General features: G+C 62.6%; 44 protein-coding genes, 1 tRNA gene and 2 riboswitches (2 of these 47 only partly in view). Of the genes, 14 read left to right on the top strand and 31 right to left on the bottom strand.

The window, feature by feature from the left end; genetic code table 11:
* The 3 genes in view from HV711_RS18295 to HV711_RS33960 are tightly spaced (at most 13 nt apart) and all read left to right on the top strand, a layout consistent with a single transcriptional unit that may run on beyond the window.
* Positions 1-843 carry the 3' end of a TnsB C-terminal domain-containing protein gene (locus tag HV711_RS18295; protein ID WP_035480416.1) on the top strand. 2,040 nt of this gene lie to the left of the window's left edge, so 843 of the gene's 2,883 nt are visible here — the last part of the coding sequence; the start codon falls outside the window, past its left edge; its stop codon occupies positions 841-843.
* Between the two features lie 13 nt (positions 844-856).
* Complete coding sequence (locus HV711_RS18290; RefSeq protein ID WP_082201451.1) at positions 857-1,909, top strand: ATP-binding protein; 1,053 nt, start codon at positions 857-859, stop codon at positions 1,907-1,909.
* Positions 1,906-3,294 (top strand): TniQ family protein, encoded by a 1,389-nt coding sequence (locus HV711_RS33960; protein WP_051224104.1) that lies wholly within the window; start codon positions 1,906-1,908, stop codon positions 3,292-3,294. Before HV711_RS18290 ends, HV711_RS33960 begins: the two co-directional genes overlap by 4 nt.
* Positions 3,295-3,414: 120 nt before the next feature.
* Here the strand turns inward: HV711_RS33960 and HV711_RS18280 are convergent.
* Positions 3,415-3,490, bottom strand: a tRNA-Arg gene (locus HV711_RS18280).
* Between the two features lie 330 nt (positions 3,491-3,820).
* On the opposite strand from HV711_RS18280, the gene HV711_RS18275 reads away from it, so the two are divergent.
* Entirely contained in the window at positions 3,821-4,738 is a 918-nt protein-coding gene (locus tag HV711_RS18275; RefSeq protein ID WP_035480413.1) for a c-type cytochrome, read from the top strand.
* Between the two features lie 123 nt (positions 4,739-4,861).
* Here the strand turns inward: HV711_RS18275 and HV711_RS18270 are convergent, their stop codons facing one another.
* On the bottom strand, positions 4,862-6,961 hold the full coding sequence (locus tag HV711_RS18270) for a UvrD-helicase domain-containing protein (protein WP_035480426.1): 2,100 nt from the start codon (positions 6,959-6,961) through the stop codon (positions 4,862-4,864).
* A gap of 282 nt (positions 6,962-7,243) precedes the next feature.
* Here HV711_RS18270 and HV711_RS18265 point away from each other — a divergent pair, with 282 nt between their 5' ends.
* The 8 genes from HV711_RS18265 to HV711_RS18230 all read left to right on the top strand — a co-directional run bounded on the left by HV711_RS18265 (position 7,244) and on the right by HV711_RS18230 (position 18,557).
* Positions 7,244-8,293, top strand: coding sequence for an oxidoreductase (locus HV711_RS18265; protein ID WP_035480411.1), 1,050 nt, complete (start codon positions 7,244-7,246; stop codon positions 8,291-8,293).
* 183 nt (positions 8,294-8,476) lie between these two features.
* Positions 8,477-8,827, top strand: coding sequence for a hypothetical protein (locus tag HV711_RS18260; protein WP_013590030.1), 351 nt, complete (start codon positions 8,477-8,479; stop codon positions 8,825-8,827).
* 107 nt (positions 8,828-8,934) lie between these two features.
* A riboswitch (glycine riboswitch) is annotated at positions 8,935-9,033 on the top strand.
* Positions 9,034-9,076: 43 nt separating this feature from the next.
* Positions 9,077-9,230: riboswitch (glycine riboswitch) on the top strand.
* Between the two features lie 79 nt (positions 9,231-9,309).
* Positions 9,310-10,428, top strand: a complete 1,119-nt coding sequence (gcvT, locus tag HV711_RS18255) for a glycine cleavage system aminomethyltransferase GcvT (RefSeq protein ID WP_035480409.1) — start codon at positions 9,310-9,312, stop codon at positions 10,426-10,428.
* Positions 10,429-10,500: 72 nt separating this feature from the next.
* A complete protein-coding gene (gene gcvH / locus HV711_RS18250) occupies positions 10,501-10,881 on the top strand; it encodes a glycine cleavage system protein GcvH (RefSeq protein WP_013590032.1) in 381 nt (126 codons plus the stop codon).
* Positions 10,882-10,951: 70 nt separating this feature from the next.
* On the top strand, positions 10,952-13,888 hold the full coding sequence (gcvP, locus tag HV711_RS18245; RefSeq protein ID WP_035480407.1) for an aminomethyl-transferring glycine dehydrogenase: 2,937 nt from the start codon (positions 10,952-10,954) through the stop codon (positions 13,886-13,888).
* Positions 13,889-14,004: 116 nt separating this feature from the next.
* Complete coding sequence (locus HV711_RS18240; protein WP_035480406.1) at positions 14,005-15,135, top strand: alginate lyase family protein; 1,131 nt, start codon at positions 14,005-14,007, stop codon at positions 15,133-15,135.
* A gap of 28 nt (positions 15,136-15,163) precedes the next feature.
* Positions 15,164-16,552, top strand: coding sequence for an L-serine ammonia-lyase (locus tag HV711_RS18235; protein WP_013590035.1), 1,389 nt, complete (start codon positions 15,164-15,166; stop codon positions 16,550-16,552).
* 286 nt (positions 16,553-16,838) lie between these two features.
* Positions 16,839-18,557 (top strand): thiamine pyrophosphate-binding protein, encoded by a 1,719-nt coding sequence (locus tag HV711_RS18230; protein ID WP_035480404.1) that lies wholly within the window; start codon positions 16,839-16,841, stop codon positions 18,555-18,557.
* 92 nt (positions 18,558-18,649) lie between these two features.
* Here the strand turns inward: HV711_RS18230 and HV711_RS18225 are convergent, their stop codons facing one another.
* Both HV711_RS18225 and putA read right to left on the bottom strand, forming a co-directional pair.
* Complete coding sequence (locus tag HV711_RS18225) at positions 18,650-19,798, bottom strand: branched-chain amino acid ABC transporter substrate-binding protein (RefSeq protein WP_013590047.1); 1,149 nt, start codon at positions 19,796-19,798, stop codon at positions 18,650-18,652.
* A gap of 93 nt (positions 19,799-19,891) precedes the next feature.
* Positions 19,892-23,821 (bottom strand): trifunctional transcriptional regulator/proline dehydrogenase/L-glutamate gamma-semialdehyde dehydrogenase, encoded by a 3,930-nt coding sequence (putA, locus tag HV711_RS18220; protein WP_035480403.1) that lies wholly within the window; start codon positions 23,819-23,821, stop codon positions 19,892-19,894.
* Between the two features lie 306 nt (positions 23,822-24,127).
* Here putA and HV711_RS18215 point away from each other — a divergent pair, with 306 nt between their 5' ends.
* Positions 24,128-24,280, top strand: a complete 153-nt coding sequence (locus tag HV711_RS18215; protein WP_175145177.1) for a hypothetical protein — start codon at positions 24,128-24,130, stop codon at positions 24,278-24,280.
* Between the two features lie 365 nt (positions 24,281-24,645).
* Here the strand turns inward: HV711_RS18215 and HV711_RS18210 are convergent, their stop codons facing one another.
* On the bottom strand, positions 24,646-26,892 hold the full coding sequence (locus HV711_RS18210; RefSeq protein ID WP_035480400.1) for a primosomal protein N': 2,247 nt from the start codon (positions 26,890-26,892) through the stop codon (positions 24,646-24,648).
* 475 nt (positions 26,893-27,367) lie between these two features.
* Positions 27,368-28,468 (bottom strand): uroporphyrinogen decarboxylase, encoded by a 1,101-nt coding sequence (hemE, locus tag HV711_RS18205; protein ID WP_035480425.1) that lies wholly within the window; start codon positions 28,466-28,468, stop codon positions 27,368-27,370.
* 209 nt (positions 28,469-28,677) lie between these two features.
* Between hemE and HV711_RS18200 the strand changes: the two genes are divergently transcribed.
* Positions 28,678-29,475, top strand: coding sequence for a transporter substrate-binding domain-containing protein (locus HV711_RS18200; RefSeq protein ID WP_035480399.1), 798 nt, complete (start codon positions 28,678-28,680; stop codon positions 29,473-29,475).
* Between the two features lie 898 nt (positions 29,476-30,373).
* Here the strand turns inward: HV711_RS18200 and HV711_RS18195 are convergent.
* The 25 genes from HV711_RS18195 to HV711_RS18075 form a co-directional block, all read right to left on the bottom strand.
* Complete coding sequence (locus HV711_RS18195; RefSeq protein ID WP_035480398.1) at positions 30,374-32,104, bottom strand: AMP-binding protein; 1,731 nt, start codon at positions 32,102-32,104, stop codon at positions 30,374-30,376.
* Positions 32,105-32,381: 277 nt separating this feature from the next.
* A complete protein-coding gene (locus HV711_RS18190) occupies positions 32,382-32,807 on the bottom strand; it encodes a F0F1 ATP synthase subunit epsilon (protein ID WP_013340935.1) in 426 nt (141 codons plus the stop codon).
* A gap of 154 nt (positions 32,808-32,961) precedes the next feature.
* Positions 32,962-34,356, bottom strand: coding sequence for a F0F1 ATP synthase subunit beta (gene atpD, locus HV711_RS18185; protein ID WP_013340936.1), 1,395 nt, complete (start codon positions 34,354-34,356; stop codon positions 32,962-32,964).
* A 125-nt stretch (positions 34,357-34,481) separates the two neighbouring features.
* Positions 34,482-35,366 carry a F0F1 ATP synthase subunit gamma gene (gene atpG / locus HV711_RS18180; protein WP_013340937.1) on the bottom strand — a complete coding sequence of 295 codons (885 nt, stop codon included), beginning with the start codon at positions 35,364-35,366 and terminating at the stop codon, positions 34,482-34,484.
* A 137-nt stretch (positions 35,367-35,503) separates the two neighbouring features.
* Entirely contained in the window at positions 35,504-37,045 is a 1,542-nt protein-coding gene (gene atpA / locus HV711_RS18175) for a F0F1 ATP synthase subunit alpha (protein ID WP_015004083.1), read from the bottom strand.
* Positions 37,046-37,100: 55 nt separating this feature from the next.
* Entirely contained in the window at positions 37,101-37,640 is a 540-nt protein-coding gene (locus HV711_RS18170) for a F0F1 ATP synthase subunit delta (RefSeq protein WP_013590055.1), read from the bottom strand.
* 2 nt (positions 37,641-37,642) lie between these two features.
* Positions 37,643-38,113 carry a F0F1 ATP synthase subunit B gene (locus HV711_RS18165; protein ID WP_006050845.1) on the bottom strand — a complete coding sequence of 157 codons (471 nt, stop codon included), beginning with the start codon at positions 38,111-38,113 and terminating at the stop codon, positions 37,643-37,645.
* A gap of 135 nt (positions 38,114-38,248) precedes the next feature.
* Complete coding sequence (gene atpE / locus HV711_RS18160) at positions 38,249-38,518, bottom strand: F0F1 ATP synthase subunit C (protein WP_007180033.1); 270 nt, start codon at positions 38,516-38,518, stop codon at positions 38,249-38,251.
* A gap of 82 nt (positions 38,519-38,600) precedes the next feature.
* Positions 38,601-39,452 (bottom strand): F0F1 ATP synthase subunit A, encoded by an 852-nt coding sequence (atpB, locus tag HV711_RS18155; protein WP_015004084.1) that lies wholly within the window; start codon positions 39,450-39,452, stop codon positions 38,601-38,603.
* Positions 39,453-39,608: 156 nt separating this feature from the next.
* Positions 39,609-40,151: an ATP synthase subunit I gene (locus HV711_RS18150; protein ID WP_028361425.1), complete on the bottom strand. Its 543-nt coding sequence runs from the start codon at positions 40,149-40,151 to the stop codon at positions 39,609-39,611.
* Between the two features lie 494 nt (positions 40,152-40,645).
* Positions 40,646-41,533 (bottom strand): ParB/RepB/Spo0J family partition protein, encoded by an 888-nt coding sequence (locus tag HV711_RS18145; RefSeq protein WP_013590057.1) that lies wholly within the window; start codon positions 41,531-41,533, stop codon positions 40,646-40,648.
* Between the two features lie 18 nt (positions 41,534-41,551).
* On the bottom strand, positions 41,552-42,343 hold the full coding sequence (locus HV711_RS18140) for a ParA family protein (protein WP_013590058.1): 792 nt from the start codon (positions 42,341-42,343) through the stop codon (positions 41,552-41,554).
* Between the two features lie 43 nt (positions 42,344-42,386).
* The gene (gene rsmG / locus HV711_RS18135) at positions 42,387-43,103 is read right to left on the bottom strand and encodes a 16S rRNA (guanine(527)-N(7))-methyltransferase RsmG (RefSeq protein WP_035480397.1); all 717 of its coding nucleotides are present in this window, start codon (positions 43,101-43,103) and stop codon (positions 42,387-42,389) included.
* On the bottom strand, positions 43,100-45,058 hold the full coding sequence (gene mnmG, locus HV711_RS18130) for a tRNA uridine-5-carboxymethylaminomethyl(34) synthesis enzyme MnmG (protein WP_035480396.1): 1,959 nt from the start codon (positions 45,056-45,058) through the stop codon (positions 43,100-43,102). Before mnmG ends, rsmG begins: the two co-directional genes overlap by 4 nt.
* Before the next feature lie 163 nt (positions 45,059-45,221).
* Positions 45,222-45,974: an ABC transporter ATP-binding protein gene (locus HV711_RS18125; RefSeq protein WP_013590061.1), complete on the bottom strand. Its 753-nt coding sequence runs from the start codon at positions 45,972-45,974 to the stop codon at positions 45,222-45,224.
* Between the two features lie 11 nt (positions 45,975-45,985).
* Positions 45,986-47,770 carry a branched-chain amino acid ABC transporter ATP-binding protein/permease gene (locus tag HV711_RS18120; RefSeq protein ID WP_035480394.1) on the bottom strand — a complete coding sequence of 595 codons (1,785 nt, stop codon included), beginning with the start codon at positions 47,768-47,770 and terminating at the stop codon, positions 45,986-45,988.
* Positions 47,771-47,774: 4 nt separating this feature from the next.
* Positions 47,775-48,830, bottom strand: a complete 1,056-nt coding sequence (locus tag HV711_RS18115; protein WP_035480393.1) for a branched-chain amino acid ABC transporter permease — start codon at positions 48,828-48,830, stop codon at positions 47,775-47,777.
* Between the two features lie 199 nt (positions 48,831-49,029).
* Positions 49,030-50,190 carry an ABC transporter substrate-binding protein gene (locus HV711_RS18110; RefSeq protein ID WP_035480391.1) on the bottom strand — a complete coding sequence of 387 codons (1,161 nt, stop codon included), beginning with the start codon at positions 50,188-50,190 and terminating at the stop codon, positions 49,030-49,032.
* Between the two features lie 364 nt (positions 50,191-50,554).
* The gene (locus HV711_RS18105) at positions 50,555-51,721 is read right to left on the bottom strand and encodes an ABC transporter substrate-binding protein (RefSeq protein WP_035480390.1); all 1,167 of its coding nucleotides are present in this window, start codon (positions 51,719-51,721) and stop codon (positions 50,555-50,557) included.
* Positions 51,722-52,232: 511 nt separating this feature from the next.
* The gene (locus tag HV711_RS18100) at positions 52,233-53,204 is read right to left on the bottom strand and encodes a branched-chain amino acid ABC transporter permease (protein ID WP_013590066.1); all 972 of its coding nucleotides are present in this window, start codon (positions 53,202-53,204) and stop codon (positions 52,233-52,235) included.
* Positions 53,204-54,088 (bottom strand): branched-chain amino acid ABC transporter permease, encoded by an 885-nt coding sequence (locus HV711_RS18095; protein WP_015004094.1) that lies wholly within the window; start codon positions 54,086-54,088, stop codon positions 53,204-53,206. The genes HV711_RS18100 and HV711_RS18095 overlap by 1 nt, the downstream gene beginning before the upstream one ends.
* Before the next feature lie 170 nt (positions 54,089-54,258).
* Positions 54,259-55,473 (bottom strand): ABC transporter substrate-binding protein, encoded by a 1,215-nt coding sequence (locus tag HV711_RS18090; protein WP_035480389.1) that lies wholly within the window; start codon positions 55,471-55,473, stop codon positions 54,259-54,261.
* Between the two features lie 53 nt (positions 55,474-55,526).
* A complete protein-coding gene (locus HV711_RS18085) occupies positions 55,527-56,285 on the bottom strand; it encodes an ABC transporter ATP-binding protein (protein WP_013590069.1) in 759 nt (252 codons plus the stop codon).
* A complete protein-coding gene (locus HV711_RS18080; RefSeq protein ID WP_013590070.1) occupies positions 56,282-57,061 on the bottom strand; it encodes an ABC transporter ATP-binding protein in 780 nt (259 codons plus the stop codon). Before HV711_RS18080 ends, HV711_RS18085 begins: the two co-directional genes overlap by 4 nt.
* Before the next feature lie 306 nt (positions 57,062-57,367).
* Positions 57,368-57,671, bottom strand: the end of a protein-coding gene (locus HV711_RS18075) for a GMC family oxidoreductase (protein ID WP_035480387.1). The gene runs 1,409 nt beyond the window's last position; 304 of the gene's 1,713 nt are visible here — the last part of the coding sequence; its start codon lies off the right edge, out of view; it ends in the stop codon at positions 57,368-57,370.

The raw sequence follows: 57,671 nt of genomic DNA, 5'->3' as shown, positions 1-57,671 counted from the left end.
ACAACCAACACCAAGCTTATCCACTACTTGGTAGGCAACGCGAAAGCGTTACGCAACGTCCGAACGGTCACGCGGTCCGTCGACCCGATAAGGGCTGACCTCATGAGTTTCGCGGAATTGCATGGGCTTCTCGATGAATACTTCTTCCGGGAATACAACCTCCAGGTGCACCCAGCCCACGACCATTCTCCCATTGAATACATGCATCTCCGGTTTGCCCTTACAGGGCGCCGCCTGAAAAGGCTGACTCCCTACGACTCCTACTTCTACATCCTGACATGTGTGCCCCCGTCAAAAGGCGCAACCCGAAGGCTCGACAAGCAGATGGGTGTCAAAGTCGGCCATGTTTGGTATTGGGCAGATGAGTTCGCCGACAAGATGGTGCGTCCACAGAATCTGCCGGTGCTCGTGGACATGTGGGACGTAAGCATCGTCTATGCATTGCTCAATGGCAAATGGGTTCGTTGCCAATCGCGGCTGTTGATGAAGTACCGGAAGCTGACATACGTGGAGTGGGGCTACGTCATGTACGAGGTCCGAATGCGCATGCACGGCGAGCCCGATGAAGCTCTGGAAAACACACTGTACGCCGTACTCAACGGTCATGTCCTCCCAGATGTGGCTTCCATGACCGAAGCTACGCGCCAAGTTTATGGCGATGCTCGCCTCATTGAAGACCATACGGCAACTCAGAAGGAAGCAATCATCGAGTTGCCGGTCACCACACCTGCAGAGCTTGGTCCACCTGAGGACGACAGCATTATGCGCATCCCTCTGCCCAAGGCGCAGAAGGGCCGATTCAAGCTGAACTACAACTCCCTGCCCACGTCCCGCCCGGTCTAGTCGAGGAAACGTCATGAGTTCAATCACTTTTCAACAAGCGTTACACGGAAGTCCCAACGAAAAGGGTGAGTACATCGCCTCACTTCGATTCATGCACCCAAATCTTGAGAAAGTCCTGAGTGAAGTCGAACGGCATATGATTCCGAGCGCCGGTCTCTCCCTTACCGTTGTCGTTGGTCCCGCAGGCGTTGGCAAGTCAACGTTTGCTGGGCTCGAGACTGAAATGCTGCTCAAGCTCTATGACGCGGAGATACGCGAAAACCCCGGCGTGATTCCAGTCGTACTGAGTAGTATTGACGCCGCGGATGGGAAGGAAATCAACTGGCAATTGTTTTACCAGCATCTCCTTGATGACCTTCATACATTGAGTCCGGACGTCCCCGCCCAACGAGACGGAGAACCTGTTGACGTAGTGAAGAGCTATCGGGTGACGTTTCAAAAAGCGCTCTTTAATCGGAAGGTTCGTCACGTGTTGCTCGACGAAGCGGTGCACTTGACCGATTCGAGAACGGAACCTTTGCAGTACGGAAACCTTCTGAAATCTCTGGCGAACCGTGGCTCCATGAATTTGCTGCTCGTGGGTGCCTACGGCTCTGAAAGGCTGGTTCGCGCTAGCGGACAATTGGCTCGGCGAACCAGTGTGGTCCACTTCCCGCGGTATCTGGCGAATCAGGACGATTTCGACGCGTTTACGCAGTTCATCAAAGACTTGGCAAAGGAGCTTCCGCTGCCGTTCGAGGTTGACCTCGGGAAGTACGTGGAAACGCTCTTTGACGCTCACCTCGGCATCCCGGGATATGCGGTCAAGACCTTAGTCAGGTCGGTCATTGCGTGCGCGTACGAAGGATGCAACTCGTGGAAAGACGAATACGTATGGAACGCGCTACCGTCCAGAGCAGAATACGAGACGATTGCGACTGAGACGTTGGAGGGAGAAGAAAACATCAAGCCTTATCTCTCGTCTGCAACACCGATTACATATCCGAGCGAAGCTGAATTGCTTGCCGGCATTTCAGCGAGGCAGGCACGAGCGCTCGGTGACGCTGCGCGAGGGTTCCGTCGATGAAGAGTCCGTTTCGAACGCGGTTGCCTGGCGGCTGGCCCGACGACGCGCCGCCGCGGTCAATTCTGCCCAGCCTTCCACCCTACGGGTGCTCGGGCGAAGACCGCGAGAGTCTGGGCAGCTACGTTTCTCGATTGAGCGATGCTCAGGACATTCCGCGCGGCGCGTTGGCGTATCGAATCGTGGGTCCAACCGCGCACGAGCTGTTTGGCACTGACCCGCTCCGGTTGGCTCAAGACATTGGACGTTCCGATTACGCTGCCAATGTCTCTAGCCTTACAGAAGAAGCGAAGCATTGGGCGTACGCGCTTAACAGCCTCACGCTGCGCAATAACCTGCAGCTTTGTACGCTGCTGCCAATGAAAGGCCTCGTCTCACCATTGAAGTTGATGTCAAGCGGCAGGCGATTTTGTCCCGTTTGTTTCAAGGAGGACGAGAAGTTGGGGCGCCAGCGTTACGACAGGTTGCTTTGGAGCATCAAGGCTGTCGTTGCATGCCCTCTACACCGAACACGGCTCGTCACGCGCTTGGAGCAAAACCGGGACGCCAGCTCATGCAACGATGCAAACGTTCGTCCGGCCCGAGGCGGGTTGCCCGAATCACCCCCAACAGTTCCGGCGTCAGAATACGAAATCGAGAGCGCACGTCTAATCGCGGAACTTCTGGACGATGCAATCTTTTTTCCGGGTCTTAGCTACGTGCCATCTGCTCAGTCCGCCTTTCTAGTCCACGCCATTGATGCTCTGTTCGCAGGAAAGTCCGCTCATTTCGCGGCGCATCTTCGCGTCGGCAAATCGCAAGTGCATGCATGGGTTAAGGGAAAGGTGCGCATGAGCCTCCCCCGGCTCGCGCTGACCGCTTACTGTTGCGGGTGTGCAATCGCGGACATATTGCTCGGCAACCGGGTGATGCTTTCACGGCGAGCAGCACCAGAGTGTCAAGACCGTCGATTGCTACAAATGGGCGGCACTGGAGCCAAGCGACCGAAGAGTGAGCTTCGGTCGATACTCGGAGAACTGATTTGCGGAGGCACCGTTAACAGTGCGGCGGAGGCGGCGAAGGCCGTTGGAATATCTGAAAAGTTTTTTCGAAGGGAATTTCCGCTAGAACATGCGGCCGTGAAACAGCAGGGGCGCGACCTTGTGACGACTCTCCGGGACGAGAACAGAGACTCGTATGACCAACTTTACCTGACGGAACACATCGCACTCTGGGAAATGGGAACCTATCCTTCCAGAAGGCGGGTCATCAAGCGCATGCGTGGGAAGACAGAGAGCTTGGGACGACACCAAGACGCGCACAGGGCTCAAATGAAAGCTCACGCGCTCACGGGAGTACCAATCGCTCGATGTGGAGGCAGAATGCCGGGGCGTCCGGTCAGCGGATAACCGGAAAAAAGGATGTGATGCGGGACTTTTTAAGGCTGCCCGTACTACCTACAGATGTCGTTTACGACATCTGTAGAGTAACGACACAACGTGGCCTAAACCCTTGATGATCCGCAAAGTTGGCGCGCCCGGCTGGGATCGAACCAGCAACCCCTGCCTTCGGAGGGCAGTACTCTATCCATTGAGCTACGGGCGCTTAGACAGCAACAAACACAAAATCGGACACACTCGGCGCGGCATTCAGAACAAAAGCGGCGCCCAAGCGAGACCGAAAGCATACCCGGTTTCGGCCCCAGCGTCCACCGGACGGCCCCCAAAGCCTTTCTCCGGGCTTTGCCGGCAGCTCGCCCCCGCTTTCCCCGCCAGCCCGCGCCACTTCGCACGATGCGGGTAAACGCCTGCTGAACAGCTCGCCGCGCCTCTCGCCGCCGTCGAAAGCTTGCGTCTATAATCGTCCGTGGCTGATCAAGAACAAGAAGTTGCCGTCGCGCTGTACCGCTCACATACCCACGGAGACGAGACAAGCATGAGCGAAGCACCACACGGAGCCCCGATCAAAACCCCAGGACAGCTCATCGCCGCGGTCATCGCCGGGTTTGCTGTGCCAATCGTCATCATCGTTCTGCTGGCTTACTACGTCGACAATTCGACACGCACCGGCGCCGGCACCGACAGTCTCTCCGAAGCCGAAGTCACTTCCCGCATCAAGCCCATCGCCCAGGTCGAGATTCGCGATGCCAACGCGCCGCGCGTCTACAAGACGGGCGAGGAAGTCTACAAGGCGGTGTGCTCGGCCTGTCACGCGTCGGGCGCAGCAGGCGCGCCGAAATTCACCAATACCGCCGACTGGGCGCCGCGCATCTCGCAAGGCTTCGACACCTTGCTGCATACTGCGCTGACCGGCAAAGGCGCCATGCCCCCGCGCGGCGGCACGAGCCCCGACGACTACAGCGACTTCGAAATCGGCCGCGCGGTGGCCTACATGGCCAACAACTCGGGCGCGAGCTTCCCTGAACCGGCGCAACCGGCAGCGGGCGCGGCGGCGGCGTCCGGCGCGGCTGCCGCATCGGCGGCAACCGCAACGGCAACGGCAGGCGGCGCGTCCGATGCGGGCGCGGCTCAAGCCGCCGCAGCGATGGCCGCCATGGCAAGCGTGCCGCAAGCCGCTGCGCCGGCGTCGGGTGCGACGCAAAGCGCCGATGCATCGCAAGCAGGCAAGGCCTTGTATCAGCAGGTTTGCCAGGCGTGTCACGCAGCCGGCGTGCTGAACGCGCCCAAGTTCGGCGACAAGGAAGCCTGGGCGCCGCGCCTGAAGGAGCCCATGGACACCGTCTACAACTACGCGCTGCACGGCAAGGGCGCGATGCCGCCCAAAGGCGGCTCGAACGCGTCGGATGCGGACGTGAAGGCCGCCGTCGATTACATGGTGAGCGCGGTTAAGTAACGTACGCTTGCTTCACCCGGCGCAGCGCGAGGATTCGTGGCCTTGCGCCACACGACACCGGAATCCCTGCACCGCGGCCACGCGGGCAGGGATTTTTTTCGTGCGCCATCCACGGCCCCACCCTCAAGCCTTCTGCAACAACGCCTTCAAACTCGCAAGCCGGTCTTTGGGCGACATCGGCGCCTCATCAGCCGTGGGCGGCGGCGCATCGTCGAGCAGCATTTCGGGGATGAACCGCGACGGCTCGCACACCACCGTCTCCCGTGCGCGCTTGCGCTTCTTGCACCAGTTCAGATGAAGGCTGCGTTGCGCCCGCGTGATCGCCACATACATCAAACGGCGCTCCTCCTCGATGCGCGCGTCGTCGATCGGTTCGTCGTCCGCGCCGCCGCGATGCGGCATGATGCCTTCCTCGACGCCGACCAGAAACACATGCGGATATTCGAGACCCTTCGACGCGTGCACGGTCGAAAGCCGCACCGCGTCCGGGTCTTCTTCACGGCCTTCAAGCATCGACATCAGCGCGACCGTCTGGATCAAGCCGAGCAGGTTCTTGCCGGTATCGGTCAAACCGTCCGCCGTGTCGTAACCCGTTGCCTCGCCGCCCGCGGCCAGAGCCGCATCGTCCGGTTCCGCCTTCGTGCCCTTGCGCTTGAGCCATTCGACGAACTCCAGCACGTTCTGCCACTTCGCCTGCGCCTGACGTTCGTCGAATGCATCGTAGAGATACGCTTCGTAGTGGATCGCGTCCATCAACTCGTCGAGCAGCGTGCCGGCCGCGTCTTTTTCGGCGCGGTCGGTGAGGCGCTGCATGAAGTCGCAGAACGCACGCATGGGTTCGATCTGGCGCGGCGACAGGCGCGCCTCGATGCCGCCCATATACACGGCCTCGAAGAGCGACACCTTCGCCTGGCCCGCGAATGAACCGAGCGCCTCGAGCGTCGTATTGCCCACGCCGCGCCGCGGCGTCGTGATCGCGCGGATGAACGCGGGGTCGTCGTTCGCGTTGGCGATCAGGCGCAAATACGCGCAAATGTCCTTGATCTCGGCTTTGTCGAAAAACGACTGGCCGCCTGACAGCACATACGGAATCCGCTCGCGGCGCAGCACCTGCTCGAAAATGCGCGCCTGGAAGTTGCCGCGATAGAGAATCGCGTAATCGCGGAAGTTCGCGCGCCGCTCGAATTTGTGCGCCGACAGCCTGAACACGACGGATTCCGCCTCGTGCTCTTCGTCGTTGCAAGCGGTCACGGTGATCGAATCGCCCATGCCGTGCTCGGACCACAGCTTCTTTTCAAAGAGCTTCGGGTTGTTGGCGATCACGTTGTTCGCGGCCGTGAGAATGCGCACCGTCGAACGATAATTCTGCTCGAGCTTGATCACGTGCAGCTTCGGGAAATCCTTGCCGAGCTGCGCAAGATTTTCGAGCGTCGCGCCGCGCCAGCCGTAAATAGCCTGGTCGTCGTCGCCCACCGCCGTGAACGCGGCGCGCGGGCCGGCCAGTTGCTTCAACAATTCATACTGGCACGCGTTGGTGTCCTGATACTCGTCGATCAGGAGATAACGCAGCTTGTTCTGCCAGCGGTCGCGCACCTGCTCGTTCTTCGCGAAGAGTTCGGCGGGCAGACGGATCAGATCGTCGAAATCCACCGCCTGGTAGGCGTGCAGCGTCGCCACATAGTTGCGATAGACAATCGCGGCCTGGTGCTCGTCCTCGTTCGCGGCAATCGCAATCGCCTCTTCCGGCATGATGAGGCCGTTCTTCCACAGCGAAATGATCGACTGTATCTTGCGGATGAACCCCTTATCCGTCGATCCGACCTGCTCCTGGATCATGCCGAAGCAGTCGTCGGAATCCATGATCGAGAACTGCGGCTTCAGCCCGACGTGCTCCGCTTCCTGCCGCAAAATCTGCACGCCGAGCGAGTGGAAAGTACACACCGTCAACTGATTGACGGGCACTTTGCGGCCTTCCTTGCCGGGCGTCGTCAGCGTTTTGCCTTCGAGCAGCTTGCCGACGCGCTCGCGCATTTCGGCCGCGGCCTTGTTGGTGAACGTGACAGCCGCGATATGGCGCGGCTCGAAGCCCTTCGCCTCGATCAGGTGCGCGATTTTCTGCGTGATCACGCGCGTCTTGCCGCTGCCCGCGCCGGCGAGCACGAGGCACGGCCCGTCAAGATAACGGACCGCTTCACTTTGAGCGGGATTCAGGCCTGCGGACATCGTCTGTGGATGGGTGTTGCGGTTGAAATGCGGCGGCGACGAGGAAAGAAAGAGGGTCTGGCGCGTCCCGTCCCGCGCGAGAGGAGCGATGTTAACACGGATGAAATCGGCGGATAAATTCAGCCGGCGCTTCTCGCAGCTCACGCGTCCAACCAGCAGCTCATGCACAAAACCCGCCGCGCGCCGCCGAGGCACGCCAGCTTCGCCCCATGCCACAATGACGGCGTTGCGCGCCGCCGCCGCGGTGGCCAGGCGGCGCGCCGTTTTTCCGGGAAGACACGCATGTCCGCATCGCTGAAGATTGGATTGATGGGTTACGGATTTGCCGGCGCGACCTTTCATGCGCCGGTGATCGAGCACTGCGGCCGCGCGAGCGTCGCAGCTATCGCAACGGGCAAGCCCGAGGCCGCGCGCGCCGACTATCCGCACGCCAAGGTCGTCGCCGACCTGGACGCGCTGCTCGCGCTCGACGAGATCGACTGCGTCGTAATCGCCACGCCGAACGACACGCACTTCGACCTCGCGCGCCGCACGCTAGAAGCGGGCAAGCACGTCGTGGTCGACAAGCCGGTGACGCTCACCGCCGCCGACGCCCGCACGCTCTCCAACATCGCGCTCGCACGGGGCAAGCTCTTCGTGCCGTTTCACAACCGCCGCTGGGACGGCGACTTTCTGACCGTGCGCGATCTGCTGGCAAGCGGCGAGCTGGGGCGCGTCACGCAGTATGAATCGCATTTCGATCGCTTCCGGCCCGAGGTGCGTCAGCGTTGGCGCGAAGAAGCCTCGCGCGGCGGCGGTTTGCTGTTCGACCTCGGACCGCATCTGATCGACCAGGCGCTCGCGCTCTTCGGCGCGCCGCAAACGGTCTCGGCGACGGTGCGCACACATCGCGATCAGGCGAGCGCGCCCGACTACGTGCACATCCAGCTGGGCTACGGCGAATTCGAGGTGCTGCTGCACGCGAGCGCGCTGACCGCGATCGTCGCGCCGCGCTTCACCATTCACGGCACGCGCGGCAGCTACGTGAAGTACGGACTGGACACGCAGGAAGACCAGTTGAAAGCCGGCCTGCGTCCCGGCGACGACGGCTTTGCCGCGGGCAACGCGGCGGGCATGCTGCGCGTGCTGGACGGCGACCGCGAAGTCGAACGGGAAGTGCCCACGCGCAACGGCGAGTATGTGAACTTCTACATTGCTCTGGCCGACGCGATCCAGCACGGCGCGAAATTCCCCGTGACGCCGCAAGACGCCGTCGACGTCATGACGATCATCGAACTCGCCGCGCGCAGCTCCGACGAAGGCGTGCGCCTGCCGTTCGAGCGCATCCGTTAAGTTGCCACAGGCGCCGGCGCGCGAGGAACCGTCGCGCTCGCCGGCCAAACCGCCCGATAGCTGACAAAGCCGAAAGCAATATAACGTTACAAATCAGCGCCCTTCAGCGGTCAGCGCGATTGCGCCGTGAGCCGTTGCTACGTCTGCAGCATCCAAAAACGACAACGACTTGACGGAGAGTCCATGCCACGTACCATTCGCGCGCTCGCCGCATGCGCCTTGCTCAGTTCCCTCGCCGCCTGCGTGGTCGCGCCGCAGCAGGAGCCGGCGCCGCGCCCGAACCCGCAGCAGATCGCCGACAAACGGCTGCATCAGGTCGACGGCCGCATCGACAACCTGAGCCGCCGTATCGACAATCGCGTGAATCTGGGCTATTACCCGCCCCCGCAAGGCGGCGAGCTGCATCATCGGCTGGAGGTAATCCGGCGGGAAGCGCACGACATGGCCGCGCAGCACGGCGGCGGCTTGTCCGCGGACGAACAGCGCGTGCTGAACGAGGAACTGGACGGCGCGGCACACGCAATCGGCGAATAACGACGAGCCGAGGGTCAAAAAAGGACAGACCAAGGCCCACATCAACGGCAGATTCCCAGCGAATCCGCCCTTGATTTGACAAGCCCTCGGGCCTCGCGTACATTCGCCGCACGCGTCGGGAGAGCGCGCTGGCCGCTGGATTCGCAGGCCGCGCCGCCGAAGGGGCACACCCGCAAACTCTCAGGCAAAAGGACCGAACGCGTCGAAAAACCCGCGCCACGCAAGATCCACGCACCACCCCGGCGCCGTTTTTCGCACTCTGGAGAGCGGCAGTAGCCGTCTGGACCGCATACGCTGCGCAGACCCGGCAAGCTGCCCACCGAAGGGGCGCGCGTTCAACCGCGACGAGTCAACCTCGCCGCGGCAGCGCAATCTCTCAGGTATCGAGGACAGAGGGGCCATGCAGCACCACGCTCGCAGCCACACGGCGCGAGGCGCGGCGGCGCATGGCCTTTTTTGTTTCGCGAGACGCCCGAGGCCCCATGACCGAACTCCAACACACTCCGCTCAACGCCACCCATCGTGCGCTCAATGCCCGCATGGTCGATTTCGGCGGCTGGGACATGCCCGTCAACTACGGCTCGCAAATCGACGAACACCGCGCGGTGCGCACCGACGCGGGCATGTTCGACGTCTCGCACATGTGCGTCGTCGATTTCACCGGCGCGCGCGTGCGCGCTTTCTTCGAATACGCACTGGCGAACAACGTCGGCAAGCTGCAGACGCCGGGCCGCGCGCTCTATTCGTGCCTGCTGAACCCGGAAGGCGGCGTGATCGACGATCTGATCGTCTATTACTTCGGCGAAGAGCATTTCCGCGTGGTGGTCAACGCGGGCACCGCCGAGAAAGACATCGCGTGGTTCAAGCAGTTGAATGAAGGCGGCTTCGACCTGACCATCACGCCGCGCCGCGATCTCGCGATCGTCGCCGTACAGGGGCCGAACGCCCGCGAGAAGTTCTGGCAAACGGTGCCGGCCACGCGTGCCGCCACCGAAGCACTCAAGCCTTTCAACGCGGCGCGCGTCGACGGCACGCCGTTCGGCGAACTCACGGTTGCACGCACCGGCTACACGGGCGAAGACGGCTTCGAGATCATCGTGCCGGCCGATCATGTGGTCGCGCTGTGGAACGCGCTGCAGGCGCAAGGCGTGCGCCCGGCCGGTCTCGGCGCGCGCGACACGCTGCGCCTCGAGGCCGGCATGAACCTGTACGGCCAGGACATGGACGACAACGTCTCGCCCCTTGACGCCGGCCTCGCGTGGACCGTCGATCTGGCTTCGCCGCGCGAATTCGTCGGCAAGAGCAAGCTGGAGCTCGAAGGTTCGAAGGCGGCGTTCGTCGGCCTGATTCTGCTGAAGGAAAACGGCAAGGCCGCGGGCGTGCTGCGCGCGCATCAGAAGGTTGTCACGCCGCACGGCGAAGGCGAAATCACGAGCGGCACCTTTTCCCCGACGATGCAGGAATCCATCGCCTTCGCGCGCGTGCCGACAGGCGTGCAGCCGGGCGACACCGTCCACGTGCAGATTCGCGACAAATCCGTTCCTGCAAGCGTGGTAAAACTGCCGTTCGTGCGCAACGGCAAAGTGCTCGCGGCGGGCTAAGCCGCCGCCGGCAACCGGCGCGCGCGTCACCTTATCCAGACATTACCGAATCACACCGCATAGGAGCATCCAATGAGCATCCCGGCCGACCTGAAATACACCGAATCGCACGAATGGGTCCGTACCGAAGCGGACGGCACGCTGACGGTCGGCATTACCGACCACGCGCAGGAAGCGCTCGGCGACATCGTCTTCTTCGAAGTCCAGGAACTGGGCAAGACCGTCACCGCGGGCGACACCGTCGCCGTGATCGAATCGGTGAAAGCCGCGTCGGACATTTACGCGCCGGTTTCGGGCGAAGTCATCGAGGCGAACAGCGCCGTGGGCGACTCGCCGGATTCCGTGAACAGCGCGCCGTACGAAAGCTGGCTCTTCAAGATCAAGCCCGCGTCGGACGCCACGCTCGACCGCCTGATCGACGCCGACGCTTACTCGAAGTCCATCGGCGCCTGATTCACCTCTCGTCTAACCGTCAGGTGCGGCGCACCCTTCGCATAAGGCCGGCCGCACCGCCAGGAACACCATGAAGCTCGAACACCCGGATCGTCTGATGAACCGCACTCCTCTCTCGCTTGCCGCGCTCGAAGTGCATGACGCCTTCGCCGAACGGCACATCGGCCCGGATTCGGCCGACCAGCAGGCCATGCTCGAAGCGCTCGGCTTTGCGTCGCGCGCGGCGCTGATCGACGCCGTCATTCCGAAGACGATCCGCCGCGCCGAGCCGCTGCCGCTCGGCCCGTTCGCGCAGCCGAAAAGCGAGGCCGAAGCGCTCGCCGCCCTGCGCGAGCTGGCGGACAAGAACCAGGTGTTCCGCTCGTACATCGGGCAGGGCTATTACAACGCACACACGCCGACGGTGATCCTGCGCAACGTGCTGGAAAATCCGGCTTGGTACACGGCCTACACGCCGTATCAGCCGGAAATTTCGCAGGGCCGTCTGGAAGCGCTGCTGAACTTTCAGCAGATGGTGGTCGATCTGACCGGCCTCGCCATTTCCAATGCGTCCTTGCTCGACGAAGCCACCGCTGCGGCCGAAGCCATGACGCTGCTGCAGCGCATCGGCAAACCGAAGTCGAATGTGTTCTACGTCGCCGACGACGTGCTGCCGCAAACCATCGAAGTGGTGAAAACGCGCGCCACGCCGGTCGGCATCGAAGTCAAGGTCGGTCCCGCAGGTGAAGCCGCGAACGCGAACGCATTCGGCGTGCTGCTGCAATATCCGGGCGTGAACGGCGACGTGCGCGACTACCGCGCGCTCACCGAAGCCATCCACGCAGCGGGCGGCCACGTGGTCGTCGCCGCCGACCTGCTCGCGCTCACCGTGCTCACGCCGCCGGGCGAATGGGGCGCGGATGTGGCGGTCGGCAATACGCAGCGTTTCGGCGTGCCGGTCGGCTTCGGCGGTCCGCACGCGGCTTACCTCGCGGTGCGCGACGAATTCAAGCGTCAGATGCCGGGCCGTCTCGTCGGCGTGACGGTCGACGCGCAAGGCAATCCCGCGCTGCGTCTCGCGCTGCAAACGCGCGAACAGCACATTCGCCGCGAGAAGGCCACGTCGAACGTGTGTACCGCGCAGGCGCTCCTCGCCATCATGGCCAGCATGTACGCGGTCTATCACGGCCCGCGCGGCCTGAAGACCATCGCGCTGCGCGTGAACCGCATCGCCGCGTTGCTCGCGCAAGGCGCGAAGCAGCTCGGCTACTCGCTCGTCAACGAAACTTTCTTCGACACGCTCACGTTCGACACCGGTGCGCGCACGCAGGCGCTGCACGACGCAGCGAACGCAAAGCGCATCAACCTGCGCCGTGTGAGCGAGACGCAAGTCGGCGTGTCGATCGACGAAACGACCACGCGCGGCGATCTCGCCGATCTGCTCGCCGTCTTTGCACAAGCCGCGGGCGCAAGCGACGTGCCGCAAGTCGACGCGCTGGACTCAGCAGTGGCGGCTTCGGACACGGCGTCGGTTCCGGCATCGCTCGAACGCACCAGCGCCTACCTCACGCATCACGTGTTCAACCGTCATCATTCGGAAACGGAAATGCTGCGTTATCTGCGCAGCCTGTCGGACAAAGACCTCGCGCTCGACCGTTCGATGATTCCGCTCGGCTCGTGCACGATGAAACTGAACGCCACCTCGGAGATGCTGCCGGTCACGTGGCCCGAATTTGGCCAGATCCATCCGTTCGCGCCGGCTGAGCAAACCGTCGGCTACCGCGAAATGATCGATCAGTTGGAGGCCATGCTGGTCGCGGCCACCGGCTACGCGGCCGTGTCGTTGCAGCCGAATGCGGGCTCGCAGGGCGAATATGCGGGCCTCCTGATCATCCACGCGTACCACGCGTCGCGCGGCGAGGCGCATCGCAACGTCTGCCTGATTCCCGCTTCGGCGCACGGCACGAACCCGGCTTCGGCGCAAATGGCCGGCATGCAGGTCGTGGTCGTCGCCTGCGACGCGCAAGGCAACGTCGACATCGAAGACCTGAAGAAGAAGGCCGATCAGCACGCCGACAAACTCGCGGCGATCATGATCACGTATCCGTCCACGCACGGCGTGTTCGAACAGAATGTGCGCGAAATCTGCGAGATCGTGCATGCGCGCGGCGGCCAGGTCTATGTGGACGGCGCGAACATGAACGCCATGGTCGGTTTGACGGCGCCGGGCCAGTTCGGCGGCGACGTCTCGCATCTGAACCTGCACAAGACCTTCTGCATTCCGCACGGCGGCGGCGGACCGGGCGTCGGTCCGGTCGCGGTCGGCGCGCATCTCGCGCAATTTCTGCCGAACCAGATTTCGTCGGGCTACGAGCGCGCGCCGAGCGGCATCGGCGCTGTGTCCGGCGCGCCGTACGGTTCGGCGTCGATCCTGCCGATCTCGTGGATGTACATCGCAATGATGGGCGCGAAGAACCTCACGGCAGCGACGGAAACCGCGATCCTCAATGCGAACTACGTCGCGAAGAAGTTGGCGCCGCATTATCCGGTGCTGTACTCGGGCCCGGGCGGCCTCGTCGCGCACGAATGCATTCTGGATCTGCGTCCGATCAAGGAAACGAGCGGCATTACCGTCGACGACGTCGCCAAGCGCCTCGCCGATTACGGCTTCCACGCGCCGACTATGAGCTTCCCGGTGCCGGGCACGCTGATGGTGGAGCCGACGGAATCGGAATCGAAGGAAGAGCTCGACCGTTTTATCGAAGCGATGATTGCGATCCGCGAAGAAATCCGCGCGGTCGAAGAAGGCCGCGCCGACCGCGAGGACAATCCGCTGAAGCACGCGCCGCACACGGCCGCGGTCGTGATCGCCGACGCGTGGAAGCACGCGTACTCGCGTGAAACGGCGGCTTATCCGCTGCCCACGCTGATCGCGAAAAAGTACTGGCCGTCGGTCGGCCGCGCGGACAACGTATACGGCGATCGCAATCTGTTCTGCTCCTGCGTGCCGGTCGCGGATTACGAGTAAGACTGGCTTTAAACGTGCGCCGTCCGCCGGTGGCAGGCGGGCGGTGCGCGGTTCTGTCGCTTCACGCCGCAAACGGCTAACATCTCACACCGAATCAGCCCAACGAGGAGTTTCGCATGGTGCGAAAGGTGCGATTGATGCAAAGCCCGGCCGAAGCAATGCGAGTTCACATGCGGCGGCAAGCGTGCGGCTGGCTCTTTGCCGGCGCCGCCGTGCTGCTGCCGCTGCGGTATGCGCAAGCCGCGATGAATTTCTGCGCGGCCCCCGCGTGGCAAACCAGCGAGCGCACCAACGCCGACCCTGGCGTGAAGGCTTTGGTGAGCAATGTGCAGGCGCATCTGAGCGACCCGCCGCATGCGCAGGCAAGGCTGCACACCGAAGGCACGCTGCCGCACGAGGGCATCTACGATCAGAGCGTGGAAGCGGAAAAAGATCTCGCGTTGCTGCGCGACGCCGCGCTCGCGTGGCGCGCCACCAGCGACGACCGCTATCTGAAGCTCGTCGACCGCTTGCTGTACGCGTGGGTCACGACCTATCAGCCGAGCTTCAATCCCATCGACGAAACGCATTTCGAAGGCCTGATTCTCGCGTATGACATGACCGCGAGCGCGCTGCCGGTAAAAACCCGCAATGCGTCGATGGCGTTTCTCACGAAACTCGCCAACGGCTATATCGCGCAAATCGACGCGCAGCCGCGTCCGCTGAAAGGCAATTACCGGAACAACTGGCAAAGCCACCGGATCAAACTGATAGCAATGGCCGCCTTCACGCTCGACAACCGCAAGATGATCAACGCGGCGCAGCGTCTCTTTGTCGAGCATGTGGGCGACAACATCGAGCCGGATGGATCGACCATCGATTTCGCCGAACGTGACGCGCTGCACTACGTCACGTACGATCTGCAGCCGCTCGTGACCGCCGCGCTCGCCGCCCGCCGCCACAACCGCAACTGGCTGCCGGAAAAGGGCGCGAACGGCGCGTCGCTGCAAGCCGCGCTCAACTGGCTCGCGCCGTATGCGAACGGCAGCAAGACGCATGAGGAGTTCGTGCATTCAAGCGTCGCGTTCGACGCAAAACGTCGCGAAGCCGGCTTGCCCGGCTATTCGGGCCAGTGGGATCCGAAGAACGCGGCGGAACTGTTTCACCTGGCGGCGCGTCTCGACGGACGCTATACGCCGATCGCGCTGCAACTCGCAGCAACGCCGCCGGCATGGCTCGCCGTGTGTTTGCCGATGCCGGCGCGCTAAACCAACACTTCATCAGCAGGAGCAGTCAATGGCAGTCAGTGTGTTCGATCTCTTCAAAATCGGCATCGGTCCGTCAAGCTCGCATACGGTCGGGCCGATGCGCGCGGCGCTGATGTTCGCGCAAGGGCTCGAACGCGACGGGCTGCTTGTGAACACCGCGTCGGTAAAGGTGGATCTGTACGGCTCGCTCGGCGCAACGGGCAAAGGGCACGGTACGGACCGCGGCGTGATGCTCGGCCTGATGGGCGACGCGCCCGACACCGTAAATCCCGACACGATTGCGCAGCGGCTCGAAGCGGTCCGCACCACGCGCAAGCTCGCGTTGCTCGGCACGCACGAGGTGCCGTTCGTGCAGAAGGAGCACATCTCGTTCTATCGGCAGGCGCTGCCCGAACACCCGAACGGCCTGAAGCTGCGCGCGTTCGACGCGCAAGGCGACACGTTGCGCGAGTCGACGTATTTGTCCGTGGGCGGCGGCTTCGTTGTCACGGCCGGCGCGCCGAACACCAAAGTGCTCAGCGCCGTGGATCAACTGCCGCATTCGTTTCGCACCGGCAACGAGTTGCTCGCGCTGTGCGAATCGACCGGTAAAAGCATCGCGCAATTGATGTGGGACAACGAGCGCGCTTGGCACACCGAAGAGGAAACGCGCGCGGGCCTGCTGAAGATCTGGGAGGTCATGCAGTCGTGTGTGTCGCGCGGCTGCGGCATCAACAATCCGGATGCGGACGGCAATCTGCCCGGTCCGTTCCAGGTGAAGCGCCGCGCGCCGCAGCTGTATCGCGCGCTGTCGGGCAATCCGGAACTGGCTTTGCGCGATCCGCTTTCCATGGTCGACTGGATCAATCTGTACGCGATCGCCGTCAATGAGGAAAACGCTGCGGGCGGGCGCGTCGTCACCGCGCCGACCAACGGCGCGGCCGGCATCATTCCAGCCGTGCTGCATTACTACACGCGCTTCATGCCCGGCGCGAACGAGCAGGGCGTGATCGACTTTCTGATGACGGCTGCGGCCATCGGCATTCTGTACAAGCTAAATGCCTCGATTTCCGGCGCGGAAGTGGGGTGTCAGGGCGAGGTGGGCGTGGCATGCTCGATGGCGGCAGGCGCGCTGGCTGCAGTCATGGGCGGCACGCCCAAGCAGGTCGAAAACGCAGCCGAGATCGGCATGGAGCACAACCTCGGGCTCACGTGCGATCCGGTCGGCGGCATGGTGCAGATTCCGTGCATCGAGCGCAATGCGATGGCGTCGGTGAAGGCGGTCAACGCGGCGCGCATGGCGCTGCGCGGCGACGGCAGCCACTACGTGTCGCTCGATTCCGTCATCAAGACAATGCGCGAAACGGGCGCGGACATGAAGACGAAGTACAAGGAAACGTCGCGCGGCGGCCTGGCGGTGAATATCGTCGAGTGCTGACGATTCGCTGTTCGTCTGGCGATGGCTGGACGGCGGCTGGACGGCGCCCGGATGATTGTGCGGCGCATGCGAACGCGGGCTCTCGGGCCCGCGTTGCTTTTTTTTGGGCCCGCGCTTTCAGGTACGCGAGCGCCGACCGGCGTCTCCCGCGTGATCATGCATTGCGCTGCGCCGTGACACTGCACGCCCTGTCGGCGTAAGCTGTCAAAGCGCCGGTCGGCCTACTTCGCAGTCGATCCGGCATCCGACCGCACTCATGCACTCACAGCCTGGAGGCTTCATCACGATGTCGCAGCCGAATGCTCCCGTTTCCGATTCTGCCGCCGCTCGAACCACGGGCGCGCGCCTCGTCGTCGATGCCTTGCTCACGCACGGCGTCGAACGTGTTTTCTGCGTACCCGGCGAGAGCTTTCTCGCGGTGCTCGATTCGCTGCACGACGAAACCGGACGCATTCAGACGATTGTCTGCCGTCACGAAGCCGCGGCCGCCAACATGGCCGAAGCGGTGGGCAAGCTGACCGGCCGTCCGGGCGTCGCGCTCGTTACGCGAGGACCCGGCGCGACGCATGCGTCCATCGGCGTGCATACCGCGTTTCAGGACTCCACGCCGATGATTCTGCTGATCGGCCAATGCGCGCGCGAGCATCTCGACCGCGAGGCGTTTCAGGAGATTGACTATCGGCGCATGTTCGGTCAGATGGCGAAGTGGGTTGCGCAGATCGACGATCCGAAACGCATTCCCGAGTATCTGAGCCACGCGTTTCATACGGCGACTTCGGGGCGGCCCGGGCCGGTGGTGCTGTCCTTGCCCGAAGATGTGCTGAGCGACGCGTGCGACGCCGTGCCCGGCGCGCCCGCTTATCAACGCGTGGCCGCGTCGCCGTCGGCGGCGCAGATGGACAGGCTGCGTGACCTGCTCGTGCACGCGCAACGGCCCATGGTGATCGCGGGCGGCAGCGGCTGGACGGCCGCCGCGTGTGCGGATCTGCAACGCTTCGTCGAAAACTGGGAATTGCCGATTGGCCTTGCGTTCCGCTATCAGGACACGCTGAATAACGAGCACCCGAATTATGCGGGCGATGTCGGCCTCGGCATCAATCCGGCGCTGGCGCAGCGTATTCGCGACGCCGATCTGTTGCTCGCGCTGGGACCGCGTCTTGGCGAGGCCACGACGAACGGCTACACGCTGCTCGACATTCCGAAGACGAAGCAGACGCTCGTTCACGTGCATCAAGGTGCGGAAGAGCTCGGACGCGTGTATGCCGCCGATTTGCCGATTGTCTCCGGCATGCCGGAACTCGCGGCGGCGCTTGCGGCGCTGAAGCCGTCAGCCGATCGACTGCCGTGGGCGGGCGCGGCGCAAGAGGCGCATCGCGCGTATCTGGCGTGGCGCGAGCCGCGCCCCATTCCCGGCGATGTGCAGATGGGCGAAGTCATTCAACAGTTGCGCGCGCAACTTCCTGACGACGCAATTCTCACGAACGGCGCGGGCAATTACGCGACGTGGCTGCATCGGCACTTTTCGTATCGTCAGTACCGCTCGCAGCTGGCGCCGACTAGCGGCGCGATGGGCTACGGCGTGCCGGCCGCGATTTCCGCGAAGTCGCTGTATCCGCAGCGAGCGGTTGTGGCGCTCGCCGGCGACGGCTGCTTCATGATGGCCGCACAGGAACTGGCGACGGCGATGCAATACGATCTGCATGTGCTTTTCATCGTCGTGAACAATAGTCAGTTCGGCACGATCCGCATGCATCAGGAACGGCATTATCCGCATCGCGTGCATGGCACAGGGCTCACCAATCCCGACTTCGCGGCGTTCGCGCGGTCGTTCGGCGCGCATGGTGAGACGGTTGAGCGCACCGAAGAATTTCTGCCGGCGTTGCGGCGTTCACTGGAGGCGAAGCGCGCCGCGGTGATCGAGATCCGCATGCCGCAGGAGGCGAGTACGCCCGGCGCGACACTAGAACAGGTTCGGGAGCAGGGGAGGAAGTCGAGAGGGGAGTGAGGCGACTGAAAAGCAGCAACTCTGCAAAAGCCCATAAAAAAACCCCGCCGAAGCGGGGTCCGTGACGACGTCAAACAAGCTGCAAAATCAGCTTACTTGCCGCCCACGCTTTGCAGCGTCGTCCACTTGCCGTCGACAACCTTGTACAGCGTGATGCCGCCGTTCTTCAGGTCGCCCTTGGCGTCGTACGACAGATTCGACGACGTCACCGCCGGCATCGACGTCTTCGCGAGCAGCGGCAGGTACTTGGCCGGGTCCGTCGAGTTCGCCTTCTTCATGGCGGCAAACATGGCCATCGCGCCGTCGTAGGCGTACGGCGAGTACGTTTGCACGTCTTCGTTGAAGCGCTTCTTGTACTTCGCGACGTAGTCCTTACCACCCGGCATTTCTTCCAGCGGCAGGCCGGCGAGCGATGCCACCGTGCCGTTCGCCGCGTCGCCCGCAATCTGGATGAAGGTCGGCGTGTGGACCATTTCGCCGCCCATCAGCGGCGCCTTGATGCCGAGCGCCTTCATCTGCTTGACCATCGGCGCTGCCTGCGAATCGGCGCCGCCGTAGTAGATCAGGTCCGGATTGACCGACTTCACCTTGGTCAGAATCGACTTGAAGTCCACGGCCTTGTCGTTCGTGTATTCACGATCGACGATCGAGCCGCCCGCCGCCTTCGCCGCCTTCTCGAACTGATCGGCAAGACCCTGGCCGTATGCCGTGCGGTCGTCGATGATCACGATCTTCTTCACGCCTAGCGACTTCACCGCGAACGCGCCGGCGACCGAACCTTGCTGCGTGTCGGACGTCATCATGCGGAACGTGGTCTTGAAACCTTGTTGCGTGTATTCAGGCGCCGTCGCCATGGCGATTTCGGGAATGCCCGCGTTCGCGTAGATGCGCGATGCCGGGATCGTCGTGCCCGAGTTGAAGTGGCCGAGCATGCCTTTGATGCCGTCGTCCACCAGCTTCTGCGCAACGGTCGTGCCGGTGCGCGGGTCGGCCTGGTCGTCGGCCGCGTCGAGCACGAAGCGCACCGGCTTGCCGCCGATCACCGGCTTCGTCGCGTTCATGTCTTCCACCGCCAACGTGATGCCGTTCTGGAAGTCCTTGCCGTAGTGAGCCTGTGCGCCCGTCATCGGACCGGCAAAGCCGATCTTCACGTCTTCCGTGGATTGAGCGTTGGCCGTCCCCGCCACCGACATCGCCGCAACCAGCGCTGCGCCTGCCAGCTGTTTCATCTTGTGTTGCATATCTTCTCCTTGGTACCAGGTGTGGATGGAGCGGCGTCCGGGATCGCCGTTACCGCTTCCGTTTTAATGACCGCTTGAATCGGTGAGGTTCGCTCAGCCGATCGTCATCAAATTCGCATTACCGCCGGCCGCGGCCGTGTTCACGCTGACTGAGCGTTCCGTCAGCAGACGCTCGAGCGCGTAGTCTTCGTCGCCGTTCTCCAGCGCGCGCGACGCGGCGCCTTGCACCGACACGATCGGCCCCGGGCGCTTCGCCACTTCCTTCACGAGGGTCAGCAGTTCGTCGCTGTCGCCTTCGAAGAGCACGGCGTCGAACGGCGTGTCGGCATTCTTGCGCACGCTCGCATACGACTTGAGCGACGCGGGCAACTGCGTCACCAATTGTTCACCGGCAGCGCCTTCGAACAGCGCACGATTTCCCGTAGCCAGCGCGGCCGCCAACTGCATGCGCGCGCCGCTTGCCGTCGACGCAATGCAGAGCACCGTGCCGCGTGCGCCGAGCGTGTAGGTGTTGCGCTCGCCCGTCGGTCCGGACAGCACCGCCGTCGCGCCCGCCGGCATGTGCGACAGATAACCGTCGCAGCGCGCGGCCAGGTGCGGCTCGCGTTCGGCGATCAGCCAGTCGCGCAGCGCCGTCAGCGCGGCGGACGGATTGTCGCCCTTTTCCGCAGTTTTCGGGAGATCGGCGACGAGCGCCTCTGCAAGCGACTTCGGCAAGCCCGCCGGACGCGTGGCGAGCAGACGCTGCAGATACAGCGCGCCGCCGGCCTTCGGACCCGTGCCCGACAGGCCTTCGCCGCCGAACGGCTGCACGCCGACCACCGCGCCGATCACATTGCGGTTCACATAGATGTTGCCGACATGCGCGCGGCTGATCACGTGCGCAATGGTTTCGTCGATTCGCGTATGGATGCCGAGCGTCAGGCCGTAACCCGTGGCGCGGATCTGTTCGAGCAGCGTGTCGAGCTGGCTGCGGCGATAGCGCACCACGTGCAGCACCGGGCCGAACACTTCGCGCTTCAATTCGTCGATGCTGTCGAGTTCGATCAGCGTCGGCGGCACGAACGTGCCTTGTGCGCAGCTTTCCGGCAGCGGCAGTTGCTCGACCTTGCGGCCTTTTTCGCGCATCGCGGCGATATGCGCGTCGATGCCGCGCTTCGCTTCCACGTCGATCACCGGGCCGACGTCGGTGGACAACCGGTCCGGATTGCCGACGCTCAGCTCACGCATTGCGCCCGTCAGCATTTCGAGCGTGCGGTCCGCGACGTCGTCCTGCAGGCACAGCACACGCAACGCCGAACACCGTTGACCGGCCGAATCGAACGACGACTGCAGCACGTCCGCCACCACCTGCTCCGCGAGCGCCGAAGAGTCGACGATCATCGCGTTCTGACCGCCGGTTTCGGCGATCAGCGGAATCGGCTTGCCTTCAGGGTCGAGACGGCTCGAGAGCGTCTTGTTGATCAGGCGCGCGACCTCCGTCGAACCGGTGAACATCACGGCACGCGTGCGCGGGTCGGCCACCAGCGCGGCGCCGACCGTTTCGCCGTCGCCCGGCAGCAGTTGCACGGCGCCCGCCGGCACGCCGGCCTCGCGCAGAATGCGCACCGCTTGCGCGGCGATCAGCGGCGTTTGCTCAGCGGGCTTCGCAAGCACCGTGTTGCCGGCTGCGAGCGCAGCGGCCACCTGGCCCATGAAAATCGCGAGCGGGAAGTTCCACGGGCTGATACACACGACCGGCCCGAGCGGACGATGCGTGTCGTTCGAAAACTCGCTGCGGATCTGCGCGGAGTAATAGCGCAGAAAGTCGATCGCTTCGCGGATTTCCGACACCGCGTTCGCGAGCGACTTGCCCGCTTCGCGCACAACGAGACCCATGAGCGTATGCATTTGCGCTTCGAGCAGATCGGCGGCGCGCGCGAGGCAATCGGCGCGCGCTTCGACCGGCGTCGCCTGCCAGATGGGCGCGGCGGCCACGGCGTGCGCGAGAGCGGCGCTCACATGTTCCGCGCTCGCTTCCACCACCGTACCGACGAGGTCGCGATGATCCGCCGGGTTGCGCACGTCGCGCGCGTTGCCGAGCGCGATCTGATCGTCGGCGAGCATGGGCGCGGCGCGCCACGGATGGTTCGCGCTCGCGAGCAACGCCGACGACAGCGACGCGAGACGATGCTCGTTCGACAGATCGAGGCCCATCGAATTAAGGCGCTCGGCGCCATACAGATTGCGCGGCAGCGGAATCTTGGCGTGCGGCGCGCCGAGCGGCACGATCTTCGACGCCTCATCGACCGGATCGGCGATCAGGTCCTTGATCGCGACGTTTTCATCGGCGATGCGATTCACGAACGACGTGTTCGCGCCGTTTTCCAGCAGACGCCGCACGAGGTACGCGAGCAGCGTTTCATGCGTGCCGACGGGTGCATACACGCGGCACGGACGGTTCATCTTGTCGCGGCCCGTCACCTCTTCGTACAGCGGTTCGCCCATGCCGTGCAGGCATTGGAACTCGTACTGGCCGGGATAGTAGTTGTTGCCGGCGAGGTGATAGATCGCCGAGAGCGTGTGCGCGTTGTGCGTGGCGAACTGCGGATACACCGCGTCGGGCGCGCCGAGCAGCTTCTTCGCGCAGGCGAGGTACGACACGTCGGTGTAGACCTTGCGCGTGTAGACCGGGTAGCCTTCCAGGCCGTCCACTTGCGCGCGTTTGATTTCGGTGTCCCAGTACGCGCCCTTCACGAGTCGCACCATGATGCGGTGACGGCTGCGGCGTGCGAGGTCGACAATGTATTCGATCACGAACGGGCAGCGCTTCTGATAAGCCTGCACCACGAAGCCGATGCCGTTCCAGCCGGCCAGTTCCGGGTCGAAGCACAGTGCTTCGAGCAGATCAAGCGACAGTTCGAGGCGGTCGGCTTCTTCGGCGTCGATATTCAGGCCGATGTCGTAGCGGCGCGCGAGGATGGCAAGCGAACGCACACGCGGCAGCAGCTCGCTCATCGTGCGTTCCTGCTGCGAGCGCGAGTAACGCGGATGCAGCGCCGACAGCTTGATCGAGATGCCCGGGCCTTCGTAGATGCCGCGGCCGCCGGCCGCCTTGCCGATCGCGTGAATGGCCTGTTCGTACGACGCGTAGTAGCGCTGCGCGTCGGCCTCGGTGGTGGCCGCTTCGCCGAGCATGTCGTACGAGTAGCGGAAGCCGCGCGCTTCGTATTTGCGGCTGTTCGCGAGCGCTTCGGAGATGTTCTCGCCCGTGACGAACTGCTCGCCCATCAGCCGCATGGCCATGTCCACGCCTTTGCGGATGAGCGGCTCGCCGCCCTTGCCGATCAGACGCGTAAGCGCCGACGACAGGCTCGTCTCGCTATTGGTCGTGACCAGCTTGCCGGTGATCATCAAGCCCCAGGTCGCCGCATTGACGAACAGGGAAGGCGCCTGGCCGACGTGCGATTTCCAGTCGCCCTTGCTGATCTTGTCGCGGATCAGCGCGTCGCGCGTGGCGCGGTCGGGAATGCGCAGCAGCGCTTCGGCGAGACACATCAGCGCGACGCCTTCCTGGCTCGACAGCGAGAATTCGTGGATCAGACCTTCCACGCCGCCGCCGCGGCTCTTGCCGCGCAGCGTCTCGACGAGCTTGCCGGCGAGCGCCTCGACGTCGCCCGCGAGCTTCGCCGGCAGTCGCGCCTGCTCGAGCAGGAACGGCACGCATTCCGGCTCCGGCCGCCGGTAGGCCGCCGTGATCGCCGCGCGCAACACCGATTGCGGTTGCACGTTCTGCGCAAAGTCGAGGAACGGATGCGCTGCGCCGTCCTCGTCGTGTTCGACCGCTGCGCCGTCTGCCATATCGGCCGAGCCCACCGCGCCGGACAGCTCCGGCGGCAATTGGCCCTGCTCGATCTTTTCGAGGTACGCGAAAATCGCCTGCTTGATGAGCCAGTGCGGAGTGCGTTCGAGGCGGGTAGCGGCATCTTTCAGCCGTGAACGCAGGAGGTCGTCGACCTTGACGCCAAGGGTGGTGCTAGCCATGTTTCCTTCTTCGGAGACCCAACGCAATGCTGGTGAAAGACTAAAAGTTGGCCGAATCGTACGCCTCTCAATAAAAAGGTGCAACCGATGCGGAGAATCGGTTGCACCTGCGTTCAGCCCTTGTGTGGCGCGGGTTTGCGCCGGGTGGCGCCGCCGCCGCGGGCCGCGGTAAGGATCGGTATTTTCCCTGGCCTCATTTCTTTTGCCCCGAGCCCTTATCAAACCGGACGGCGCGCCGTTATAGAAGTCATAGCGGGCGCGGCGTGAAGGCGCACACAACAACAGTACGGGGTTGAGGACAGCGAAATGGAAAAGTGGCTTGTCGTAGTGGGCATCTGGGTGATGTGCGCAGCGTGCGCGGTGCTGTTTATCCGCGGCGCAACGGCCCGGTCGGACAAGCGGGAGGCGTCCGAGGGACATGCATCGGCGAGGAAAGCGCAGGCTGCGTTGAACGATTGAGCAACGCGGCGGTTCGGTGAAGCGGGGCGAGCTTTTTGGAGCTTTTCAGAGCTTCGGGTGAGCTTCATGTGCGCGCCATGCGCGCTCGTCGACGGCCGCCTTCGGGAACGTGAACAGGCGAATATCGTGAGATCCACCATGCTTTGCTCCAGCGACTATCGGTCTTCCGCGCGCTACCGGCAGCTTGCGGTGCGCGGCGTTCATGTGGCCTCGCGTGCGTCGGCCGTGCTGGGAACGCGCACCGCCACGCGCGTGGCGGCCCCCGCCGCAAGCTATTCGAATACTGTGCGAGCACGCGCCCGGACTGCCCGCAGCCGGTGCCGGTACTGACCCGATACTGACGGGCTGCATACGCCGGGCGGGACCTAGATGTCGAGCGGATCGACTTCGAGGCTCCAGCGCAGCACGCCCTTCAAGCCGCGCAAGAGCGGCTGCCACCCGCGCAGCGTAGCCTGCAGCGCGGCGCGCGATGCGCTTTCGATCAGCAATTGCGCGCGGTGCACATGCATCACCTTGACGATGGTGAGCGGCACCGCGTCGTACACGGTCACGCGTTCGGCGGCCGGAACGGCTGCGAGCTCGGCTGCCGCCTGCTGCAGGAAGGCAAGCGCGGCTTCAAGCGTGCGGCCCTCGGCGCGCAGCAGCGCCTGATAGACGAAGGGCGGCAGATGAGCGTCGCGCCGCTCGGCGAGCGTGGAGTTGGCGAAGCCGACGTAATCGTGACGCCCCAGCGCGTGATAAAGCGCATGGCGCGGATAGCGCGTCTGCACCAGCACTTCGCCGGGCAGGCCGGCGCGGCCCGCGCGGCCGCTGACCTGCATCAGTTGAGCGAAGAGGCGCTCGCTCGCGCGGAAGTCGTGGGAAAAGAGCGCGGTGTCCGCGTTCAGCACGCCGACCAGCGACACGCGCTGGAAATCGTGTCCCTTCGCGATCATCTGGGTACCGACGAGAATGTCAACTTCGCCGGCGTGCACGTCTGAAAAGAGCGCCTCTGCGCTGCCCTTGCGGCGCGTGCTGTCTGCGTCGATCCGTAGCACGCGCGCGCCAGGCACCGCGCTCGCCAGCGTTTCCTCCACACGTTGCGTGCCGCGGCCGAGCGGCGCGATGTCCACGTTGCCGCAGTCGGGACACGAGCGCGGAATGCGCGACTCCCAGCCGCAGTGATGACAGCGCAACGCGCGCTCGGGCTTGTGAAGCACCACATAGGCGCTGCAACGCGGGCAACCGGCGACCCAGCCGCAGGCATCGCAAGCAAGCTGAGGCGCGTAGCCGCGCCGGTTCAGAAACACGAGACTCTGTTCGCCCCGCTCGAGGCGTGTCTTCAGCGCCGCGATCAGCGGACCCGACAATCCTTCGACTGACGCGCGGCCGCGCCGGCGCTCGTCCTCGAGATCGATCAGGCGCACGGTGGGCAGCGCTGCGTCCGCGACGGCGCGGCGCGACAGCGTGAGCCGTCTGTAGCGCCCCTGCTCGGCCTGCCACCAGCTTTCCAGCGACGGCGTGGCCGACCCCAGCACAACCGGCAAGCCAAGCTGCTTCGCGCGATAGATGGCGAGGTCGCGCGCCGAATAGCGCAGGCCTTCCTGCTGCTTGTAAGCCGGGTCGTGTTCCTCGTCGACCACAATGACAGCGAGCCGCGGCAGCGACGCGAGCACTGCGAGACGCGTGCCGAGCACGATTCGAGCGCGGCCCGCGTGCGCCGCGAACCAGTTGCGCGCGCGCTCGCCCTCGGCGAGACCGCTGTGCAGCGTGACGATCGCCGTATCGGCGAGCGCCGCGAAGCGGGCGCGAAATGCCGCTTCGAACTGCGGCGTCAGATTGATCTCGGGCACCAGCACGAGCGCCTGCGCGGTGGCGTCGGCCGCGAGAATGGCGGCGAGCGCGCGCAAATACACTTCCGTTTTGCCGCTGCCCGTCACGCCATGCAGCAGGAACGGCGCGAAGCCGCGGGCGTCGCGAATGGCTTCGACGGCGGCCGACTGCTCGCCGGTGAGCGTGGGCAGCGTCTGCGGCTCTGCCAGGCCGGACGTCGTGGCGGGCAGGGCTGCGGCAGCATCGACGAGATCGAGCGCGACCCAGCCCTCCGCTTGCCATGCGGCGAGTGTCGCAATGGCTTTGGGGTGCAACGCGCGGGCGTCGGCGGCAAGGAGAAAGTCTGCCGCGGCGAGCGCCTCGGCGAGGTTTCGCAGCGCCGTGGCGCGCGCGGGCAAAGCGTCCGGCAACGCAACGCGGCCTTGCGGCGTCAAGCTGTAGCGTTCTTCCGGGGCCAGCAGACGCGGCCAGCGCGCGGCGTCGCGCAGCGCCTGCGGCAACGCGGGCAACGCCACTTCCCCAAGGCCACGCTGATAGTAGTCGGCGGCAAACGCAGCCAGCGCGAGCCACTCGGACGACAGCGGCGGACAGGCCGTGCACACTGCATTCACGGCCCGCAGGCGATCGGTGGGCACGTCGCTGTGAGCGGCCACTTCACACACGAGGCCGACCACGTCGCGCTTGCCGAACGGCACGCTGACGAGCGTCCCCGGCGCCGCCGGCTCGGGCGCATTCCAGCGGTAATCGAACAGCGTCGGCAGGGGGTGATCCAATGCGACGCGGACAAACGTCCCGGTCATGCCGCCGCTTCGGTCATCGCGGGGGCGCGGCGCGTCATGGCGCCGCATCTGACGCACCGAGTCGCCCGCCTATGACCCGCCCCACCGAAGTTAAAGTAAAACTTCAATTTCGACGCTAAGTTTTGGATTCGGCTGAACAATTGCTGTCGACCCCATACGCCTGTGGATAACTTTGTTGAGAACTTCGCTCCGACGGCCCGGAAACCGCGGCGCAGCGGCCTTCTGTGGGGTTCCGCACATTGCTTGCAGGCGCCGTCAAAGCCTTGCCAGACAAGGCTGAGATCAAATGCGCGCGCACTGTGCAAGGGTCCAGACACGACTAAACGTTCTACCGCGCCGCAACGTGATGAATGTGTATAAGTCAAGTCTTGACAACTGCAAGAGTGCCTATGGACGGCCCGCGTACCGCGAAGTTTCCCTTAGGTGAAGAGCCCAGTTCGCTGCGGCGCAACAATAAGCGGTAGAAGTTGCAACATCACTTCGCTGCATGCCCGCCGCTGCGAATGGCGCGACTGTGGCGATGCACTTCGTCGACGAGTTCCGCCACGTTCTCCGGCGGCGTGAATTGCGAGATACCGTGGCCGAGGTTGAACACATGCCCGGGGTGATTACCGAAGGCGTCGAGCACCGCACGCGCCTCCATGCGGATCGACGCGGGCGGCGCGAACAGGACGGACGGGTCGATATTGCCTTGCAAAGCGACCTTCCCGCCGACTCGCTCGCGCGCCTTCCGCAGGTTGACGGTCCAGTCGAGGCCTACTGCGTCGACACCGGTCTCGGCAATTTCATCGAGCCAGAGACCGCCGCCCTTCGTGAAGGTGATGACGGGCACCTTCTCGCCGTCATGCTCTCGCTTCAACTGGTTCACGACCTGCTGAATGTAGTGCAGCGAGAAGCGCTGATAGGCGCCGTCCGCGAGCGCACCGCCCCACGTGTCGAAGATCATCACGGCCTGGGCGCCGGCTTCGATCTGTGCATTGAGATACGCGGCGACCGAACTCGCGTTGACTTCGAGGATGCGATGCATCAGGTCCGGGCGCGCATACAGCATGGATTTAACCGTGCGGAAGTCCGCGGAGCCGCCGCCTTCCACTATGTAGCAGGCTAACGTCCACGGGCTGCCGGAAAAGCCGATGAGCGGCACGCGTTGCCGGCCTTGCGCGTCGGTCAGCGCGCGGCGGATCTCGCGCACGGCGTCAGTCACATAGCCCAGCGTGGCCTCGATGTCCGGCACGGCGAGGCGCGCGACGTCGTCTTCAGTGCGCACCGGCCGCGCGAACGTCGGGCCCTCGCCTGCCACGAACTCCAGCCCGAGGCCCATGGCGTCCGGCACGGTCAGGATGTCGGAAAACAGGATGGCGGCGTCGAGCGGATAGCGCTCGAGCGGCTGCAGCGTGACCTCCGTTGCGAACGCCGGATTCTTCGCGAGGCCGAGAAAGCTTCCCGCGCGCGCACGCGTGGCGTTGTATTCCGGCAAATAGCGGCCGGCTTGCCGCATCAACCAGACGGGCGTGTAGTCGGTCGGCTGGCGCAGCAGCGCGCGCAGGAAAGTGTCGTTCAGGAGGTTATGGGCCACGTTGCGTGCGACTGAGAGCAAAGGGGCATTTTACCGGACGGCGCCCGCCTCATTCCGCTGATGCCAGCAATAAGGTAAGTGCGTGAGGTCAGGCTCATTGTCCGCAGGCCCGCGCCTTAAGGCAACCTGGCCGAATGGCCGATGTTCAACGGTGAATTGCCGGGCTATCATCCGACGAACTTACACAACAACGCATACCAAGGAGACTTATGAAGAAGGTTGCACTTGCACTGCTCGGCGCGCTGACGGGCATTCTGATCCACAGCGGCGCGGCACAGGCGCAGGCGTCCGGAACAGCAGCAACGGCGTCGCGGCTCGACGAGATTCTCGCTCGCGGCACGTTGCGCGCCTGCACCACAGGGGACTACAAGCCGTATTCGTTTTACAAGGCGGATGGGCAATTCGAAGGCATCGATATCGACATGACGGAGTCGCTCGCCAAGTCGCTCGGCGTCAAGGCGGAGTACATCAAGACTTCGTGGCCGAATCTGATGAACGATTTCGTCGCCAAGTGCGACATCGGAGTCGGCGGGGTGTCACCCACGCTCGAGCGGCAAAAGCGCGCATTCTTCACGCAGGCGTATATGGTCGACGGCAAGACGCCGATTGTCCGCTGTGACGACGTCAACAAATACCAGACGGTGGCGCAGATCGACCAGCCCGCCACGCGCGTCATTGTGAATCCCGGCGGCACCAACGAACGGTTCGCGAAGCAATTCTTCACGCACGCGAACGTGACCGTCTATCCTGATAACGTGACGATCTTCAAGCAGATCCTCGCCGGCAAGGCGGATGTGATGGTGACCGACGCGTCGGAAACCCTGCTGCAGCAAAAGCTTAATCCAGGCCTTTGCTCGGTCCACCCCGACAAGCCGTTCCAGTACGGCGAGAAAGCCTGGCTGCTGCCGCGCGGCGATGTGGTGTTCCAGCAATACGTCGACCAGTGGCTTCACCTGGCCCGAGCCACCGGCGAATATCAGGCAGTGTCGGATAAGTGGTTGAAGTGAACCGAGCCTTGGGGCCGCGGGCATTCCTGAAGCGTTGAGGGGCTCAGGCAGACTCGCGGCTGCGCGGAGGGACTCCGTCGGCTGCATTGTGTAACGCAGGCAGGCGCGTTCAGGCATCGGCTCAGCGGAGATGAATTTTTTCGCCGAGCGGTGAACGGGCCCTCTTCGGAGCGCGATTCGCACGGTAGTTGTTGCACCGCATTCGGGCTTCTGCACCCGCACGGGGAAAAGCCGGCAGCGCTCGAAGCAGTTGTAACAGCAGCGCTCTATTGTCAGAAAGATGACGACGCAACCATTTCATGCGGAATCGACTTAACAGTTTATGCGGCGCTATGCTTCGCGAATATCATTAAACGGGCGTATTAAATTGCCAAGCAGTCATAGGTAAAACTTGCGGATTTAACGTTTCCTTTCCGCAATAAATCCCGCAGCGCCTTATCCGGCGGGCGTTACAACCTGAAACACTTTGTTACGGCGCTCCTGAGTTAATTCGCCCACAATGCCCTCAACGGTTTCAACACGGATGTGGCTGGGTGCGTGGTGTGAGCGGATACGATGCACTTGCCGGTCGGCGTATGCCGAAGCCCTGTGAAGGGGCATCCCTGCTGGGGCCGTAGTCGACGGCGGGTCGTCGTCTCAGTCGGTTCCTACTTTGGTCTCCTCGCGCTAACCCCGTAGCGTGTGGTTTTTAGCGGGCTCCAGGCCCGCTTTTTTTTCGTCTTGCCAAACGTTTGCGCAGTGCAAAATGGCATCTTTTAGGTGCAATTAGGCGTGTTTTGACGTTTGGCCGTGTGTGAATTTCGTCCCGGAATGAGACGAGTGAATAACAAGGGCTGCCTGAGGGCAGCCCTTTGTTTGTCGATTATTGAACCGCCCTGGCTTTCTCGCGCCGCGTGGGTCAGGCGGTCTTGCCTTCCTGTAGCCGGAGTTCGTTGATCATGCGCTCGCGCATGACGAACTTCTGCACTTTGCCGGTTACCGTCATCGGCAGTTCGTCGACGAAGCGGATGTACCTTGGCACTTTGTAGTGGGCGATCTGCCCTTGGCAGAACTGCTGGATTTCCTCCGCTGTCGCCTGTTCGCCCGAGCGCAGCACCACCCAGGCGCACACTTCTTCGCCGTACTTTGCGTCGGGCACGCCGAACACCTGCACGCTCTGAATCTTCGGGTGGCGAAACAGGAATTCCTCGATCTCGCGCGGATAGATGTTCTCGCCACCGCGAATCAGCATGTCCTTCAGACGGCCGACGATGTTGCAATAGCCTTCGGCGTCGATTGTCGCGAGATCGCCGGTGTGCATCCAGCCGTCTACTATGCTCTCGCGCGTTTTTTCCTCGTCGCCCCAATAGCCCTGCATCACCGAATAGCCGCGCGTGCAAAGCTCGCCTGTTTCGCCCACCGGCACGATATTGCCGAGCGGATCAATGATCTTGACCTCCAGATGCGGCTGGATCCGGCCGACCGTCGTGGTGCGCTTGTCGAGCGGATCGGTGGTCGAACTCTGAAACGACACCGGGCTTGTCTCGGTCATGCCGTAGGCAATCGTGATCTCGCTAAGATGCATTGTGGAGACGACCTTTTTCATCGTCTCGATAGGACAGGGCGATCCTGCCATGATGCCCGTGCGCAAACGCGACAGATCGTATGAAGCGAAGTTCGGATGGTCGAGCTCCGCGATGAACATAGTGGGCACGCCGTGCAAGGCCGTGCACTGCTCCTCGGCGACGGCAGCGAGCGTCGCCGCGGGGTCAAAGGCCTCACCCGGAAACACCATGTTGGCGCCCACCGAAACGCAGGCCAAAACGGCGAGCACCATCCCAAAGCAGTGATAAAGCGGCACCGGAATGCACAGCGCGTCGTGCTCGCTCAGATTCATGGCCATCGCGATATAGCGCGCGTTGTTTACCACGTTGCTATGGGTGAGCGTCGCGCCCTTCGGATTGCCGGTCGTGCCGCTGGTGAACTGAATGTTGATCGCCTCGTGGCAGGACAGCGTGTTGCCGATTTCATCGAGCCTGGCCACGTCGAGCGTGGCGCGCCCTTGCTCGATCACGTCGGAGAAGCTGAGCATTCCCGGCGTGTCGGTGTCGCACATGCGGATCACATAGCGCAAGGCCGGCAAGCGTGCGGCGCGCAGTTGGCCGGGCGCTTGTGTAGCGAGCTCAGGCGCGAGTTGCTGCAGCATTTCCAGATACATCGACGTCTTGAAACGCTCCGCCGCGACAATCGCCTTGCAGCCGACCTTATTCAGCGCGTACTCGAGCTCGGCCAGCCGATATGCCGGATTGATGTTCACGAGCACGGCGCCGATGCGGGCGGTCGCAAACTGCGTCAGCAGCCATTCGATGCGATTGGGCGACCAAATCCCGACGCGGTCGCCCTTCGCGATGCCCAGCGCCAGAAACCCGGCCGCCAGCACATCGACTTCTTCGGCGAACTCCTTCCATGTCCAGCGAATTTGCTGCTCGCGGAACACCACCGCGGGCCGGTCCGGGAAACGTCCAGCCGTCTCTCGCAGAAATTCGCCGATCGTCGCCTGGCTCAGCGGAATGTCTGTCGATCCGCGGACATACGAGAGCCCGTTTTTTGGCTCGATGATTGCGCCTTCGCCTGACACTTGCGTTGCCATGGTGTTGTCTCCGTGAGCAGATCGCCCTATTGAAATGAGTTTGAAACCGATTGTGCCACCGGCGCGCGCCCACCCGGCATCAAGTCTTACCCGCAGCGGATCGGCGCCCGCGGGCGGCTGGGTGTGGCCGCGATTGAGGCGCCGCGGGTGCTGCCGTGAAGGCCTCCCCCGAAGCCGCCAATGACGGACATCCAATGTCGCTGACCTTTCCGTAAACGTCAACACGAGGTCAAAAAAAAGCAGCCACGCGGGCTGCTTTCTCTCTAATACCGGCTGCTTAATTCTGACTGCGCAGCTTACGCAGACGCTGGATTGCAGCGAGCTGAGCCGTCGCGTACGCCAGTTCCGCCTGCGCGGTCGCGTATTCGAGGTTCGAGCCCGTGTTTTGCAGCGCTTCTTCAGCACGCTTGCGCGCGTCTTCAGCCTTGGCTTCGTCGAGATCCTTGCCGCGGATGGCCGTGTCGGCGAGAACCGTCACTGCGCCCGGCTGGATTTCGAGGATGCCGCCGGCGACGAACACAAACTCTTCTTCGCCGTTTTCAGCTTCAATACGCACCGCGCCCGGCCGGATCCGCGTGATGAGCGGCGTGTGGCCCGGCAGAATGCCGAGTTCACCTGCTTCGCCCGGCAGCGCGACGAACTTCGCCTGGCCCGAGAAGATCTGCTCTTCCGCGCTGACGACGTCTACTTTAATGGTTGCCATATGTGTCGACTCCTGTGGCGACCAGAGTTAGGGCTTGCGCCTGGCTCTCGTCGCATGCAAGGCTGGGTTTAGCGTAATGAAGACGCCAGCCAGGGAAAACCACCGTTGAGGCAGCTCTCACGCGCGCCAGCGCCTTCTTCGTTACACCCGACCTTTACTGGATCTTCTTGGCCTTTTCGAAGGCTTCGTCGATCGTGCCGACCATGTAGAACGCTTGTTCCGGCAGGTGGTCGCACTCGCCTTCAACGATCATCTTGAAGCCGCGGATCGTTTCCTTCAGCGGAACGTACTTGCCCGGCGAGCCCGTGAACACTTCAGCAACGTGGAACGGCTGCGACAGGAAACGCTGGATCTTACGAGCGCGCGCCACGGCGAGCTTGTCTTCCGGCGCCAGTTCGTCCATGCCCAGAATCGCGATAATGTCGCGCAGTTCCTTGTAGCGCTGCAGCGTTTGCTGCACGCCGCGCGTGATCGAGTAGTGCTCTTCGCCGATCACGTTCGGGTCGATCTGACGCGAGGTCGAGTCGAGCGGGTCCACTGCCGGGTAGATACCCAGCGAAGCGATGTCACGCGACAACACGACGGTTGCGTCCAGGTGGCCGAACGTCGTAGCCGGCGACGGGTCGGTCAAGTCGTCCGCAGGGACGTACACGGCCTGAACCGACGTGATCGAGCCGGTCTTGGTCGACGTAATACGCTCTTGCAGCTTGCCCATTTCTTCAGCCAGCGTCGGCTGATAGCCCACTGCCGACGGCATACGGCCGAGCAGTGCCGACACTTCGGTACCGGCCAGCGTGAAACGGTAGATGTTGTCGACGAAGAACAGCACGTCGAGGCCTTCGTCACGGAAATGCTCGGCCATCGTGAGGCCGGTCAGCGCGACGCGCAGACGGTTGCCCGGCGGCTCGTTCATCTGGCCGTACACCAGCGCGACCTTGTCGAGAACGTTCGAGTCCTTCATTTCGTGATAGAAGTCGTTCCCTTCGCGGGTACGCTCGCCAACACCGGCGAACACGGAGTAACCACCGTGTTCCTTCGCGATGTTGTTGATCAGTTCCATCATGTTCACGGTCTTGCCCACGCCGGCGCCACCGAACAGACCCACCTTGCCGCCCTTTGCGAACGGGCAGATCAGGTCGATAACCTTGATGCCGGTTTCGAGCAGTTCCGTCGACGGCGACAGTTCGTCGAACGCCGGCGCCTTCTGGTGGATCGAGCGCATGTTGTCGCTTGCGATCGGGCCAGCTTCGTCGATCGGACGACCGAGCACGTCCATGATACGGCCGAGCGTCGGCTTGCCGACCGGCACGCTGATCGGCTTGCCGGTGTTCTTCACGACCGTGCCGCGGCGCAGGCCGTCCGATGCACCCAGACAGATGGTACGGACGACGCCGTCGCCCAGCTGTTGCTGGACTTCGAGGGTCAGTTCCGAACCTTCCAGAATGAGCGCGTCGTAAACTTTCGGCATGTCCGAACGCGGGAATTCCACGTCGATCACCGCGCCGATGCACTGTACGATCTTGCCTTCTACCAAAGCAGTAGTACTCATCGCTTTTCCTTTAGATACTCAATTCTTCACTCGCGCAAAGGCGCTGTTTCGATGGGATCGCCCAGACCGTTGCCCAGACGGTGCGCCACCCGGGCGCACACGAAGCGGCGTGCCTGACCTGAAGGTCAGACTGCCGCCGCGCCACCGACGATTTCCGACAGTTCTTTCGTAATCGCGGCCTGACGGCTCTTGTTGTACACAAGCTGCAGTTCGTTGATGACCGACTTCGCATTGTCCGAAGCGGCCTTCATTGCGACCATGCGGGCCGATTGCTCCGATGCCATGTTTTCCGCGACGGCCTGATAGACCAGCGCTTCGACATAACGCACCAGCAGTTCGTCCACCACTGCCTGAGCGTCCGGCTCGTAGATGTAGTCCCACTGGGTGCTCGGCGTCGCGCCCTGCTCTTCCTTGCGCTCGAACTGATCTGCCGCGAGCGGCAGCAGTTGCTCGATCACCGGCTCCTGCTTCATCGTATTGACGAAGCGCGTGTATGCGAGATACACCGCCGAAACCTTGCCTTCCGAGTACAGGTCGAGCTGCACCTTCACCGCGCCGATCAGCTTTTCAAGATGCGGCGTATCGCCCAGATGCACGACATTCGACACCACCTTGGCGCGCAAGCGGTTCAGGAAACCCAGACCCTTGGTGCCGATCGCGGTTGCCTCGATCGTCTTGCCCTGGCCTTCCAGTTCCTTGAACTTCTGCAGCGCCGCACGCAGCACGTTGGTGTTCATGCCACCGCACAGACCTTTGTCGGTCGTGACGAGGATGATGCCCGCCGTCTTCGCGCCTTCGTTCGACACCATGAACGGGTGACGATACTCGGGGTTCGCACGGCTCATGTGTGCAGCGATATCGCGGACCTTGTCGGCATACGGGCGAGCAGCGCGCATGCGCTCCTGAGCGCGGCGCATCTTCGATGCGGCCACCATCTCCATCGCTTTCGTGATCTTTCGCGTGTTTTGCACGCTCTTGATCTTGCCGCGAATTTCCTTCATTCCAGCCATTGCTTGCTCCTTGTCGGCCCGGATTTGCGCTGGCGCTCACCCGGGACCCATGCAAAGCGACCGAAGCCGCGCGGGAGCATTCGCATGCAGCCCGCGCCGCTTCAAGGTCCGTTTATGCCTTGCGGATCACTCGCGGATCAGTAAGCGCCGGACTTCTTGAAGTCTTTGAGAGCCGTGTGCAGCAGGCCTTCGTCGTCCTTCGAGAGTTCCTTGTTGTCTTCGATGCGCTTGACCAGGTCAGCGTGGCTCGACTTCAGATATTCGCGCAAGCCCTTTTCGAACGGCAGCACTTGCGACACTTCCAGATCGTCGAGGTAACCGTTGTTCGCAGCGAACAGCGAGATAGCCAGCTCCCACACTTGCAGCGGCTGATATTGCGGCTGCTTCAGCAGTTCCGTCACGCGGCGGCCGCGCTCCAGCTGCTTGCGGGTTGCTTCGTCGAGGTCCGATGCGAACTGGGCGAACGCTGCCAGCTCACGATACTGCGCGAGGTCGGTACGGATACCGCCCGACAGCTTCTTCACGACCTTCGTCTGAGCCGCACCACCGACGCGCGACACCGACACGCCGGCGTTAATTGCCGGGCGGATACCTGCGTTGAAGAGGTCGGTTTCCAGGAAGATCTGGCCGTCCGTAATCGAGATCACGTTCGTCGGAACGAATGCGGTCACGTCGCCTGCCTGCGTTTCAATGACCGGCAGCGCCGTCAGCGAACCGCTCTTGCCCTTCACTTCACCGTTGGTGAACTTCTCGACGTACTCTTCCGAGACGCGAGCAGCACGTTCCAACAGACGCGAGTGCAGATAGAACACGTCGCCCGGATAGGCTTCACGGCCCGGCGGGCGGCGCAGCAGCAGCGAGATCTGACGGTATGCCCAAGCCTGCTTGGTCAAGTCGTCATAAACGATCAGCGCGTCCTGGCCGCGGTCGCGGAAGTATTCGCCCATCGTGCAGCCGGCGTACGGTGCCAGGTATTGCATGGCAGCCGATTCCGAAGCCGAAGCCGCGACGACGATCGTGTATTCCAGCGCGCCCGTTTCTTCGAGCTTGCGGACCACGTTCATGATCGACGAAGCCTTCTGGCCGATCGCAACGTAGATACAGAAGAGGTTCTTGCCCTTCTGGTTGATGATCGCGTCGACTGCGACTGCCGTCTTGCCGCACTGACGGTCGCCGATGATCAGCTCACGCTGGCCACGGCCGACCGGCACCATCGCATCAATCGACTTCAGACCGGTCTGGACCGGTTCCGAAACCGACTTACGCCAGATCACGCCCGGAGCGATCTTTTCGATTGCGTCGGTCTTCTTGGCATTGATCGGGCCCTTGCCGTCGATCGGGTTGCCCAGTGCATCGACCACGCGGCCGAGCAGTTCCGGTCCCACCGGCACTTCCAGAATGCGGCCCGTCGTCTTGACGATGTCGCCTTCCGAAATGTGCTCGTACTCACCCAGAATCACGGCGCCGACCGAGTCGCGCTCGAGGTTCAGTGCGAGGCCGAACGTGTTGCCCGGGAATTCGAGCATTTCGCCCTGCATCACTTCCGACAGACCGTGAATACGCACGATGCCGTCGGTCACGGAGATCACGGTGCCCTGGTTGCGAACGTCTGCGCTCGCTTCAAGGCCCTGGATCCGGCTCTTGATCAGCTCGCTGATCTCAGAGGGATTGAGTTGCATTATTCGCTCCTGATAGTCAATTCTGTTGCGTGCCAGCCGCCTGGCGCGAGGCGCTTCAGGCCGTCAGAGCCGTTTGCATGCTGGCAAGCCGCGCGCGGACCGAGGTATCGAGCACTTCGTCGCCGACCGTCACGCGCACGCCGCCGATCAGCGACGAGTCGACCTCGACCGTCGGCTTCAGCTTGCGTTTGAACTTGCGTTCGAGACTTGCGACGAGGTCGTTCAACTGCGCGCCTTCGAGCGGGAATGCGCTGACAATCAGCACATCGGCCGCCCCTTCGCGGGCGTTCTTCAACTCTTCGAACTGCGCGGCGATTTCCGGCAGCAATTGCAGGCGATGGTTGTCCACCAGCATTTGCACCAGATTCTTCGCTTGCGCGTTGTCCTTGAGCGGCGACTTGACCGCAGCCAGCAGCAGTTCGCTGATCTGGGCGCGGCTTACTTTCGGGCTCGAGGCGATCGACAGCACTTCGGGCAGACGCGCAACCTGTGCCAGCTCCTGCACGAGCGTGGACCAGGCGGCGATGTCACCAGCTTCGGCCACGCCAAACAGCGCTTCTGCGTACGGACGGGCGATGGTTGCAAGTTCGGCCATGATCAGAGCTCGGCTTTCAGTTGATTCAGCAGGTCAGCGTGTGCTGCCTGGTCGACTTCGCGCTTCAGGATCTGTTCAGCGCCCTTCACTGCCAGTGCAGCGACTTCGCCGCGCAGCGTTTCGCGCGCCTTCACGACTTGCTGCTCTGCGTCAGCCTTCGCTTGCGCGATGATGCGGGCGGCTTCGGCTTGCGCCTGAGCCTTGATTTCGTCAGCGACGGCGACAGCGCGCTTTTCTGCGTCAGCAATACGTTGCTGACCGTCATTGCGTGCCTGGGCGAGTTCCTGGTCGACGCGCTTGTGAGCGGCTTCCAGTTCAGCCTTGCCCTTTTCAGCGGCAGACAAACCGTCAGCGATCTTCTTCGAGCGCTCGTCGAGGGCGTTGATCAGCGGCGGCCACACGAACTTCATCGTGAACCACGCGAGGATCAGGAACACGACCATTTGCGCAAACAGGGTTGCGTTGAGATTCACGGTGTTTCCTTAAACGTTGCTAGTTCGGAAAGTGAAACGGCAAGGCGCTCATCGATTCAGTGCTCGATCAGCGCCCAAGTGCCCGTTCCGCCCTGCGCCTTTAGTTATAGCTCAGGCGCAAACTTCCGAGGAACCTCAGCCTGCCAGCTTCGACAGCAGCGGGTTCGCGAACGCAAACAGCATTGCCACACCAACGCCAATCAGGAACGCCGCATCGATCAGACCAGCCAGCAGGAACATCTTGGTTTGCAGCGGGTTCATCAGTTCCGGCTGACGAGCACATGCTTCGATGTACTTGCCGCCCATCAGGCCGATACCGATACAGGCGCCGATTGCACCCAGGCCGATGATGATGCCGATACCGATGGCGGTCAGACCCTGGATGTTGGCGATGAAAGCTTGCATGATCACTCCTTTGTGAAAAGTCTTTTAGAACTGGTTGGAACTGAGATTTAAAAAACTACGATTCTTTCTACGACAGCGCGGGTTAGTGCGTGTCGTGTGCCTGGCCGATGTACACCAGCGTCAGCATCATGAAAATGAACGCCTGCAGCAGAACGATCAGGATGTGGAAGATTGCCCACACGCTGCCGGCGATCACGTGGCCGATGAAGCCAAGCACCGTCGTGTCCGCGCCGAAGCTCCAGATGCTGCCGAGCAGGGCAATCAGCAGGAACAACAGTTCGCCCGCGTACATGTTGCCGAACAGCCGCATGCCGAGCGAGACCGTCTTCGCGACGAACTCGATGATGTTCAGTGCAAGGTTCGGGATCCACAGCAGCGGATGCGCGCCGAACGGAGCGGACAGCAGTTCGTGCACGAAGCCGCCGGCGCCCTTGATCTTGAAGTTGTAGTAAATCATCAGCGCGAACACACCGAGCGCGATGCCGATCGTGCCGTTCAGGTCGGCAGTCGGGACGATACGGTGGTGCGGGATGGCTTCGGACAGGCCCAGCCAGCCAATGACATGGCCCGGCAGGTCGACGGGGATAAAGTCGAGCGAGTTCATGAGCGCCACCCAGACGAAGACCGTCAGGGCCAGCGGTGCGATGAAAGTGCGCGTGCCGTGGATCATCGACTTCGATTGATCCTCGACCATTTCGACCAGCATTTCGATCGCGCACTGGAAACGGCCGGGCACGCCGGACGTTGCCTTGCGGGCAGCGAGATGCAGGATGATGATGGTGGCCAGACCGCAAACGATCGACCAGAAAAGGGTGTCCAGATTCCACACGTGGATGTCGAAAATCGACGTCTGGTGCGCGGTGGAAAAGTTCTGCAAGTGGTGCGCGATGTACTCGGACGGATCCATTGCGCGCGTGCCTTCGCTAGCTGCCATATCGTTAAAGCCACCCAAATTGTCGAAAATCGTCTTAGGCCGCTCCCGCTGCAATGCTCTATTGCGGGAACGCGCCGGGTGCGGACCGTGTCATATCCGCACACTTTCACCGGCGCTATGCGCCGGCTTTAAATCTTGGTGTTACCTGCTGCATCCTCAGCGCCAGGCCAAGGCAATCCAGTACGTCTTGAGCGCGACGAGATAGGTCACGAGCAGCGGAACCCAGCGTACGTCGTGATACCAGAAGGCGATGGCTACAAACATCGCAATCGTGGCGCCCATCTTCAGCGCTTCGCCGAGCACCCAGCTCATTACTGTTTCGGCGCCGCTCAGCGTTCTCAGCCGTGCCGCGAACAATGCGCCCGGCAACCAGCAGATCGCTCCCCCCAGGAACGCGGACAGCGCAGCAGCGCCCGGCGGCTTATAGAACAGCCACCACACCAACGTTGCAACCAGGGACAAAACCATTTGCGCTGCCACAACCTTGAACGGCGTAACGCGCGATGGACGACTCACATTCGGACCAAACAGCTTTTCGGCCTCGGCCCGGGTGAGCGGAACGATATTGTTATCTTGCTCGGCGTCCCAGGATTCTTCGCGCGCGGCTGACTGAGCGGTGGAGGCATCCGGAACGGTGCGCTCATCGCGGTGTTCGTCGCGCCCATTTTTTGGCGCTTGATTCGACGCTTTGACCGCCATCGCAGTGTTCCGAAAGTCTCGTTCCGATCAGCGGGCTTTCGCTGCGCTTACGGGGTTGCCGTGCAATTAAATCCGGGCGATTGTAAGCGATAGTTGCAGGCAATTCAAGACTTTAGGCCGTTCAATAAACAGTGCGAAACGACGCTTCGCGATGCGGAAAAGGCTTCATCGTCGACGGCAAGACGTCAACTGTAAGGCTGTCGGGGAGAGGCAAAACATGTGCGCAAACTGACAAGTTTTTGTCTCGCGGCCAGGCGCGACAATCGTTGCAACGGACGTCTCGAAAATGCAACAAACGCCGGTTGGGCATTTACTTCCGCGCTGCCGGCCGCCTCTTTTGCGGCGCACACTCACACGCAGACACGCCCTGCCCTTCGTTCGAGCTGAAAGCGTGTCATGTGGCCATAACAGATAGTTAGGATTCCGTGGCAATCTCGACAGGCAGACGATTTTTCCTGCACCGCCTGGTCGATGAGTCTGCAACGATCTGCGTGCTAGGCAGTAGCATTCCCGCGCAAGCGCACCAGAATGCCTTCCAGCGCATCCAGATCGCCGAAGTCGACGAGGACCTGGCCGCGGCCGCGCCGGCCGAGCTTGATCTTCACGGTCGCCGCAAGCAGGTCGGACAACTCCTCCTCGAGGCGCCGCGTGTCCCGCCCGCCGTCCGGATTGGCACGCGCCTTCACGGCCGGTGCGGCCTTCGTGGTCGCCGTCACCAGTTTCTCGGTTTCGCGCACCGACATCCGCTTGTTGACGACCTGATTCGCCAGCGTGATCTGCGTCGCGGCATCGACGGCGAGCAATGCTCGCGCGTGGCCCATATCGAGGTCGCCGGCGAGCAGCATCGTCTGAACCGGCGTAGCGAGGTTCAGGAGACGCAGTAGATTCGACACCGCACTGCGCGAGCGGCCGACCGACTCCGCCGCCTGCTCGTGCGTGAAATTGAACTCGTCGAGCAAACGCTGGATGCCCTGCGCCTCTTCCAGCGGATTCAGATCTTCGCGCTGAATGTTCTCGATCAGCGCCATCGCGGCTGCAGCCTGGTCGGGCACGTCCTTCACCAGTACAGGCACCTCTTCGAGGCCGGCGAGGCGCGCCGCGCGAAAACGCCGCTCGCCCGCGATGATTTCATATTTATCCGCCGAGACCGGCCGCACGAGGATCGGTTGCATCAGTCCTTGAGCGCGGATGCTGGCTGCCAGCTCCTGCAAGGCGCCCTCGTCCATCCGCGTGCGCGGCTGATACTTGCCGGCCTGCATCTTTGATAGAGGCAACACGTTCGGGGCGCCTTCTATCGCCACCGCTTCCGTGATGTCGGCGCTGCCGCCGAGCAATGCTTCCAGGCCGCGTCCCAATCCCTTCTTTCGTGCTACTGCATTCATCGTGCTTCCTCGATCCGCTTAGGATGCCTGGGGCGCGTCGCTCAGCGCGCGCACCCGTTCAATCATTTCCGCGCCGAACTGGACATAGGCCTGCGCGCCGCGCGACGCCCTGTCGAAGACCACGCCCGGCAATCCATAACTCGGCGCTTCGGCGAGCCGCACATTGCGCGGAATAACCGCGTCGAACACCTTGTCGCCGAAATGCTCTTTCAATTGATCCGAGACTTGCTGCTGCAAAGTGATGCGCGGGTCGAACATGACGCGCAACAAACCAATCACCTTCAGGTCGCGATTCAGATTCGCGTGCACCTGTTTGATCGTATTGACGAGATCGGACAACCCCTCGAGCGCGAAGTACTCGCACTGCATCGGGATGACGACGCCGTGCGCGGCGCAAAGGCCGTTGAGCGTCAGCAGCGACAGAGCCGGCGGGCAGTCGATCAGCACAAAGTCGTACTCGCTTTCGACCGCGGCAAGGGCGGCCTTCAGCTGACGCTCACGGTTTTGCACGCTGACCAGTTCCACTTCGGCGCCGGCAAGTTCACGGTTGGCCGGCAGTACGTCGTAGCCAACCGCTTCGGGACGCATCCGTGCCTCGGCTACCGAGACGCCGTCCACCAGCACCTCATAGACGGTGTTGGTGCACGCGGCCTTGTCGATGCCGCTGCCCATGGTGGCGTTGCCCTGGGGGTCCAGATCGATGAGAAGGACCCGCTGTCCCTGCGCTGCCAGGCTGGCCGCCAGATTGACTGTCGTCGTCGTCTTGCCGACGCCGCCTTTCTGGTTCGCAACGCAGAAGATTTTTGCCATCGTTGGAATGTCCCTTTTGCTGCTTGAAGATGTAATTACGTGGTCAACCGTGAAGCGGTGAATGTGACTGCGCCGCCTGGCGGGCCTCGTCCACAAGAACCGTGACAAGATGGCGCTCGGCGTCAAGGAACGGCACATCGAGCCGCACCGTCTGCTCCACGTGGGCGCCCGCCGGCAGACGCTCGATTTCGCCGTCCGGACGCACGCCCTTCATGGCGAGAATTGCGCCGCGCTCCGCAACGAGATGACGGGCCAGTGTAACGAAATCGGCGAGTTCTGCGAATGCTCGCGAGACGATTACGTCGAACTTTGCCGACACTTCGGCGCCCGGTTGCAAAGTCTCCACGCGCCCGGTCACCACCGACAGATTGCCGAGCCCCAACTCGGCTTTGGCCTGAGCCTGAAAGGCCGTTTTCTTGTGAACGATGTCGTTCACGGTGACGGCCCAATCCGGCCGCACGATCGCCAGCACGATGCCGGGCAAACCGCCGCCCGAGCCCACGTCAAGCACGGAGCGCGGATTACGCTCGGCCAGATGCGGCACGATCGAGAGCGAGTCGAGGATGTGCTGAATCAACATTTGCCGCGGATCGCGAATGGCCGTCAGGTTGTAGACCGCGTTCCATTTGCTCAGCAAGGCGACGTAGTCGAGCAGCTTCGCCAACTGCGTATCGCTCAGCTCGAGGCCGAGCTCGCGCACGCCCTCTGCGAGAAGTTGCGCCAACGCTTCGCGGTCGCTTCCCTTCTGCTTCGTGGTCATTGGGCCGCCGGCGTTGTGTCAGCGCCCGGCTCGCCCGGCTTCGCAGGACGGCGCCCAAGCCCCCGCTTTAGGTGCACCATCAGCAACGAGATGGCTGCCGGCGTGATCCCCGAAATGCGCGAAGCCTGCCCGATCGTTTCAGGACGGTACTGCGTCAGCTTCTGACGCGCCTCGAACGACAGACCCCTCACTTCCGCATAGTCCAGACCTTCGGGCAAACGCGTACTTTCGTGCGCCTCGTTACGCTCGATCTCGCCCGCCTGGCGGTCGATATAGCCCTGATATTTGATACCGATCTCAATCTGTTCCTTGATCTGAGCCAGCAGCACTTCGTCTTCCGCCAAAATCTCGGGCGCACCACAAGCTCCACCGCGCAGCGCGCAAACGCCGTCATAGCTGACGCCCGGGCGACGCAGCAGGTCCGCCAAGCTGTACTCGTGATCGATTGGCTTGCCGAGCAAGGCGGTGGCTTCGTCGGCGGACAGGGTCTTGGGATTGACCCACGTCGTTCGCAGGCGCTCGGTTTCACGTGAAACAGCGTCGCGCTTGCGGCTGAACGCCTCCCACCGAACGTCGTCGACAACGCCGAGCTCGCGACCAATCTCCGTCAGCCGCATATCGGCGTTGTCCTCGCGCAGGCTCAATCGATACTCGGCCCGGCTCGTGAACATGCGATACGGCTCGGAGACGCCGCGTGTTACCAGATCGTCGACGAGCACCCCGAGGTACGCCTGATCACGACGCGGACACCACACCTCTTTCCCCTGAACAAACAAGCCCGCGTTGATACCGGCCAGCAACCCTTGCGCGGCAGCTTCCTCATACCCGGTCGTGCCGTTGATCTGACCTGCAAAGAACAAACCACTGATTACCTTGGTTTCCAGCGATGCCTTCAGGCCACGCGGATCGAAGTAGTCGTACTCAATTGCATAGCCGGGACGGAGGATGTGCGCGTGCTCCAGACCACGCATCGACCGCACGAGTTCGAGCTGCACGTCGAACGGCAGGCTCGTCGAGATCCCGTTCGGGTAGAACTCGTTGGTGGTCAGACCTTCCGGCTCCAGAAAGATCTGGTGCGATTCCTTCGATGCAAACCGGTGAATCTTGTCCTCGATGGAGGGACAGTAGCGCGGCCCCACCCCTTCGATCACGCCCGTATACATCGGCGAACGATCCAGTCCACCGCGGATGATGTCGTGCGTACGCTCGTTGGTGTGCGTGACCCAGCATGGCATTTGCCGCGGATGCTGCTCCGCCCGACCGAGAAACGAAAACACCGGCACCGGATCGAGATCGCCCGGCTGCTCTTCAAGCTGCGAGAAATCGATCGTGCGCCCATCAATACGCGGCGGCGTTCCGGTCTTCAAACGCCCCTGCGGAAGCTTCAACTCCTTGAGGCGCGCCGACAACGACACGGCCGCCGGATCGCCCGCGCGACCGCCCGTGTAATTGTTCAGACCTACGTGAATCTTGCCGTCCAGGAAAGTGCCCGCCGTCAGCACCACCGCACGTGCGCGGAAGCGGATTCCCACTTGGGTGACCGCGCCGACAACCCGGTCGCCTTCGACCATCAGGTCATCCACGGCCTGCTGAAACAGCCACAAGTTCGGCTGGTTCTCAAGCCGGTGACGGATAGCCTGTTTGTAAAGCAGCCGGTCGGCTTGGGCGCGCGTCGCGCGCACCGCCGGCCCTTTCGACGAATTAAGAATGCGAAACTGGATACCGCCCTCGTCCGTCGCGGCCGCCATGGCGCCGCCGAGCGCGTCGACTTCCTTAACGAGATGGCCTTTGCCAATACCGCCGATCGACGGATTGCAGCTCATCTGACCGAGCGTTTCAATGTTATGTGTCAGCAAGAGCGTTTTATTGCCCATGCGCGCGGCGGCCAAAGCGGCCTCCGTTCCGGCATGACCGCCGCCGACGACGATTACGTCAAATTCTGTGGGAAAAAGCATCGCGGACCTCACGCCAGATCATCGCGTGAGCCTTCAAAGGAAAATGTATGGGCGAATTATAACGGGTTCAGTTTTGGCACGAATTCGGCCGAATGGACTATGAACAAAAAAACGGCGTGTTTCACGTGAAACACGCCGCTTCGAACCGCCGTTCAGATCAGCTTCAGGCCGCTTTTTTCGCCAACCCGAGATATGTTTCGATCACCCGAGGATTCTGTGCCAGATCAGCCGCCTCACCTTCCAGCGCCAGCTCTCCCGTTTCCAGCACGTAGCCATAGTCCGAAATCTGCAGCGCGGCGCGGGCATTCTGCTCGATCAGGAGCGTAGCCACCCCCGTTTGACGCAGCGCGCTGATGATGTGAAAGATCTCCTTCACGATTAGCGGGGCAAGGCCCAAACTCGGCTCGTCCAGCATCAACAGATCGGGCTTGCCCATTAACGCGCGTCCGACGGCAAGCATCTGCCGTTCGCCACCCGACAAGGTGCCCGCCGCCTGCTTGCGGCGCTCCTTCAGGCGCGGAAAAAGCTCGAACACGGGCTCCATCTGATCCAGAAAATTGCGCTCGCCCGCGCGCTTGCGCCGATACGCGCCCAAGACCAGGTTGTCTTCGACGGTCATCGACGCGAACAGCTCGCGCTTCTCGGGCACCAAGCACATACCGCGGGCGACGCGTTTTTCGACGGGCACGGCGCTGACATCCTCGCCCCGATAGACGACCGCGCCCTTCGCGTGCCCCGTGGGCGGCAACGCACCCATGATCGCGTTGAGCAGCGTGGACTTGCCCGCGCCGTTCGGGCCGATCACCGACACAATTTGCCCAGCCCGTACTTTGATCGCCGCGTGATGCAGGGCTTCGACCTTGCCGTAGCGGACGGAAAGCCCGTTCACATCGAGAATCGGTGCTGTTGCATTCATGGTCTTCTCCATTACTCCACCCCGCCGAGGTACGCCTCGAGCACCGCCGGATCCTGTTGCACTTCCTGCGGCAAGCCTTCTGCGATACGTGTGCCGAACTCCATGACCACGAGCCGGTCGGTCAGATTCATCACAAAGTCCATGTCGTGCTCGACCAGCAGCACGCTCATCCCTTCCGCCTTCAGCCGGCGCAATAGGTCGGCCAGTTGCAGCTTTTCCTGATATCGCAGGCCGGCCGCAGGCTCGTCGAGCAGCAGCAAAGTGGGATCACAGCACAGCGCACGCGCGATTTCGAGGATCCGTTGCTGGCCGAGCGCAAGGCTGCCGGCTTCGTCGTACATATGCTGTTCGAGTCCGACGCGGCGAATCTGGCGAGCTGCCTCGGCCATCAGGCGCGCTTCCTCGACGCTGTTCAAGCGCATAATGCTCCGCCAGACGCCCGCATGCCCCCGCAAATGCGCACCGATTGCAACGTTCTCGAGGACCGTCATGCCGGGCAGCAACTTGACGTGCTGGAACGTGCGGCCGATTCCCCGCTTGACGATTTCACGTGAACTCAGCGCGTCGATCCGCTCGCCGCGGAAGGTGATTTCACCGCTCGTCGCCTGCAACACGCCGGTCACCAGATTGAACGTGGTGGATTTACCCGCGCCGTTCGGACCGATCAAGCCGATGATCTGCCCTGCTTTGACTTCGAAGCTGACGTCGTTGACCGCGACAAGACCACCGAACTGCTTGCGCGCCTTGTTCACCGTCAGCAGATTTTCACCGGCCGCCGGCTTGGTGCGCTGCGGCAGCGCATCCGCATGGTCCGGCAGATGCGCGCGCGGGCCACGCGGAAAGAAACGTGCGACGAACGGCCAGACACCCTGTCGCGCGTATTGCAGCAACAGCACCATGAGAATGCCGAAAACGATCACCTCGAAGTTACCGTTCTCGCCCAGCAACTTCGGCAGCAGCGTTTGCAGATAGTCCTGCAACACCGTGAGAATTGCCGCCCCCAGCACGGCGCCCCAGACGTGCGATACACCGCCCACCACGGCCATGAACAGGAACTCAATGCCGTGATTGAGGCCGAACGGCGTTGGGTTCACCGCCCGTTGCAGATGCGCGTACAGAAAACCCGACACCGAAGCCAGCACGGCTGCGTACACGAAGATTACGACGCGCATCCACGCGGTATTGACGCCCATCGCTTCCGCCATCATGCCGCCGCCGCGCAGCGCGCGAATCGCTCGCCCCGGCCTGCTGTTAAGCAGATTCTGAACAGACACGACCGCGCCCATCACCACGAGCCAGATCAGGTAATAAATATGGCGCCCCGACTCCAGGTCGATGCCGAACACGTTCAGCACCGGAATACCGTTGATGCCGTCGTACTTGCCGAGCATTTCCAGGTTGCCGAACAGATAGAACAGCGAGAGCCCCCACGCGATCGTGCCGAGCGGCAAAAAGTGGCCGGACAGACGCATCGTCACAAGGCCGAGAATCAGCGCGATCAACGCCGTGACCAGCACGCCCGCGATCAGCGCGAGCCACGGCGAGACGCCAAACCGCGTGGTGAGGTATGCCGTCGCATAAGCGCCGATGCCCACAAACGCTGCCTGCCCGAAGCTGGTCATGCCGCCGATCCCCGTCAGCAGCACCAGTCCGATTGCAACGATCGAATACAGCCCGATGTAGTTGAGCAGCGTGACCCAGTACTCGGGCACGTGAATCGGCTGCGGCAACACAGGCAGCGCAAACAGCACCACAAGGAACAACCAGAAGAACCTGTTTTTCATGATCCGTTTCATCGCGTCACTCCTCTTCCTCTTCGGCGTGCGGGCTGGCAAGACTGCGCCAGAGCAGCACCGGGATAATCAGCGTGAACACGATTACTTCCTTATAGGCGCTCGCCCAGAACGACGAATACGACTCCAGCAGGCCGACGAGAATCGAGCCGGCGGCCGCCAACGGATAACTGACGAGCCCGCCGATAATTGCCCCCACAAAGCCCTTCAGGCCGATCAGGAAGCCGGAGTCGTAATAGATGGTGGTCAGCGGGGCCACGAGGATCCCGCACAGCGCGCCGAGGCCCGCCGCCAACGTAAACGCGAGACGCCCCGCTTGCGTCGTGCCGATACCGACGAGCCGCGCGCCCAGCCGGTTCACCGAGGTCGCGCGCAACGCCTTGCCCGAAATCGAGCGGTCGAAGTACAGATACAGCGCGCCGATCAGCACGACCGCCGTGCCGACCACCCAGAGGCTTTGCCCCGAGATCGACAGACTGCCCAGGCTGAAGGTCGCGTCCGAAAACGCCGTGGTGCGCGAGCCTTCCGCGCCGAACATCACGAGACCGAGGCCGACCATCGCGAAGTGCACCGCCACCGCGACGATCAGGAGCAGCAGCGTGGTCGCCTCCGCGATCGGCTCATACGCGAGCCGGTAGACGAACGGACCCATCGGAATCACGATCAGCAGCGTCAAGGCGATCTGCACGATCATCGGCAAAGGCTGCAGGAAAACGCCCTTTGTCAGCGCATAGACGGCGACCGGAAACAGCAGGTATTTGCCGGTCAGCACGGCCAGGGTGCGGGCCGCATGCCGGCGCCGCTCGGCGTGCCGCGCGAGCCCCGCCACTTCGATCACGAAGCACGCCGCGCCCATCGCCATCAGCAGCCAGCACGTGGCTGGAAATTTTTGGGTTTGCAACGCGGCGAGCGTGAGCGCGCCATACGAAACAAACTCGCCCTGCGGGATGAAGATCACCCGCGTGACGGAAAACACCAGCACTAACGCGAGCGCGAGCAACGCGTAGATCGCGCCCGTGGTGATGCCGTCCTGCGCGAGGATCGCCGCAATTGATAGATCCATACTTCCTCGTCCTGAAGCGTCGAAATCGAAACTGGAAACAGTCATGGCGGCGCAACCCGTGGCCGTCCATCAAACTGCAATGCCTGAAAGACGACCGCCGCGCCGGAGCACGGCGCGGCGGTCGGTGCCATTGTCCGCGAACAGAATGGCAGTGCGGCGTCATGTACCGCACTTCACGAGAGGCGCGTACCGCTTTGTATTAGTCGTTCTGCAGCTTCCACTTGCCGTCGACGATCTCCACGATCACGCGTGCGCGCTTGTCGAGGCCGTTGTGGTCGGTCGTGGTCGTGTTCATGATGCCGTGCGAGACCGGCAGCTCCTTGATGTTTTCCAGCGCGCCGCGCAGTGCCACGCGGAATGCCTCCGTGCCCGGCTGAGCGGTCTTGAGCGCCTCCGGAATCGCACGCTGCAGCATCTGGCCGGCGTCCCATGCGTGGCCGCCGAAGGTCGCCACGGAGCCCGCGCCATAGGCTTTCTCGTAGGCCGCCTTATAAGCCAGCGACGACTTCTTCACCGGGTTCGAATCCGGCAATTGATCGGCGACGAGGATCGGGCCGGCGGGCAGGATCTCGCCTTCGCAGTCCTTGCCGCACACGCGCAGGAAGTCGTTGTTGGCGACGCCGTGCGTCTGATAGATCTTGCCCTTGTAGCCGCGCTCCTTGAGCGTCTTGGCCGGCAGCGCGGACGGCGTGCCCGAGCCGGCGATCAGAACCGCGTCGGGATTCGCACCCATCGTCTTCAACACCTGCCCCGTCACCGAAGCGTCCGTGCGGTTGAATCTCTCGTTCGACACGATCTTCAGCTTGTGTGCAGCGGCGGCGGCGGTGAACACGTTGTTCCAGCTATCGCCGTAGGCGTCCGCGAAACCGATGAAGCCGACGGTCTTCACGCCGTGATGCTCCATGTAGTCGGCAATGGCGTCGGCCATCAGACTGTCGTTTTGCGGCGGTTTGAAGGCCCAGGCGCGCTTCGCGTCCATCGGCGAAATGATCGCGGCCGACGCAGCGAGCGAAATGACCGGCGTCTTGCCCTCCGACGCAGGATCGAGCATGGCGAGCGAGTTGGGCGTCACAGTGGAGCCGATAATCGCGTCGACATGGTCTTCGTCGATGAGCTTGCGCGTGTTCTGCACGGCCTTGCCCGTGTCCGACGCGTCATCGAGAACAATGTACTGCACCGTCTTGCCGCCGATCTCCTTCGGCAGCAACGCAATCGTGTTCTTTTCAGGAATCCCGAGCGATGCAGCCGGCCCCGTGGTGGACAGCGTCACACCGATCTTCACCTGAGCGAGTGCGGCGCCCGCGCCGCACATCAATGCCATCGCGATGCCCGTCCGTACCCATTGCTTCGTCTTTTTCATTGCAAGTCTCCAACGCTTCGAAGTGCGTATTTGTAATCCGACTCGTGGGTCGGGTGTCTGAATCTAGTTATAGGGTCCGGGCGTGCCAAGCATGGTTTTCCCTGCTCGACGCGCGTGCCTTCGCCGCTTGTACGTTGCTCCCTACTGCTGCAATTCCTGCGATGCCTTCCTGGACTGGCGTGAGCAAAACACTAACATGTTAGTAGTATTACGTCGTGCCGCGCCGACGGTCAATAGACTGCAACCCAAATGCGGGTTTCTCCTGAAGCCGTACAACCCCGCTTTCCCACGGCGCGCGCAATAAAAAAGACGCGTCAACTGCACGCGTCTTTTTGTATTGGGTCACCTATCGCTTCGCCTTCGCTCAGTCGCCGGACAACTTCCACTTGCCGCCGACAATCTGCACCATCACGCGCGCCCGCTGGTCGAGACCGGCGTGGTCGTTCGCGCTCATGTTGAAGATGCCGTGCGACGCGGGCAGGTCTTTCGTGGCTTCGAGCGCCGCGCGCAGCGCCTCGCGGAATGCCGGTGTGCCGGGCTGCCCCTTCTTCAGCGCGACAGGAATCGCGCGTTGCAGCAGCAGGCCCGCGTCCCATGCGTGGCCGCCGAAAGTCGACACCGAACCTGCGCCATACGCGGCTTCGTAGGCACGCTTGTAGGCGAGCGCGCTCTTCTTCACCGGATTGGAATCGGGCAACTGCTCGGCGACGAGCAACGGACCCGCCGGCAGATACGTGCCCTCGCAGTCCTTGCCGCACACGCGCAGGAAGTCGTTATTCGCGACGCCGTGCGTCTGATAGTACTTGCCCTTGTAGCCGCGCTCCTTCAGCGTTTTCTGCGGCAACGCGGCGGGCGTGCCTGCGCCGGCGACCAACACCGCATCCGGATTCTGCGACATGATCTTCAGCACCTGCCCGGTGACCGACGCGTCGTTACGCGCAAAACGCTCGTTTGCCACGACCTTGATCTTCGCGAGGTCGGCGGCCTTGCTGAATTCCTTGAACCAGCTTTCGCCATAGCCGTCCGAGAAGCCGATGAACGCGACCGTCTTCACGCCGTGATTGGACATGTGCTGCGCGATGGCCGTGGCCATGAGAATGTCGTTCTGCGGCGTCTTGAAGACCCACGCGCGTTTGGCGTCCATGGGCTCGACGATGCTGGCAGCTGCGGCAAGCGAGATGACCGGCGTGGTGTTTTCCACGGCGACGTCCATCATGGCAAGAGAATTCGGCACGACGGTCGACCCGATCAGCGCGTCGACGCGGTCCTCGCTCGTGAGCTTGCGGGCGTTCTTGACGGCCTGGGTGGAGTCGGTGGCGTCGTCAAGCACGATGTAATCGACCTTCTGGCCGGCCACTTCTTTCGGCAACAGCGCGATGGTGTTCTTTTCCGGAATGCCGAGCGATGCGGCCGGACCGGTTGCCGAGACAGTGACGCCGATTTTCACATCCGCGAATGCATGCGTGCTCCATGCAGCCGAAACTCCGGCGGCGACTAATGCCGCGCTGATCCAACGCAATGCCGACTTCATCCCACTCCTCTACGCCCCGTTAAAACAATTCGGATTAAATTCGTGAATTAAATCCCGACCCAGCGGTCGGTGAATAAGGAGTGTAGCGGACGGAAGCCGCACGCCGCAAGCGTTTTGAAGGGGTGCGACGCGGGAAAAGGCTAATTACCGGCGACATAAAAACCGTCCCCGCGTTAGCAAAAGATTGAATGACGTCAATCGAAAATCGACAAATAAAAAGCGCTGTTGGATATTAATCCAACAGCGCTTTCGTGTGGGCACTTAGTGCCTCATGTCTCCTCGTTCTCCACCTGCAAATTCGTGGTGCATCAGAACTGCATGAAGATTAAATGAGCACGCGGCATGCCACAACTAGCAATTACCCTAGTGGTGCACTGCGGCACTGAATTGGGGCGCATAGAGCCGGCGTTGCCTCAGGGCACACAAATAAGGGCCTAAGCGCGCCTCGGTGCCTATACTGCACAGCAGCGAGAATTGGATCGGACGCCGAAGCATTTCAGTTCGCCTGTGCTCACGCGCGTAGCGGCCGCACGCGCGCGATGATTTCGCCGACAATGCCGCGCCGGAAAGCGAGCACGCATGCAATAAAGATGATGCCCGTCACAATGGTGACCGATTCGCCCAATGAGCGGAACCATTCCACGCCTGTCGTGGAAGCCAGCGCGCCTCCGATATCGCCGAGGCGATCCTCGAGCGCCACGATCAATGCGGCACCGAGCAGCGGCCCGAACAACGTGCCCATTCCGCCGACGAGCGTCATCAGCACGACGAGGCCTGACATGGTCCAATAGGCGTCGCTCAGAGTCTCGAAGCCCTGCACCACCACCTTGAGCGAGCCCGCGAGTCCCGCCAGCCCCGCCGACAGGATGAAGGCGAGCAACTTGAAGCGGTCGGTATCGTAACCGAGCGACACGGCGCGCGGCTCGTTCTCCTTGATCGCCACCAGCACCTGCCCGAACGGCGAATGCACGATCCGCACGATCAGCAGGAACGCGAGCACCATGATCGTCAGCACGACGAAGTACAGCGCCACATCGGACGTCAAATCCAGCAGGCCGAAGAGCTTGCCGCGCGGCACGCCTTGCAGGCCATCTTCGCCATGCGTGAAGGGGGCCTGCAGGAACACGAAGTAGACCATTTGCGCGAGCGCGAGCGTCACCATCGCGAAGTAAATGCCCTGGCGGCGAATCGCGAAGATGCCGACGACAAGACCAAGCAGCGTCGCGCAGGCCGTGCCTGCGAGCACGCCCAGTTCAGGCGAGAAGCCGAGCGTCTGCATCGCGTAACCGGTGATATAGCCCGCCGACGCGAGAAACATGGCATGCCCGAACGACAGCAGCCCCGTGTAGCCGATCAACAGGTTGAAGGCGGCGGCGAAGAGCGCGAAGCACATCACCTTCATCACGAAGAGCGGATAGATGCCGAGCACGGGCACCGCGAGGAGCGCGAGCAGCAGCAGACCGTAGAGCACTTTTCTCTGCATCATTTTTCCTTGCCGAAGAGACCCGCCGGGCGCACCAGCAGCACGAGCGCCATGATGACGAACACGACGGTCGCCGACGCTTCCGGATAGAACACGCGAGTCAGTCCTTCGATCACGCCCAGCATCAGGCCGGTCAGAATCGAGCCCATGATCGACCCCATCCCGCCGATCACGACCACCGCGAATACGGTGATGATCATCGGCTGGCCCATCAGCGGCGAGACCTGGATCACGGGTGCGGCGAGTACGCCGGCGAACGCAGCGAGTGCGACGCCGAAACCGTAGGTGAGCGTGATCATCAGCGGCACGTTGATGCCGAAAGCCTCGACGAGTTTCGGGTTCTCCGTGCCGGCGCGCAGATAGGCGCCGAGCCGCGTTTTTTCGATGACGAACCACGTCGCGAAGCACACAATCAGCGAGGCCACCACGACCCACGCTCGATAGTTCGGCAGGAACATGAAGCCAAGGTTGGTCGCGCCCGACAGTGCCGACGGCACGTCGTACGGCTGTCCGGACGAGCCGTAGATCGAGCGGAATACGCCCTCGACGACGAGCGTGAGCCCGAACGTGAGCAGCAGTCCGTACAGATGATCGAGCTTGTACAGCCAGCGCAGCATCGAGCGTTCAATCAGGACCCCGAACAGACCGACGACGAGCGGCGCGATGATGAGCATCGGCCAGTACGGCACGCCGAAGTAAGAGAAGCCCATCCACGCGAGCATCGCGCCGAGCATGAACAACGCGCCGTGCGCGAAATTGATCACGTTCAGCAAGCCGAAGATCACCGCAAGTCCCAGACTCAGAATTGCGTAGAACGAGCCGTTCACGAGTCCGAGCAGCAGCTGGCTCAGCATCGCGGGAAGCGGAATGCCAAAGATGTCCATTGAAGCCTTCACCCATCGTCAAGGTGAGATCGGTCGCGCACGATCGGGCCGGCACGCGAACAGCACGCGCATAACGCCGGGCGCGCGCCATATGAAACAAACGGAACAACGCAAACGAACGGCTGTCTGCCCGCGGACAGCCAGCCGTCGCTCAGGCCATCACGCGTCGTTTATTTCCACAGCGCGCAGCGCGTTTCGGCCTTTGTCGTGAACGCCTGCTCGCCGGGGATTGTCGCGGTGATCTTGTAGTAGTCCCAAGGTTCTTTCGATTCTGCCGGCGTCTTCACCTGCATCAGATACATGTCGTGGATCATGCTGCCGTCCTGACGGATGTAGCCCTTCGCATAGAAGTCGTCGATCTTCGTCTTCTTGAGTTGCACCATCACCTTGTCGGCATCGGTCGAACCGACCGCCTGCACCGCCTTCAGGTAATTCATCGTCGCGGAATAGTCGGCGGCCTGCAGGCTCGACGGCATCTTGCGCATCTTGTCGAAGTAGCGCTGCGCCCACTTGCGCGTGTTCGCGTCCTTGTTCCAGTACCAGCTGTCGGTCAGCACGAGGCCCTGCGTCGTTTCGAGGCCAAGGCTATGCACGTCGTTGATGAACATCAGCAACGCAGCAAGCTTCATGGTCTTCGTAATGCCGAATTCCTTCGCTGCCTTGATCGAGTTGATGGTATCGCCGCCTGCATTCGCGAGACCGAGAACCTGCGCTTTCGACGACTGCGCCTGCAACAGGAACGACGAGAAGTCCGACGCCGACAGCGGATGACGCACCGAGCCCAGCACCTGGCCGCCGCTCGCCTTCACCACGTCTGCCGTGTTCTTTTCGAGCGCCTTGCCGAACGCGTAGTCGGCGGTCAGGAAGTACCACGTCTTGCCGCCCTGCTTCACCACTGCCGAGCCCGTGCCCTTTGCGAGCGCGGTCGTGTCGTACGCATAGTGGATCGTGTACGGCGTGCATTGCTCGTTGGTCAGCGTGTCGGCACCCGCGCCGATGCTGATGTACACCTTGTGCTTTTCACCGGCGACGGTGTTCATCGAAAGACCCGTTGCCGAGTTCGTGCCGCCGATCAGCAGATCGAGACCCTCGCGATCCATCCATTCGCGCGCGCGCGACGCTGCAATGTCCGCCTTGTTCTGGTGATCCGCATACAGCACCGTGATCGGCTTGCCGTTGACCTTGCCGCCGAAATCGGCCACGGCCATGCGGATCGCTTCGAGACCGCCCTGGCCATCGATGTCCGCGTAAAGCCCCGACATGTCGGTGATAAAGCCGATCTTCACTGCGTCATCTGCCGCTTGCGCGCTGCTCATGGTGATGGCGGCGCCGGCTGCGACCGCGAAACAGACTGAAGCAATTCGCGCGAGTGGGTTCTTTTTCATTCGTGTCTCCTGGTTCTTCGCTTGTGGTTATCAGAGGCAATGGGGCGTGCTCTCTACACGCCCAGCAGATCATGCAGGACCGGCATCTTGCTTTCGAGTTCACTAGCCCCGAAGTGTTCGACGATCGTTCCGTGCTCCATCACGTAAAAACGATCGGCAAGCGGCGCGGCAAAGCGGAAGTTCTGTTCGACCATCACAATCGTGTAGCCGCGCGCCTTGAGCGTGACGATCATGCGCGCGAGCGCCTGCACGATGACAGGCGCGAGCCCTTCGGATATCTCGTCGAGCAGCAGCAGATTGGCGCCCGTGCGCAGAATACGCGCGACCGCGAGCATCTGCTGCTCGCCGCCCGAGAGCCGTGTGCCCTGGCTCATGCGGCGTTCCTGCAGATTCGGGAACATCGCGTAGATTTCCTCGAGCGACATCATGTGCGCCTTGTCGCCGACGGGCGGCGGCAGCAACAGATTTTCCTCGCACGAGAGGCTCGAAAAAATGCCGCGCTCTTCAGGGCAATAGCCAATGCCGTGATGCGCAATGCGATGCGTGGGCAGATTGATCGTTTCGCGGCCGCCAATGCGGATGGACCCTGTGCGCCGGCCCGTGAGGCCCATGATCGCGCGCAAGGTGGTGGTGCGCCCCGCGCCATTGCGGCCGAGCAGCGTGACGACCTCCCCGCGGTCCACGGTCAGATCGACGCCATGCAGGATGTGCGATTCCCCGTACCAGGCTTGCAGTCCCGCTATCTGGAGTGCGGGCGCGCCCGCGGCCTTGCCGCTCACCTCGAGGCTTTCGCGCTCGGCAATTGTGTTCATGCGTGGGCTCCGGCGAGCGCCGCGTCGGCGCTGCCCATGTAGGCTTGCATCACGAGCGGATTCTTCGACACGTCGGCATACGTGCCCTCGGCGAGCACTTCGCCCCGTTGCAGCACGGTGATCGTGTCGGAGATGCCGGCAATCACGTTCATATTGTGTTCGACCATCAGGATCGTGCGCCCGCTCGATACTTTCTTGATCAGCGCCGTGACGCGGTCGACGTCTTCGTGGCCCATGCCTTGCGTCGGTTCGTCGAGCAGCATCAGCTCGGGCTCCATGGCGAGCGTCGTCGCGATTTCCAACGCGCGCTTGCGGCCATAGGAGAGTTCGACCGTCAACACATCGGCGAAATCGGTCAGGCCGACCTGCGTGAGCAGATCCATCGCGCGGTCGTCGAGCCGGCGCAGCGTGCGCTCGCTCTTCCAGAAATGAAAGGCGGTACCGAGCGAGCGCTGCAAACCGACGCGCACATTCTGCAATGCCGTCAGATGCGGAAACACAGCGGAAATCTGGAATGAACGGATGATGCCGCGCCGCGCGATCTGCGCCGGCCGCTCATGCGTGATGTCGACGCCGTTGAAAACGATCTGACCGGCCGTCGGTTCGAGAAACTTGGTGAGCAGGTTGAAGCAGGTGGTCTTGCCCGCTCCATTGGGCCCGATCAGCGCATGGATCGAGCCGCGGCGCACGCGCAGGTTCACGCCGTTCACGGCAATGAAGCCTTTGAACTCACGGGTGAGGCCGCGCGTTTCGAGAATCGTATCGCCGAGAATCATGTTCCCTTCCATACGGAGTGAGGCGAAGCACTACGATCTTTCGCGCGAAGCTCTGCGCGACTATTTGGACGGCGGCACCCCGTGCACGCTCGTTGGCGTGCTGCACCAATCCGGACGGTAATCCTTGGGGCAACACGCGGCATGGCTGCCATTGTCGCGCCAATGATGCAGCGCATTCATTGGGATTTGCACTTAGTGGATGGTGTATGTATGTAATCGCGCGCCGCAGTCTCTTATCGGAGACATGCGTGGGGCAGCCCCCATGCAAAGGCGGCACGCGCCACCCGTGCCGCGGTGCGACGTGTGTCACACAGCGGACATCGATACCGCATTGGCCGCGCGTGCGGCCACGCTGCCCGTCACGCGCGCGCGACGGTCCTCGCGAATCATGGCGCTGCCTCGTTCGGCAATCATCAACGTGGGCGAGTTCGTGTTGCCGGACGTGATGGTCGGCATGACAGATGCATCGACCACACGCAGACCGTCAACCCCGATAACTCGTAGCCGGTTGTCCACCACTGTTGCGGGATCGTCGGTCGTGCCCATGCGGCATGTGCCTACCGGATGGAAAATCGTGGTGCCGACGAGACCTGCCGCACGCTGTAGTTCT

Source organism: Paraburkholderia phenoliruptrix, assembly GCF_902859825.1.
In the GTDB taxonomy this organism is placed as follows: domain Bacteria; phylum Pseudomonadota; class Gammaproteobacteria; order Burkholderiales; family Burkholderiaceae; genus Paraburkholderia; species Paraburkholderia phenoliruptrix.
The sequence above is the reverse complement of the archived record's forward strand: the minus strand, read 5'-3'. Positions and strand labels throughout refer to the sequence as shown.

Bases quoted from the DNA above. Each gene is read 5' to 3' on its own strand.
- HV711_RS18080 (WP_013590070.1), bottom strand. From the start codon at position 57,061: ATGATTCTCGGCGATACGATTCTCGAAACGCGCGGCCTCACCCGTGAG.
- mnmG (WP_035480396.1), bottom strand. From the start codon at position 45,058: ATGCTTTTTCCCACAGAATTTGACGTAATCGTCGTCGGCGGCGGTCAT.
- atpG (WP_013340937.1), bottom strand. From the start codon at position 35,366: ATGGCTGGAATGAAGGAAATTCGCGGCAAGATCAAGAGCGTGCAAAAC.
- HV711_RS18265 (WP_035480411.1), top strand. From the start codon at position 7,244: ATGTCCGCATCGCTGAAGATTGGATTGATGGGTTACGGATTTGCCGGC.
- HV711_RS18275 (WP_035480413.1), top strand. From the start codon at position 3,821: ATGAGCGAAGCACCACACGGAGCCCCGATCAAAACCCCAGGACAGCTC.
- HV711_RS18200 (WP_035480399.1), top strand. From the start codon at position 28,678: ATGAAGAAGGTTGCACTTGCACTGCTCGGCGCGCTGACGGGCATTCTG.
- HV711_RS18260 (WP_013590030.1), top strand. From the start codon at position 8,477: ATGCCACGTACCATTCGCGCGCTCGCCGCATGCGCCTTGCTCAGTTCC.
- gcvT (WP_035480409.1), top strand. From the start codon at position 9,310: ATGACCGAACTCCAACACACTCCGCTCAACGCCACCCATCGTGCGCTC.
- HV711_RS18240 (WP_035480406.1), top strand. From the start codon at position 14,005: ATGGTGCGAAAGGTGCGATTGATGCAAAGCCCGGCCGAAGCAATGCGA.
- HV711_RS18145 (WP_013590057.1), bottom strand. From the start codon at position 41,533: ATGAATGCAGTAGCACGAAAGAAGGGATTGGGACGCGGCCTGGAAGCA.
- HV711_RS18170 (WP_013590055.1), bottom strand. From the start codon at position 37,640: ATGGCCGAACTTGCAACCATCGCCCGTCCGTACGCAGAAGCGCTGTTT.
- atpE (WP_007180033.1), bottom strand. From the start codon at position 38,518: ATGCAAGCTTTCATCGCCAACATCCAGGGTCTGACCGCCATCGGTATC.
- HV711_RS18150 (WP_028361425.1), bottom strand. From the start codon at position 40,151: ATGGCGGTCAAAGCGTCGAATCAAGCGCCAAAAAATGGGCGCGACGAA.
- HV711_RS18095 (WP_015004094.1), bottom strand. From the start codon at position 54,088: ATGGACATCTTTGGCATTCCGCTTCCCGCGATGCTGAGCCAGCTGCTG.
- gcvH (WP_013590032.1), top strand. From the start codon at position 10,501: ATGAGCATCCCGGCCGACCTGAAATACACCGAATCGCACGAATGGGTC.
- HV711_RS18100 (WP_013590066.1), bottom strand. From the start codon at position 53,204: ATGCAGAGAAAAGTGCTCTACGGTCTGCTGCTGCTCGCGCTCCTCGCG.
- rsmG (WP_035480397.1), bottom strand. From the start codon at position 43,103: ATGACCACGAAGCAGAAGGGAAGCGACCGCGAAGCGTTGGCGCAACTT.
- HV711_RS18290 (WP_082201451.1), top strand. From the start codon at position 857: ATGAGTTCAATCACTTTTCAACAAGCGTTACACGGAAGTCCCAACGAA.
- HV711_RS18270 (WP_035480426.1), bottom strand. From the start codon at position 6,961: ATGTCCGCAGGCCTGAATCCCGCTCAAAGTGAAGCGGTCCGTTATCTT.
- HV711_RS18215 (WP_175145177.1), top strand. From the start codon at position 24,128: ATGGAAAAGTGGCTTGTCGTAGTGGGCATCTGGGTGATGTGCGCAGCG.
- HV711_RS18140 (WP_013590058.1), bottom strand. From the start codon at position 42,343: ATGGCAAAAATCTTCTGCGTTGCGAACCAGAAAGGCGGCGTCGGCAAG.
- HV711_RS18120 (WP_035480394.1), bottom strand. From the start codon at position 47,770: ATGAAACGGATCATGAAAAACAGGTTCTTCTGGTTGTTCCTTGTGGTG.
- HV711_RS33960 (WP_051224104.1), top strand. From the start codon at position 1,906: ATGAAGAGTCCGTTTCGAACGCGGTTGCCTGGCGGCTGGCCCGACGAC.
- HV711_RS18085 (WP_013590069.1), bottom strand. From the start codon at position 56,285: ATGAACACAATTGCCGAGCGCGAAAGCCTCGAGGTGAGCGGCAAGGCC.
- atpB (WP_015004084.1), bottom strand. From the start codon at position 39,452: ATGGCAGCTAGCGAAGGCACGCGCGCAATGGATCCGTCCGAGTACATC.
- HV711_RS18105 (WP_035480390.1), bottom strand. From the start codon at position 51,721: ATGAAGTCGGCATTGCGTTGGATCAGCGCGGCATTAGTCGCCGCCGGA.
- HV711_RS18115 (WP_035480393.1), bottom strand. From the start codon at position 48,830: ATGGATCTATCAATTGCGGCGATCCTCGCGCAGGACGGCATCACCACG.
- HV711_RS18125 (WP_013590061.1), bottom strand. From the start codon at position 45,974: ATGAATGCAACAGCACCGATTCTCGATGTGAACGGGCTTTCCGTCCGC.
- HV711_RS18230 (WP_035480404.1), top strand. From the start codon at position 16,839: ATGTCGCAGCCGAATGCTCCCGTTTCCGATTCTGCCGCCGCTCGAACC.
- HV711_RS18210 (WP_035480400.1), bottom strand. From the start codon at position 26,892: ATGACCGGGACGTTTGTCCGCGTCGCATTGGATCACCCCCTGCCGACG.
- HV711_RS18090 (WP_035480389.1), bottom strand. From the start codon at position 55,473: ATGAAAAAGAACCCACTCGCGCGAATTGCTTCAGTCTGTTTCGCGGTC.
- gcvP (WP_035480407.1), top strand. From the start codon at position 10,952: ATGAAGCTCGAACACCCGGATCGTCTGATGAACCGCACTCCTCTCTCG.
- atpD (WP_013340936.1), bottom strand. From the start codon at position 34,356: ATGAGTACTACTGCTTTGGTAGAAGGCAAGATCGTACAGTGCATCGGC.
- putA (WP_035480403.1), bottom strand. From the start codon at position 23,821: ATGGCTAGCACCACCCTTGGCGTCAAGGTCGACGACCTCCTGCGTTCA.
- HV711_RS18195 (WP_035480398.1), bottom strand. From the start codon at position 32,104: ATGGCAACGCAAGTGTCAGGCGAAGGCGCAATCATCGAGCCAAAAAAC.
- HV711_RS18190 (WP_013340935.1), bottom strand. From the start codon at position 32,807: ATGGCAACCATTAAAGTAGACGTCGTCAGCGCGGAAGAGCAGATCTTC.
- HV711_RS18235 (WP_013590035.1), top strand. From the start codon at position 15,164: ATGGCAGTCAGTGTGTTCGATCTCTTCAAAATCGGCATCGGTCCGTCA.
- HV711_RS18110 (WP_035480391.1), bottom strand. From the start codon at position 50,190: ATGAAAAAGACGAAGCAATGGGTACGGACGGGCATCGCGATGGCATTG.
- HV711_RS18225 (WP_013590047.1), bottom strand. From the start codon at position 19,798: ATGCAACACAAGATGAAACAGCTGGCAGGCGCAGCGCTGGTTGCGGCG.
- atpA (WP_015004083.1), bottom strand. From the start codon at position 37,045: ATGCAACTCAATCCCTCTGAGATCAGCGAGCTGATCAAGAGCCGGATC.